The sequence below is a fragment of the Devosia sp. MC1541 genome, assembly GCF_012847305.1.
Classification (GTDB): Bacteria; Pseudomonadota; Alphaproteobacteria; order Rhizobiales; family Devosiaceae; genus Devosia.
The window spans coordinates 170,930-228,600 of record NZ_JABBDZ010000003.1 but is presented as its reverse complement, the minus strand read 5'-3'; the positions used below and the strand labels follow the sequence as shown (position 1 = coordinate 228,600).

Genomic DNA, 57,671 nt, shown 5'->3' with positions numbered 1-57,671 from the left:
AATCACCGCCTATCGCGGGCAGAACTCAAACATGCACCTGACAGAAGCGCTCATGGCAGCGTTTGAGGCGACAGGTGATGCGGAGTATCTCAATAAGGCGCAGCGCATTGCCGAGTTGATTATCCGCAAGAACGCAACCGCGCTTGATCATCGCGTTGCCGAACATTTCCACGCCGATTGGTCGCTCGACAAGGAATTCAAAGGCTCGGAGATGTTCCGCCCTTCGGGCACGACGCCGGGCCATGCGCTTGAGTGGTCGCGCTTGCTCTATCAGCTCTACACTCTCGGCGAGAAGAAACACGCGTGGATGACGGATGCGGCACGCGGACTGTTCCAGCAGGCCGTCACACTGGGCTGGGACAAGGCCCACGGCGGGTTCTTCTATACGCTGGACTGGGACAACCAGCCCATCATGCGCGAAAAGCTGTGGTGGCCGGTGGCGGAGGCCATTGGGGCAGCGGCGTTCATTGGCGCTCATGACAGCGACGACTATTTCCAGCACTGGTATCGCCAGCTCTGGGACTTTGCCGACGCCCATCTGATCGATCATGCGCGCGGCGGCTGGTTGAGCGAGCTTAAGGAAGACCTGACGCCAACCTCGCGCCTGTTCGTGGGCAAGCCCGATATTTATCACGCGCTGCAAGCCTGCCTGATCCCGCTTTATCCGGCAACTGGCAGCCTAAGCCAGGCCATTATCGAGGCCGATCACGGCCACTAAGGGCAAAACGGGCTAAGTCTGACAACCAAATAGCTTTCTCCTGCGTTGGGCGACTAATGCAGGAGATTTTTTTATGGGTCAGCTAACGGGGAAAACAGCGCTTGTGACAGGCGCTGGTTCGGGGATCGGGAAAGCCGCTGCGTTGGCGCTTGCCGCAGCGGGCGCGCGCGTTGTGGTGCTCAGTCGTACTGCAAAGGAAATCGACGCGACGGCCGCCGAAATAGAAGCACAGGGCGGCAAAGCGCTGAGCATCGCGGCCGATACCACTGATGATGGAGCTATGAAGGCTGCTGTTGCACAAACCGTGAAAGCCTTCGGTGGGATCGACATCGTTGTGGCCAATGCCGGGATCAATGGCGTGTGGGCACCCATTGATGATCTCAAGCCTGACGAGTGGGACGAGACCATTTCGGTGAACCTCAAGGGCACTTATCTCACCCTCCACTACGCTGTGCCTCACATGCGCAAAACGGGCGGCTCGATCGTCATCATATCGTCGATCAATGGCACGCGGACATTTACCTCCGCAGGCGCGTCTGCCTATTCGGTGACAAAGGCTGGGCAACTTGCTCTTGCCCAGCAATTGGCTTTGGAACTGGGCAAAGACAAAATCCGCGTCAACGCGATATGTCCGGGGGCAATTGAAAGCGAGATTGACGACAATACCGATCAGCGCGAGGCCGATATCGCTGGCGTGCGCGCCATGTTTCCAGATGGAGACATCCCTATGACCGACGGCAAGCCAGGCAAGGCTGGAGAGGTCGCTGAGCTTGTGGTTTTCCTCGCCTCGGATGCGTCAAAGCACATTACCGGGTCGCCGATCTGGATCGACGGGGGGCAGAGTTTGCTGCGTTAGCAGCGAACGAAACAAAACCATACCCTTGGCGCGAATTGTCAGCGCGCAAGGCACGGAGTAAGCGTGACAGATCGCAATATGCTGGTCTGCCATGCTTCCCCTCTCGACTGATCCCATCACCGCGCTTGCTATCCGCGCGTCCATCGACGCCGCTAAGGTGATCTGCGAAGTTTACCATCGGCCTATCGCTGTGGTCAGCAAGAGCGATGGATCGCCCGTGACAGAGGCGGATGGTGCAGCTGAAGCGGTCATTTTGGAGCACCTCAACACAACGGGCATTCCCGTTCTCGCTGAGGAAAGCGCAGCGGCAGGCTACATTCCCGAGCTGGGTGAGAAGTTCTTCGTCGTGGACCCGCTCGACGGGACGAAGGAATTCATCAAGCGCAATGGCGAGTTCACGGTCAATATTGCGCTGGTAGAGGGCGTGAGACCCGTCATGGGCGTCGTCCTCGCGCCCGTCAGCGGAGAGCTGTTCGTTGGCGACAGAAATGGCGCTTGGAGCGCTGTGGTTGTCGATGACGAAGTCACCAATATCGTGCCGTTGCAAGTGCAGTCCTCCGACATCATGCGTGTGGTGGCCAGTCGCTCGCATGGGCATGTGGCCTTGGAAAAGCTTTGCGAACACTTCGCTATCGAAGAAGATGTGTCGGTGGGCTCGTCGCTCAAGTTCTGTCTTTTGGCTCGCGGCGATGCGCAACTTTATCCGCGTTTCACGCCGACCAATGAGTGGGATACAGCGGCAGGCCAAGCGGTTCTGGAAGCCGCTGGCGGCGTCGTTCTGACCCTCGACGGACTCCCCCTCGCCTATAAAAAGGCAGAGAGCAATTACCTCAATCCGTTCTTTGTCGCGGCCAATAGCGAAGAGCTGGCACAGCGCGCGGCACTGAAAATGGTCACTACGTTGAAGGAGCACGAGCCGAGTTAGTCGGCTCAGCACAAAAGAAACGGGGCCATAAGCAAGCTTACGGCCCCGTTGGGTACATTGGCGTTAGACGATGACTACTGCCCGGCAGGTGTACCGCGGGTGACGAAACCGTCGGGATCGTCCTTGGTCTGCGCCAGCTTTTCTTCAGCTTCGGTCGCTTCGCGCTGGCGGCTCCACATCTGTGCGTAGAGGCCATCCTGAGCCAGAAGCGACGTGTGGTTGCCGCGTTCAGCCACGAGACCATCACGCAACACCAGAATCTCGTCAGCGTTGACGACCGTCGAAAGGCGGTGGGCGATGACGACAGTGGTCCGGTTGCGCGAAACTTCGTCCAGCGCCTGCTGAATGTCGCGTTCGGTTTTGGTGTCGAGGGCAGATGTGGCCTCGTCAAGGATCAGGATCGAGGGCGATTTGAGGATCGTGCGCGCGATCGCAACACGTTGCTTTTCACCACCCGACAGCTTTAGGCCACGCTCGCCAACGGGGGTTTCATACCCCTTGGGAAGACGGGTGATGAAATCGCCGACTTGCGCCATGCGCGCCGCTTCCTTGACCTCCTCAGTGGAGGCTCCCGGACGACCATATTGAATGTTGTAGCCGATGGTGTCGTTGAACAGCACGGTATCCTGCGGAACCATGCCGATGGCCGAGCGCAGGCTCTCCTGCGTGACATCACGGAGGTCTTGACCGTCAATGGTGATGCGGCCGCCGGTGACATCATAGAAGCGGAACAGAAGACGCGAGATGGTCGACTTGCCCGCGCCAGTTGGCCCAACGATAGCGACCGTTTTACCTGCCGGTACTTCGAAGCTTACGCCCTTTAGGATGGCGCGGTCAGGATCGTAGTGGAAGGTAACGTCTTCAAAGCGAATAACCGGCCCTGTGACGGTCAGCGGCTTGGCCGTCGGCTTGTCCTGAATTTCAGGGTCCTGATCCAAGAGCTTGAACATTTCTTCGATATCGGTGAGGCCCTGACGGAGCTCGCGATAAACAAAGCCAATGAAGTTCAACGGACGGTAGATCTGCATCAGGAAGGTGTTGAGCAAAACGAAATCGCCGAGGGTGAGCGTGCCGTCCATGACGCCACGGATCGACATGATCGAGATGATCAGGAAGCCGCTATAGAAGATCAGCGCCTGACCGAAGTTCAGGAAGCCCAGCGAGGTCCAGATGCGAACCGCAGAGCGCTCATAGCGCGCCATGGCTTTATCGAAGCGCGCCGCTTCCATCTTCTCATTGGCGAAGTACTTCACCGTTTCAAAATTGAGAAGGCTGTCGATCGCCTTGCCATTGGCATCGGTGTCGCTGTCGTTCATGTCGCGACGGATCGCGATACGCCAGTTCGACGCCTTGATGGTGAAATAGAGATAGGCCCAGATCATCACCACCAGCACGCCAAGGTAGCTGATGCCGAAGAGCCAGACGAAAATCACGCCAACAATGATGAACTCCACAATCGTCGGGGCGATGTTGAGCATGGCGAAACGCACAACGGCTTCGATGCCCTTGGTGCCACGCTCGATAACACGGGAAAGACCACCGGTACGGCGCTGCAGATGGAACCGCAGCGACAGCTTGTGCATGTGGTGGAAGGTCTGTAGCGCCAGCTTGCGCACAGCATTCTGGCCGACGCTGGCAAACAGAACGTCACGCAACTGCTGGAAACCAGCATCAATGACGTTGCCGAGCACATAGGCGATCACCAGGGCGATCGGCACGGCCAGACCCAAGATCAGCTGCTTGTCGGGCTGCGCGCCATCGAGACTGTCGATGACACCCTTGTAGGCGAATGGGATGAGTGTGGTGGCGACCTTGCTGAGCAAAAGTGCGCCAATAGCGAGCATAACCCGTGTTTTCAGATCAGGGCGATCTGCAGGCCACATGTAGGGCCACAGGTTCTTGACCGTAGAAAATACGGAACCTTCGTCCGCGTTAACGGACGGCTTCTTTTCGGCAGTGGGAGGCACCATTAGGCTGGTTCCGCTTCCTTGGTTGCGGTTAGAGGCAAGAGCCCCTGCAGAAGTCCGCCAAAAGCTGAGTTTAGCTCAGCCAAAGTGTCATGGCGGATGCAATAGCGATTGCGCGTGCCGTGTGGTCGACGCTCGATCAGTCCAACATCCAGCAGCACTTTAATGTGCTGGGACACCGTGGACTGGGCCAGAGTGAGGCTGTCGGTTACGTCGCCGCAGCAACACTCGCCTTGTTGTTGTGAGGCCATAATACGCAAAATCTCTAGGCGCACAGGGTGGCCTAGGGCTCGCATCATGTTGGCAATATCGTCGTCGCGCATGGGGCTTTGCTTGATCGGTGAATTGCGATGGAACATGGCCCTTTGTGTCCGTAATTGCAATAGGCGTAAAAACGGCGCCCGCAGGCGCCGTTTCGTTTTCCTATAAGATTAGTTGGCCGCTTCAGGCAGGCTGAAGACCTGACCGGGATAAATGCGGTCCGGATCGCGGATCTGGCCAGTATTAGCCTCGTAGATCGTGGTGTACTTCAAGCCTTCACCATAAACGCGACGTGCGATGGTCCAGAGATTATCACCACGGCGAATGATCGCCTTGCCCGAGGCAAAACGCTGCGCGTTCGGATCACCCAGAGAAACTGCGACCATGGTTGGTACTGCAGCTTCTGGAGCCGCTGCAGGCGCCTCAGCGACCGCAACTGGCTGTTCAACAGCTGAGGATTCAACTGGCTGTGCTGGTGTCGCTGGCGTTGCTGGTTCGGCCGTGGCCGCAGGTGCTTGAGCAGGCGCAGGTGTTGGCTCTGGAGCTGTTGCGGCAGCAGGCGCTTCCGCCACGACGGTTTCCGGTTCGACCGGCACGTCGAGGACGAAGTCCACTTCAGCGCGGCTGATGACCTCGGAGGTTCCAGCCTTGAGCATATCAATGCGGACGCGCTGGTTGCCAGGTTTTAGCACCGACTCGCCTTCAATCAGCCAGCGCCCATCTGCGATGGTGGTGTCAGCGATGAAGCCATCGTCGACATAGAGGCGGATGGTGGCATCGTTGGTGCCCGCACCAGCAAAGAAGCTGCGCGTGCCTTCGAGTTCGATTGCGTCAATTGTTGGCGGAATGACAGCAGCGACGACGGCAGGAGCAGGAACGGCCTCCGTTGGCGCGGGAGCCTCAACAGTTTCTGGCGCGACCGGTGCGGCAGGTTCTGCAACAACATTCTCGGTCGATGGCGTTGCGGGCTCTACGGGCACAGCAGCCGGTTCCGGCGTTGCAACTGGCTCTTGCGCAACGACAGGCTCTGAAGTTGTTGCAGAAGGTTCAGTTGGCGCAGGTTCGGCATCAGAAACGGCTACCGGTGCGTCTGCAACGTCAACAGACGGTTCTGCCGTTTCGGTGGCTGAAGGTGCTGCTTCGCTTGGCGCAGCAGGCGCTTCGGGTGCAGCAACGGCCGCTGTGGGGGCCATAGCCACCTCGACGGCTGTATCATCGGTTGCGTCAGCGTCGGCTGCGCCGGCAGCGGCGTTGGACGCGACCAAGCCCTGCAACACTTCGCTGATTTTTCCAGGCGCGCTGGCAACGACGAGTGGCTGCGTGGTCTTGTCTTCGTTGATGACAACGATGAAGGCCTGATCTGTCGAGCTTGGCTCGCCGTTCTGGCCCAGCGTGATTTCAAGGCCGCCTGTCGCGAGCGGCTGCTCAGGAACGAAGACCCAGTCGCCGCTCGGCTCAACTTCGGTTTCACCCAGAAGGTCGCCATTAGCAAAGAGCTGAATGTCAGCGCCCGGCTGACCGCTACCCGCGATAACAACAGAACCATCGGGCTCTGCACGCAGCAGGGAGAAGGTGGCAGCTACAACGCCGTCAACGTCGATTGCCGGTGCGGCTTCGGCAGGCGGGGTAACGTCGAGCACTGGCTCGCTCGAAACCGCTTCCGGTGTTGCTTCAGCCACAACTGGCGCAACCTGCTCAGCAGGCGCTTCAGCAGGAACTTCAGCGACAACAGGCGCAGGCTGAGCGGGCACAAGCCCGGCATCGGCCATTTTGCCGTGCAGGCACTGGCCCAAGCCTGCAGGGCTATTGAAGCAGCTAACAAACGACGGGCCAACGAGCACGCCGAGGATGACAAGAAGTGTGACCGCCGCCGCTCCGATCGTCAGAGCAAGTGGTCTTTTCGGAGCAGTGTCGGCCAGTTTGCCCTCCCGGAGAATAGTTAAGCCCGATAGTCATTATGAGGCTTTAGACTGTTTGCGACTGATGCGCTTCAGTTTTCAGCAGCTTGAATGTGATCGATTCATACAGAGCTTCAAAGCTTGCATCAATGATATTGGCGGAGACACCGATTGTAGACCAGCGCTCGCCAGTGCCGTCGCGGCTTTCGACCAGTACACGAGTGACCGCGCTCGTGCCGCCGTCGAGGATACGCACCTTAAAATCAGCGAGTTCGAGGTCTTCGATCCGCGAAGAATAAATGCCGAGGTCCTTACGCAGAGCCACGTCCAGCGCATTAACAGGGCCGTTGCCCTCGGCCACGGACATCAAGCGCTCGCCACCAACGACAATCTTCACCACCGCCTCGGTGACCACTTCATCCCCCTGAGCATTGGGACGGCGTTCGACCATGGCGCGGTAATGCTCAACTTGGAAGTATTCGGGCAGCGTGCCGAGGATGCGGCGCGCAAGAATAGCAAAGGACGCATCGGCCCCGTCGTAAGAATAACCGCGCGCTTCTCGCTCTTTAACTTCAGCCAGGAGCTTTTCGAGGCGTGGATCGTCCTTTTCGAGGACGATGTTATGGCGCGCGAGGGCGGTGAGCAGGTTCGATTTACCGGCCTGTTGCGACACCATGATGGCGCGCTCATTGCCAATGCTTTCGGGCGGCACGTGCTCATAGGTCGAAAAATCTTTGAGCAGTGCCGAGGCGTGGATACCGGCCTTCGTGGCGAATGCAGCCTTGCCTACATAAGGCGCTTGAGGCGCAGGGGCGCGATTGAGGCGATCATCAAAGGCGCGGGAAATATGGGTGAGACGCTCAAGCTGGTCGGCCGTGACGCCGGTTTCAAAACGCTCAGCATAGAATGGCTTCAGAACCAGCGTCGGAATGAGCGTGATGAGATTGGTGTTGCCACAGCGCTCACCAAGACCGTTGAGTGTGCCCTGAACCTGACGCACGCCGGTTTCAATCGCGGCAAGAGCGTTCGCCACCGCTTGGCCCGTGTCATCGTGCGGGTGAATGCCGAGACGGTCGCCGGGAGCGATTTCCAGCACCTTGCCAATGATCTGGCGGATTTCGGAAGGCATGGTGCCACCATTGGTGTCGCACAGCACGACCCAACGCGCGCCAGCGGCTAGGGCAGTCTTGACGCAGTCGAGGGCATAGGTTGGATTGGCTTTAAAGCCGTCGAAGAAGTGTTCGAGATCGACGAGCACTTCCTTGCCCGCTGCTGCAGCGGTGCGGACCGTATCGGTGATGCCTTCCAAATGCTCGTCAGTGGTCGAGCTGAGGGCGAGTTCGACCTGGTAGTCCCATGCCTTGGCGACAAAACACGTTGCGTCGGCAGCGGACTGCACAATCGCGGTGACGCCGGGATCGTTGGAGGCAGAGCGCCCTGCCCGCTTGGTCATACCGAAGGCGGTGAATTTGGCGCTCTTCGTGCGACGTTTCTCAAAGAACTCGGTGTCGATGGGGTTGGCACCGGGATAGCCGCCCTCGATGTAGTCGACGCCAAGCTGTTCGAGCAGCTTGGTAATAGCAATCTTGTCTTCCAGCGAGAATTCAATGCCAGCCGTTTGCGCGCCGTCGCGCAGCGTGGTGTCAAAGAGATAGAGGCGTTCGCGAGACATGATTGAGCCTAACTGAGTTTTATTGTTCTTGCGGCCAGACGGCCGTGTCGTGGTCAGGGTGTTGGTGGTTGCTGAGCCGGATCTCTTCGACGGTCTCCAACTCCTCGGCAGAGTATGGCCCTATATCAGGCAAATGGCCGAGCTGATTGGCCCAGGACAGTCGGGATTCCGTGCCGTGTTGATCTTTGGGTGGAAAGGCTTCCGGCGTATCGAGCGAGCCGATGGAAACACTCATCCATTCGCCGTCACTGTATTTGAAGCTGAGCGGCGTACCGCAGGCATTGCAGAAGCCGCGCTCGACCAGATCGGACGACCGGAACAGGGTAATCGTTCCGCGCGTGACTTCGAAGTTGCGAACATGTTCGCCAACAAGCGGCGCATAGAAGCCGCCGAACGCCTTCTGGCACATTCGACAATGGCAGATATGTGCGCCACGAGGGCGCACATTGAAGCGATACCGGACAGCGCCGCACTGGCAGCCGCCACTGAACGTCTCACTCTGGGGCATGAATGACCGCCTCTATGTTGTTTCCATCCGGATCGATGACGAAAGCGCCGTAGTAGTGCTGGTGGTACTGGGGGCGTGGGCCGGGCGCACCATTGTCCTGTGCACCAACCGCCATTGCCGCAGCGTAAAACGCGTCCACAGCGGCGCGATTTTCCGCCGTGATCGCATAATGACGACCGGTTCCGGGATTTGGGTGTTCGGTCAGCCAAAAATCAGGCTTAGTCTTGCCATAACCACCGACCTTGACGCCGCCGGTGTATTCCAGCGGCACCTCAGCCAGCATGGTGATGCCTAAAGGCGCAAAGGCAGCATCGTAGAAGGCCTTTGAACGGGCCCAATCCGAAACGAGTATGCCGATGTGGTCGATCATTTTTCTCTCCTAGAATGATGTACCAAGGCTTTAGGCGTTTACCGTGACAAGTTATGTCAGTAGCTCCAATGGATTAGCGTTTAAGCTCCCACTTGGTGGTGCGCTGACCATTTTCATCCTTACCATCAAGAAGCGCGATCCCCTGTGCCGCGAGTTCATTGCGGATTGCATCGGCCTCAGCGAAGTTTTTGACGTTGAGAGCAGCGAGACGGGCGGCGACCTTCTCATCAACACTGTACCCTTTCGAGTTCACATAAACTTCGTAAACGTCCTCTGTTACGCCAGTATCGATAAACTGGCGCAGGTCATGAAAACCAAGATAGGACAGTGTGGAGATCAGGCTACCTGCGGCGCCGGGTTCATTTTTTTTGGCTTTACCAGCCAAACTTTCGAGTGCAACTCGCGCTTTAGAGAAGTTCAGGTCGTCTCGCAACGCTTCCATCACCTGTTCATCTGGGTGCGAATGGTCCGTTCCCTGTTCGGCGGCTATGGCCCACTTGACGAGCAGGCCCTCTGCTTCTTCAAGGCGCTTTAGCGTAAAGTCGATTGGCTCACGATAATGGGTCATAAGCATCGCGAGGCGCAGGACTTCGCCCGGCCATGTGCGGCCGCCGAAATCCGTGGTTTCGAGAAGCTGCTGGATGGTGAAGAAGTTGCCCAAGGATTTGGACATCTTCTGGCCTTCCACTTGAAGGAAGCCATTGTGCATCCAGACGTTGGCCATGGCGTGCGAACCATGAGCGCAACGGGACTGAGCGATTTCGTTTTCGTGGTGAGGGAAGATCAAGTCGAGCCCACCGCCGTGAATGTCAAAGGTCTTGCCGAGATACCGCTCGGACATGGCCGAGCACTCAATATGCCAACCCGGACGACCACGGCCCCATGGGCTATCCCAGCCCGGTTCTTCAGCCGACGATTGCTTCCAGAGCACGAAGTCAGCCGGATTGCGCTTGTGGCTTTCGACGGCAATGCGCGCGCCGGCGAGATTATCCTCAAGGCTGCGGCCCGAAAGCTGGCCATAATCGTCCATGCTATCGACAGCAAAAAGCACTTCGCCATTGGTTTCGTAGGCATGGTCGCGTTCGATCAGCGTCGCAATCAAGCGCTGCATTTCTTCAATATTATCGGTGGCGCGCGGCTGAACGGTCGGCTCCATGCAGCCGAGAGCGGCGACGTCCTTCTGGTACTGTGCAGCCGTCGTTTCGGTGACTTTTCGGATCGCCTCGTTGAGCGGCAGATCGGGGTGATCACGCAGCGCGCGAGCGTTGATCTTGTCGTCAACGTCGGTGAGGTTACGAACGTAGGTCACGTGTTCAGCGCCATAGGTATAGCGCAGCACGCGGAACAGCAGATCGAAGACGATAGCCGCACGACCATTACCGATATGGGCAAAGTCATAAACCGTCGGCCCGCACGCATACATGCGGACGTTGTTGGCATCCATAGGCTCAAACGGCGCTTTCGAGCGCGTGAGCGTATTGTAGAAATTCAACTTCGGCTTTGCCGTGCTCATGGATGGGTCCTGTAGGCCAGACGTTTTGATGCCCTGGCGGGAGCCTCTATCCATTGCGCACTATCAGGATGAAGAAGACTGCTCCGCCAACGCTTGGTTAGCAGCTAATAATGCAGGTGATAGTCGTGCACAGAGTCTTCATGGCGGGACATTGGCCGCGCCCTTGCAGAAAAGCAAGTGAAAACAAAAAATGGGCGACCCCACGGGGCCGCCCTATCGCTTTGGAGGCGAATAATCTGGCAGCGCCGCTGCCTTTACAGACACTCTACACCGACGCCACATTGCACCAAGGCGTACACGGGAATGTGATCACGCCCCGGCGACACGAACCGTTTGATTGATATCACCAAAAACGGACTGCCCCGCTTCGTTGATGGCAGCGATGCGAACCCTATCACCGCTCTTCAGGAAGGGCGTGCGCGCGCCTCCGAATTTGGCCTTTTCGGCGGTCCGAGCTTCGGCGATGCAGGCAAAGCCAATGCCGTTTTGCTTGATCGGCAAAGTCTCGTCATGGGCATTGGAAACGGTGCCACTCCCGATGATTGTGCCAGCAGCGAGAGAGCGCGTTCTTGCAGCCTCGACAATAAGATCGGCAAAATCAAAGTGGACGCCAACCCCTGCATTGGGCTGCCCGTAGAGCGTGTCGTTGACCTCGATTTTTACCGGCAAGTGCAGGCGGTTTTCACGCCAGAGAGCCCCTAATGCATCGGGTGTCGCCACCACTGGAGCAAAGCTCGTGGACGGTTTGGCATGGAAGAAACCGAAGCCATTTTGGAGGTCATCAACGACCAGTTTGCGCAGTGAAACGTCGTTGCAAACGGTGATGAGCCGAATGGCGGCAGTGGCCGTTTCTTTGTCAGCGCCCATCGGCACTGCGCCGATGATTACCGCAACTTCCGCTTCGAAATCGGTCGCGAGGTCATCAGAGGGGACCAAAATCGGATCCGTCGGGGCAGAAAGCGAATCAGAACCGCCCTGATAGAGCAGCGGACGGACCGACTGCAGCTCTTCGTCCTTGCTTCCCTTCAGCGACCGGACGCGTTCGAGATGGCTCATATAGCCTGACCCATCAATCCACTGATAGGCGCGCGGCAGGGGCGCTAAAACCTGTGCGGAGGCCAAGGGCTGGCCCGCGATCTGGTTGGCTTCGAGCTGGGCCGAAAGGGCCGCAAGAGAAGGCTTGGCACTGTCCCAGTCATCTAGCGCAGATTGCAGCGTTGCTGCGATGCGTCCCGCCGAAACATATCGCGACAGGTCATTCGATACGACGACCAATTGTCCATCAGGGCGGCCGTTGCGCAGCGTTGCCAGTTTCATCCTAGGTATAACTCCAAAGCTTTGCGTCACAGCATAGAGGTAACAATCCCTCGCGCCGGGCGTATAATGTTGCGAGGAGCCCTAGCGATGTCTTAAGGACTCCAAGGTCGCTTAGGTTGCGACTCGTCAAGGGATATTACGTGACCAAAATCTCGACCGGTCTTCGTTCCGTCTTTCTTTTCGCTCTGGCCGCGATCATGCTCGTGCTGGACGTGAATACCGCCTACGCGCAAGCCGCCCAATGTGCGCAGCTGCAGAACGCGCTGGCGCAGTTCAACAGCAATGGCGACTTCCAGAGATTTGGCAATAATCCCAATGTTCTGCGCCAATTGCAGCGTCAGGTGCAGGATGCGGAAAGCCGCTATATCCGTCGCGGTTGCAATGACGACGCGCGTGCGGGTCGGCAGCTGAACCAGGAATGCCAAGGCATCGCCCGCGATGTGCTTAAGGCCCGCGAAGACTTGGCCAATGCCTCCCAAGGCATGCAGAATGCCACTGCAGTTGCCCAACAGCGCGAAGCGATTTTGCAGGAAATGGCCCGATTTGGCTGTGCAGCGAACACCGGCATGTCCGGCGACCGTCAAAGCATTTTTGATCGTATTTTCGGGTCCTCCTCAGAGCAGGACTTTTCCAATGGCGATTTTGTCGAAGGCGGCTGGGGCAATTCTGGCTACAACACCGTTCGTACGCTCTGCGTGCGTCTGACGGATGGCTACTTCTGGCCAATCAGCTATTCGACCTTGCCGGACTATCTGACCAATGACGCGCAGGCGTGTCAGCAGATGTGTCCCAATACGCCGGTTGATTTGTTCTATTACAACAACCCCGGCGAAGAACCCGAGCAGATGCGTAACACTGGCGGCGTCGCATACATCGCAATGCCCTATGCCTTCGCCTATCGCGAAAAGTTCGATAATGCCTCGAGCTGCAAAGCCGCTCCGTCCATTGCAGGTGCGGTTAAGGTCGCCAGCACAGACGCTGGTCAGCAGGTTGAAATGATGGAAATCAACGGGATGACTTTCCCGATGCCACGCCGGGACCCGCGTGGCGTTGCGCCCGTTCAGGCAGCAGTTCAGCCCGAAATGCTTGCAGTTCAGGCTGTCGCTATGGTCGACGTCCCCCTGCCCCGCCCACGACCATCTGGCCCGGGAGAGATTGCCCGTCGACCCGAAGCCCCTGCACCGCAGGAACTCCGGATCGTCAATTTTGATGGGAAGGCCGTTAGGGTAGTCGGGCCAGACACTCCGTACGCCCAAGCAGGACGATCAGGCTCTTAAGTTCTGGGCCGTCGTGACGGCCAGTTAGCGCCATGCGCAGGGGCAAGAACAGTGCTTTGCCCTTGCGACCGGTCGATGCTTTAAGCGCGTCGGTCCAAGTCCCCCAAGTGGTCAGATCCCAAGGCTCTGGTGGCAATGCCGCCTTGGCAAGCGCGAGGAATTCGCGGTCTTCGTCAGCAACGACGGGCGTGATCGGACCAGTGAGGAGCTTATTCCACTCGACTATATCACCGAACTTGTTGAGGTTTTCACGCAGCAGGTTCCACCCTGCCTCGCCCTCAACACCAAGCGCCGACAAGCGATCAGCAGCCTTTTCGTAGGGCATGGCGTGCAAAAGGCGCGCGTTGACCGCGGCGAATTCCGCCGGATCAAACCGAGCCGAACCGTGTGAGATCATCGAGAGTTCAAGCTTTTCGGCGATAGCGTCGAGGCTATCGAAGGCTTCGACCGAAACGCTCGTTCCGGTGAGCGTTGCCATGATCGCAACAGCCAGAGGCTCAAAACCTTCTTCGCGGTAATCGGCAATCGACTGCGAGCCAAGGCGCTTGGAGAACCCCTGCCCTTGCGCATCGGTGAGCAGATTGTGGTGACCGAATATTGGCGTCGGACCACCGAGAGCTTCAAAGATTTCGATCTGCGTACCGGTGTTGGATACGTGGTCTTCGCCGCGGATCACATGGGTAATGGCGAGGTCGATATCGTCGACAACAGATGGCAAGGTGTAAAGATAGCTGCCATCAGCACGGATGAGGACGGGATCGGACATAGAGGCGGTATTGACCGTCTGCTTGCCCTTGATCAGGTCTTCGAAAATGACGGGCTTGCCATCGAGTTTGAAGCGCCAATGCGGCTTACGGCCTTCGGCTTCGAGACGGGCCTTGTCTTCGTCCGAGAGGTCGAGCGCAGCGCGATCATAGATCGGCGGTTTGCCCAGAAGGCGAGCGCGCGCACGCTTACGATCGAGCTCTTCTTCCGTTTCGTAGCATGGGTAAAGACGCCCGGCAGCGATGAGCTTGTCACGTGCTGCATCGTAAAGCGCAGTGCGCTCTGACTGACGGACCAGCAAATCTGGCTTAACGCCGAGCCAGTCGAGGTCAACCTCGATGCCGTCGGCGAATTCACGCGTCGAGCGCGCCAAATCTGTGTCGTCCATGCGCAGCACATATTTGCCACCATGACGACGTGCAAAGAACCAGTTCAGCAGCGCAGGACGCGCATTGCCGAGGTGGATACGACCTGTGGGGGACGGCGCCCAGCGAACAGTTACGCTCATCCGACGATCAAATCCTTATAGCCATTGGTGATTGGGTACTTTCTGCCAAGGCCAAATGCCTTAGCGCTCAGCTTAGGGCCCGGAGGGGCCTGTCGCCGCTTATATTCTGCAATATTTATCAGGCGCTGCATCCGCAGCACCATTTCGCTATCGAAACCGTCAGAGACGATCTCCGCAACCGATTTCTCATCCTCCACAAGTGCAGTGAGCACGGCGTCGAGAACTGGGTAAGGCGGGAGAGAGTCTTGGTCCTTCTGGTCCGGGCGCAGCTCGGCGCTCGGGGCCTTGTCGATGATGTTCTGCGGAATGACCATGCCGGATGGTCCAAGGCAATCGCCCGGCACATTGGCATTGCGCCATGCCGCGAGGCGATAAACTTCCATCTTGAACATGTCCTTGAGCGGATTATAGCCGCCGTTCATGTCGCCATAGATGGTGGCGTAGCCAACAGCCATTTCGCTTTTATTGCCTGTGGTGAGCAGCATGCTGCCCAGCTTATTGCTGACCGCCATGAGCACCACGCCGCGCATACGCGACTGGATGTTTTCTTCGGTGAGGTCTGCAGGACGCGTCCCGAAGACGGGCTGGAGTTCGACCAGGGCCTGATCAACGGGATTGCCGATGGAAACAACGTCGTAGCGTACGCCCAAAAGCTCCGCGCATTCGCGAGCGTCTTGGATGCTGGCTTCGGACGTATATCGGTATGGCAGCATGATGCAGTGAACGTTCTCAGGGCCCAGAGCATCAACCGCCATGGCCGCAACAACAGCACTGTCTATGCCGCCGGAAAGGCCGAGAACGACATTTTTAAAGCCGTTCTTTTTGACGTAGTCGCGCAAGCCCAGGACGCAGGCGCGCCAAGGGGCTTCATCAGTCGATGTCAGCTCTTCAATCTTGCCATTGGTGCAGGTCCAACCTGCCTCACTACGAGCCCAGTCCGAAATGATAAAGTCGGTTTCAAAAGACTTGCCCTGGAAGACGAGCTTATTGCCCGGCTCCATGCCAAAGGAGGCACCGTCATAAACCAGCTCATCCTGCCCGCCGATCTGATTGAGATAGAGCAACGGGATTTGATCTTCCTCGGTGCGGGCGCGAACGAGGTTTTTGCGCACGTGCTGCTTGTTGCGCCAATAGGGCGAACCATTCGGGCAGAGCAGGATTTCCGCGCCCATTTCAGTGAGCTGCGCGCAGACGGCTTCGTGCCAGATGTCCTCACAGATCGGAATGCCAACAGTGACACCCTTGATCGTCACCGGTTCTGGAAGAGCGCCCGCTGTGAAGTAGCGCTTCTCAAAGAACACATCTGAATTGGGCAGTTCATGCTTGGTGCGGATGGCGGTGATCTCGCCATTCTCGGCAACGATGACAGCGTTATGGAGACCCAAGCTATCCTGCCAGATCGTCGGCAAGATAATGACTACGTCTGTCCTATCCGTCGCTTTGACGAGCTCTTTTGCCGTGGCTACCGCGTCAGCGATAAATTTGGGTTTGAACAGGAGGTCGTCGGGGAAATAGCCGGTCAGGAACAACTCGGGGAACATGAGAATGTCCGCCTGAGCGCTGACAGCATCGGCGAGAGCCTGACGACCGAGCGCGAGGTTGCCAACAAGGTCACCGACCTTGGGATTGAGCTGTGCGAGGGCGATGCGAAGCTGATCGGTCACGTGGTTGAGCCTGTTCGAAGGGCAGAAACCCGGAGTCCGCCGGGCTAGGTGGCGAGACTTAGCCCCTCACTGATTGAAGGGCAAGCCAGCGCGAAACGGATAACATTCCGCGCTGGTTGCGAATGTATGGCCTTATTCGGCCGCCGGAGCGACTTCACGCACTGGCTTCTGAGCGTGAATTTCTTCAGCCACCAAGAATGCCAGCTCAAGTGCCTGAGCACCGTTGAGGCGTGGGTCGCAATAGGTGTGATAACGATCCGACAGAGACTGCTCAGTGACCGCCGACATACCGCCGACGCATTCAGTGACATCGTCGCCGGTCATTTCGATGTGCACACCGCCTGCGTAAGTGCCCATCTCGCGGTGAACGGAGAAGAACTCCTTCACTTCTGTAAGGACGCTATCGAATGGACGGGTCTTGTAGCCAGTGGAGGCCTTGATGGTGTTGCCATGCATCGGATCGCAGCACCAGACAACGGTGCGACCGGCCTTCTGGACGGTCTCGATCAAGCGCGGCAGGTGATCACGAACCTTGTCTGCACCGAAGCGCGAAATGAGGGTGATACGACCCGCTTCGTCAGTTGGGTTGAGACGATCGAGAAGACGCAGGAGATCGTCGTTCGAAAGGCTCGGGCCACACTTGACGCCGATTGGGTTGTGAATACCGGCAAAGTACTCAACGTGCGCATCGTCTGGATTACGCGTGCGATCGCCGATCCAGAGCATATGGCCCGAAGTGGCGTAGAAGTTTTTGGAGATACTATCGCGACGGGTCAGCGCTTCTTCATAGCCCAAGAGCAGCGCTTCGTGGCTGGTGTAGAAAGACGTCTGCTTCAGCGCAGGGGTGTTTTCTGGGTTGAGCCCGAGTGCACCCATGAAAGTGATCGCGTCGTCGATCTTCTTGGCAACTTCTTCAAAGCGGGCGTTCGAATTCGAGCCCTTCATGAAGTCCATGGTCCACTCATGGATGCGGGTCAGTTCGGCATAACCGCCGCTCGAGAAGGCGCGCAGCAGGTTGAGCGTTGCGGCAGACTGGCGGTAGGCCATCAGCATACGAGCCGGATCTGGAACGCGCGAGCCTTCGTTGAAGGCGATGTCATTGATGATGTCGCCGCGATAGCTCGGCAGCTCGACGCCGTCGATCACCTCGGTATCGGCAGAACGAGGCTTAGCAAACTGCCCTGCCACGCGGCCAATTTTGACGACCGGCTTAGAGCCACCATGAGTGAGCACCACCGCCATCTGCAGGAAGACGCGGAAGAAGTCACGAATGTGATCCGCACCGTGTTCTGCAAAGCTTTCGGCGCAGTCGCCGCCCTGAAGCAAGAAGGCCTCACCGCGCGCAACAGCCGCAAGACGGGACTTAAGCTCGCGGGCTTCACCAGCAAAGACTAATGGAGGGAAGCTGGCGAGCTGACGCTCCGCATCTGCCAAGGCAGCCATATCAGGGTAAGCAGGCACCTGCTTAACAGGCTTCTGGCGCCAAGAGCTCGGGGTCCAGTCGGTCATTATTCGTCTCGCTTGAGGCAGGCAGGCGGAAGTGTTGCGCTCGGCTCTAGCAAGACCGAGGGCTGGTGCCAAGTTTAAACGCGTTAGACCTTGGTGCCATTTCGATAGGAATAGCTCGGTGACTTGAACGTCACGAGTTCTTCGGCTGCGCTTGGATGCAGAGCAATTGTCCGATCTAGGTCCTTTTTGGTCGCGCCCATGCCAACGGCAATGGCAACCATCTGGATCATTTCGCCCGAACTTGGGCCGAGCAGATGCACACCCAAGACCTTGCCTTCGTCTTTTTCGGTGATCAGCTTGATCACCACGCGCTCCTGCCGATCAGAGAGCGTATTCGCCATGGGGCGGAAGCGAGCGAGGTAAACGTCGACATCGCCTGATTGAGCGACGGCTTCGTCTTCAGTCAGGCCAACAGTCCCGATCTCCGGCTCCGAGAACACAGCGGTCGGGATCAGGGAATGATCGACCGTCAGCGGATTGTTGTTGAACAGTGTTTCAGCGAAGTACCACCCTTCGCGAATAGCCACTGGGGTCAATTGCGCGCGACCGGTGACATCGCCAACTGCATATACGGAAGGGACGTTCGTCTTCGAAAACGCATCGACGACAATGTTCTTCTGGCCGTCAAGAACGACGCCTGCGGTTTCAAGCCCAAGGCCATCAGTATTGGGTGTTCGACCTGTGGCGAACATAACTTGGCTATAGCTGGCGCTGTCGCCAGACTTGAAGGTGACAGTGACGCCGTCTGCACTTTTGGCCAGACCTGCAACACCGTCATTATAGCGCAGCGCGATGCCACGCGCCTTAAGGCCAAACTCGAGCCCGTCGCTCATGTCCTTGTCGAAAGTGCGCAGCAGCCTATCGCGGCGATAGACGAGTGTCGTGTCCACACCTAGGCCCGCGAATATGGTGGCGAACTCAACGGCGATGTAACCGCCGCCCTCGATGAGGATCGACTTAGGCAGTTCAGGCAGATCAAAGGCTTCGTTGGAAGAAATGCCCAGTTCCCTGCCCGGAACGTCGGGAATGAACGGGGTCGCGCCTGTAGCGACGAGAATGTACTTAGTCGTCAGCTCGCGGTCGCCCTTGAGCAGCTTTACGCTGTTTGGACCGGTAACAACGGCGCGGTCGCGAATGATTTCGGCACCCGGCTTGGCCAAATTGGTTGCGTAGGCGTTTTCAAGACGGGTGATCTCTTTTTCCTTGGCAGCGACAAGGGTCGGCCAATCAAAGCTTGCATCCACTTGCCAGCCAAAACTCTCGGCGAGCTCAAACTCGTCGCGGAAGCGCGAGGCATAAACATAGAGCTTTTTGGGAACGCAGCCACGGATCACGCATGTGCCGCCGACCCGGAATTCCTCAACGACCGCGACTTTGGCACCGTAGGTCGCCGCCATACGCGCCGCGCGAACTCCGCCAGAACCTGCACCAATAACAATCAGGTCGTAATCAAAGCTCATCGCGGCACCTAAGTTTCATCGCCAATACGCGCTGTATATGGGGCAAAAGCTTAGGCAAAAAAAGACCCCGCACTGGGCGGGGTCAATCAGATTATTTTTGATCACGCCTTAGAGCGTGATGCCCTTGTCACGCAGACCCGCGCGAACCTTGGCAAAGAATTCGACGCGCAGGTTGTTTTCGTAAACCTGAAGAATGCGCTGGAGGTCCATGTTCACTTCCGAATTCGCCGCTGCCAGCTTCTGGCCAACCGCGGAATCGTAGAAGTTCACGATTTGCTGCAACTCATCGGTGGTGAAACGCAGAGCGTAAACACGTGCGAACTGATCGAGCAGATCACCCTTACGGCCGTTGTATTCCTTGATAACGTCGCCGATGACTTCATCGAGCTGCGCTTCAATTTCAGGGTTCTGCGTCAACAGCTGAGCCATGCTGTCGATACCAACCGTAACAACGGTGGTTTCGAAAACCGCAGCACGGTCCGTCAGATCAACATACTTACGAGCCAGCGCCAGCTGCTCTGGAGCAACTTCCTGCGCAAAGGTCGGGGCGCTAAACGCAAGCGCGCCTGCTGCCACTGCCGCAAATGCGGCGACTCGTGCGCCACGCATCCAATTACGGTTCACAAAGGTCATCAGCCCCGGTCCACCCTCAATCAATTACCTGTTTCAATCACCACTACGCCATCTGGCGTCGCGACATAAGCCTTGCGGCACATATTCAGGAAAAGTCCGTGTTGGACAACACCCGGAATGTTCAGCAGGTCGTTCGAAAGCACTTCTGGCTGCGAAATACGGCCAAAAAAAGCGTCAAGGATCAAGTGTCCACCGTCAGTGACAAAGACTTGTCCTTTATCTTCGCCACGCAACTTGAGGCCGCCCTCCGCTCCGTGAGCTTTAAGAACCTCTTCGACAGAGTGGCGCGTCGCGCCCAAGCCAAAGCGGTTGACCTCAATAGGCAAAGGAAAACGGCCGAGCATTTCGACGCGCTTGGTGCCATCGGCGATAACAATCATCGCGTCTGAGGCAGCGGCCACAATCTTTTCACGCAGCAGCGCGCCGCCACCACCCTTGATGAGATTGAGGTGTTCATCGAGTTCATCGGCACCGTCAACAGTCAGATCAAGGCGATCCAAAGTATCGAGATCTGACAAAGGGATATTCAGGCTTTTGGCTTGTGCGGCAGTGACTTCAGAAGTCGGCACACAGATCACGTCCAGACCGTCTGCAACACGCTGGCCCAACAGATCAACGAAGTGCTTGGCGGTCGAGCCGGTGCCCAATCCCAGCTGCATGCCGGACTTTACGTCCGCAACAGCCATTTCCGCCGCTTTACGCTTGAGGTCTTCGCTCATGCCAAAATCCTTCTATCCGATGGCCCGCGATGTGGCAGGACCCAGTGTTCGCGTCAACCAAACCTTCGTCGCGTATGCGCGCCGACCAGGAGCAATTGTAACCGACTAGCAACACAATAACCGTATGATGCGTCGCGGAAAGCCGCCAATGGCCTGCATTATCTTTTCTAGTGCCCTTGGTCGCAGTAAGTACACAAGTTGTCGCGACATAGGTACTGAGTCGCACAGTCAATAAGGCCAAGTGGACGCATGAGCATTACAAAAATAGCACTGGCGTTCGGTCTGTCGATCCTGCTGGCGATCAGCACGGTCCTACCGAGCTCCGCCGCACGCTGGTACAACCCAGATACAAATCAGTTCGAAGAACGTGTCGCGACACCGGGTGGCCGCGGCGGCAGCCCAATTAAGAAGCAAGTGGTTGATTACGAAACCAACCAGAAGCCCGGCACGATCGTGATCGAAACCGGTGAACGCCGCCTGTATCTCGTCTTAGAAGACGGTAAGGCGATGAAGTATGGTATCGGCGTTGGCCGCGACGGTTTCACTTGGAGTGGCGCGCACCGAGTAACCCGCAAGGCAGAATGGCCCACTTGGACGCCGCCGCCAGCAATGCGCAAGCGCGTCCCAGACCTGCCAGCATTCATGCCAGGCGGCCCTGATAACCCGATGGGCGCACGCGCGCTCTACATCGGCTCGACGCTCTACCGCGTCCACGGCACGTCTGAGCCTTGGTCGATTGGACAAGCCGTTTCATCCGGTTGTATTCGTCTGACCAATGACGACGTTATCGACCTTTATGATCGTGTTCAGGTTGGCGCACGCATCGTCGTCAATCACTGATCGACGCCAAATAGATTTTGAAGGGTCGCTTCGGCGGCCCTTTTTGTTTTCTACGCTTTCCGTCGCATCATTCGGCCATTAGATTGGGCGACATGAATGCATCTATCGCACCATCACGACCGCTCATTGACCGCTATGGTCGACAGATCAGTTATCTGCGCATTTCGGTGACAGATCGCTGTGATTTCCGCTGCGTCTATTGCATGGCCGAAGAGATGACCTTCCTGCCGAAAAAGGAAGTGCTAAGCTTTGAAGAAATCGAAGCGATTGCTGGGGCGTTTATCGCACGCGGTACGACCAAAATTCGCCTGACCGGCGGGGAGCCTTTGGTCCGGCGTGATATCATGGATTTGGTGCGTAGCCTCGGAAGCCATATCGGCGAAGGGCTCGAAGAACTCACACTGACGACGAATGGTAGCCAGCTGGCGAAATATGCCGAAGACCTGAAGGCCGCCGGTGTTGAGCGGATCAATGTGTCTCTCGACACGCTGGACGAACAGCGATTCCGGGAGATCACTCGGCGCGGACGGATCGGTGACGTCTTCCAAGGCATTGATGCTGCATTAGGTTCTGGCCTCAAGCTCAAAATCAATATGGTCGCTATGCGTGGCATCAATGACGATGAGATTGACACAATGATGGCCTGGGCCCACGGCAAGGGCATGGGCCTCACACTGATCGAAGGCATGCCGCTCGGCGAGGTGGGGCTTGATCGCGTCGATAGCTACCTGCCCCTGCGCGAGCTCCACGATCAGCTAAAGCAGCGGTATAAGCTCACGCGTCTGGATAAGCGCACAGGCGGCCCTGCCCGTTATGTGCATGTGGCCGAGACCGACGGCATTCTGGGTTTCATCACGCCTATGAGCCATAATTTTTGCGAGAGCTGCAATCGGGTCCGTCTAACGGCTACAGGCCAGCTGTTCTTGTGCCTTGGTCAAGAGGACCAAGTCAATTTACGTGATGCGTTGCGTGATGGCGGCCTCGAAGGGCTTGAAGCCGCCATGGAGCACGCGATGCTCATCAAGCCCAAAGGCCATGATTTCGTGATTGATCGTGCGCGACCAGAGCCAGCGCTGGGGCGTCATATGAGCGTGACCGGGGGCTAGTCGCCCCCAATCGCTACCGGCAAGCCCTATTTGTCGTCGTCGACAACGATGGCGAAATCGAGCGGCAGAGCCGTCGTGTATTTGATCTGCCCCATCGCGAAAGCCGAGCTGACGTCGGTCAGGTTAATTTTGCTGATGAGGCGCTTATAGAATGTGTCATAGGCACCAATGTCCGGCACCACTACGCGCATCAAATAATCGACCTCACCGCTCATGCGATAGAATTCCACGACTTCTGGAAATTCATCAATCACACCAGCGAATTTGCGCATCCAAGCATCGTTGTGCTCGTTTGTTTTGACCGAGACAAATACGGTAACGCCAACATTGACCTTGCCCGGATCAAGGACAGCAACACGACGCTGAATAACGCCGTCTTCTTCCATTTTTTGAATGCGGCGCCAGCATGGAGTGGTCGACAACCCGACTTTACGCCCAATCTCGGCGACCGGCATCGTCGCGTCTTTTTGTAGAATGGTGAGTATTTTACGGTCAATTTTGTCGAGCGCCATTCTGCTCCCCCAGAAATCAGATTCCACTACAAGGCCGAACCAACCGGCCAATTGGCCCTTCTGAGTGCCACATCGGCGGATTTTGCGCAATAAAATTGCGCACGACAACGTGTTCGAACGTCTCAGGAGAATATTAACCAGTTTCTAGCCGCGCACCGCCGGTCGGATATGCCCAATGCGGTGGGATAGATACACGCCTCGTTAACCACGAGACGCCTAATGTCCCACAAAGATGGTGCGAGCGCGTAATTGCTCGCTGTTGTGTAACGAGTAAGAGTCCATGGCGTCCATGCCGGCTTATATTGCCGATGACCGTTTGCGTTCGGCGCGCGACGGCAAGCGCATCGCCCAAAAAACGGTGTTGGAAGCACGTCAACGATTGACGTCCAGTTCTGGCACGCGCGCTGATTTCGATTATGAATTGATGCGGGACTACGCCAACGCCCGCCTCGGCGCAGCGCTGCCCATGGCAGCAATCATTATCATTCTCGCCGTCGTTGCCAGCTTCTGGGTCCCGTTGACCATTACGGGCCTATGGGCCGGGGTCGTTATTGCCAGCTTGCTCGTGGTCGTGCTGATGGCGCGCCGCTTCTTGTCGGTGCCCCCAAACCGTTTCAACGCTGCCCGCTGGACCACTAACTTCGCTATCGCTGAAACCATCGGCGGCATGGCCCTCGCCTTGCTTGCTGTCTTCCCAATGCTGGAAGCACAAGCAGGCCTGACGCCGGTTCTGTTTGCCATGGTGCTGGTAACCATCGCCAGCAATGCCATAGCCACGCACACACTGCCCATTGCAACGCTCGCAAGCACCCTGCCCGTAACAATCTCAGCATCAGCTGTGATGATGCTGGCTGGTGGCACATTGAACTTCACCCTGTCGGCCGTGGCCATCTGTGGCGAAGTGTTTTTCCTCTACCTCGCTCGCCAGCTTCACGCTTCCGAACTTGAGACGATCGCGCACCAGGCCGAAAAGGATGCGCTGATCGCTGAGTTGGAAGAAGCGCGCAACATGTCGGACGAAGCGCGCCGCCACGCTGAGCAGGCCAACATTGCCAAGAGCCAGTTTCTGGCAACGATGAGCCACGAATTGCGCACGCCACTGAACGCGATCATCGGCTTCTCCGAAGTGCTCAAATCCGAGCTATTGGGCGCGCACCAAGTTGCGCAGTATCGCGAGTATGCGACCGATATTCACGCCAGTGGCCAGCATTTGCTGAACCTTATCAATGAGCTGCTTGACCTCAGCCGCATTGAGGCAGGCAAATACGAGCTCAACGAAGAAGCAGTATCGCTAATCGACATTTCGGAAGATTGCCGCCGCATGATGGAACTGCGCGCGCGCTCACGCGGTATCGAGTTGGCCTATAATTTTGGCGACAACCTGCCAAAACTCTGGGGTGACGAACGCGCCATCCGCCAAGTTGTGCTCAACCTTCTGTCCAACGCCATCAAGTTCACCCCCCAAAACGGCAAGGTGGTTTTGGTCGTGCAGCGCAGCGCTGACGGCGGGCAAATGATCTCGGTTAAGGACAATGGCCCGGGCATCCCGGAAAACGAAATCGAGACCGTACTATCGTCGTTTGGTCAGGGCTCTCTGGCACAGAAGACGGCCGAACAAGGCGCTGGGCTGGGCCTGCCGATCGTTCAGAAGATCATGGACCTGCACCAAGGTCGTTTTGATCTCTTCTCCAAGCTACGCTTTGGCACAGAAGTCATTGCGACTTTCCCGCGCCAGCGCGTGATGGATGCCGTTGCGCCAGTTGTTGAGCGCCACGACCGCCTCGAGATTTATTCCGCAGCGGGATAAGCTTTCACATCGCCTGACATAGGATCGACATTTTCGACGCGGATAGCGACTATGTCCGCGTCGGAGGATTTTATGCGAATTTTAGCGTCTCTACTGTTTTTCGGTTTCAGCCTGACTGTTGGCATTGCGCAAGAAGCCCCTGCCACTGCACCGATGGCGCCAACCGAAGAGGTTGAAGACGAGACGTTCGACACCTCATACCATTTTTCTCCCACAACCTCGGCGCGCATTGAGCGCGAGTTCCTTGAAGAAATCCGCTGGTCGGCAGGCGTGGAAGCGCGCGACAATCTGCGAGAGGCTTTTGAGAAAAACTCGGCTCTGGACACTTGGCAGGAGCTCGTGGCCAAGGATGGGCTGGAGCTGGGAAATGTCGCGGATGCGCTGACGTCGTATTGGATTCTCAACTGGATCACGGCGAACGGCGCTTACTCGACCAAGGTCGACAATTCCGCCGTTCAGACGCAGCTCCGCGCTGCGTTTTCGATCGATCCTGCCTTCGCCCAGCTGAGCGACCAGCAAAAGCAGATCATGGCCGAAACTTACATCCGGCACTTTCTGGTGGAACACGCGGCCCTCAATGCCGCCGTGAAGGCAAAGGACATCACCGCGCTCGAAATGCTTGCTGCAGCTTCAGTTATGCGCTTCCGCAATGATATGAGCGTTGACCTTTTGGCCCTTGAACCGGGGCCAAAAGGTTTTGATTTTAGGCCGCTGCCAGATGAAACCTCGGCAGAGAACTAGACCTGCTTGTTCGAGACCGAAGCCGATTCAAAGGTTGCCATATTGTTGTGAAGGTGCAGCGCGGTCTTGGCCATGACGGCTGCGAGTGCGGCACCCGTGCCTTCACCAAGACGCATACCAAGATCGAGCAAGCCAACCTGCCCCAGGTTTTCCAAGACGCGCGCGTGGGCGGTTTCGGCCGAAACATGCGCAAAGAGGCAGTGATTGATCGCGGCTGGGTTGATCGCGTGGGCGATAGCAGCGGCGGCCGTGGCCACATACCCATCAATAACAACAGGAACTTTCTGGTGGCGGGCCGCGAGCAAGGCGCCGAGCATGGCTGCGATCTCACGCCCCCCGAGGCGTGCGAGAATCTCAAGCGGGTGCTCCAGATTTCCGGCATGGAAGGCCAAAGCACGATCGACTGCATCGGCCTTGCGGGCGAGGCCCGCATCGTCAACGCCAGTGCCCCGACCAACCCAGTCTGCACCTTTACCACCATAAAGCGCTGCGTAAATGGCTGCGGCGATTGTGGTATTTCCGATGCCCATTTCACCCAAGCAGATCAGATCCGGCTTACCGGCGACGGCTTCCATGCCATAGGCGATGGTTGCGGCGCACATCTGATCGTCGAGGGCGGGCTCCTTGGTGATATCGCCTGTCGGCAGCTCAAGGGCGAGTTCAAAGACGCGCAGATTGATCTCGTGCAGGCCGCAAATCTGCGAAATCGCAGCACCACCATTGGTGAAATTCTGGACCATTTGGGCGGTCACTTCACGCGGATAAGGCGACACGCCCTGATCCGTAACCCCATGATTTCCCGCGAAGATCGTGACCATTGGGTTGTCGAGGCGCGGCTTGGAACGGTGCTGCCAACGCGCGAGAAACTCGACCAATTCTTCCAGACGCCCGAGCGAGCCGACGGGCTTTGTGAGCGCTGCGTCGCGCTGGCGCACTGCCGCGACCGCGGCATCATCGCCATCGGGTACTGCAATCAACAGTTCAATGATGTCGGCAAATGCGGGATTGAGAGCGGGCATGGTAGGTCCGGCGCAATATGTTAGAGAAGCGCGGGTCTTGTTGCCCATATCGGAGCTGAATGCAATTGACCGATTTGCCGAAAGAACCGGGCGAAACGCACGCTAAGAGCAATGCCCTCACCCGGTTTTGGGCGGATATTGTGATGACGCTGCGATTCTTTTCGCGGCTACCGACCGGGTCTTCGCCGCATGAAGTTCCCGACTTGGGGCGGATCGCACGGGCCCTGCCCTTTGCCTCTATCATCATCGGCATTTTCCCAATTGCTGTTTTAGTGCTTGGAGTTAGCGCGGGTCTTCCGACAGCTTTTGCGGCGACATTGGCGGTTGCGGCGATGATCATTGTCGGCGGCGGGATGATGGAAGACGCTATCGCCGATGCGGCTGATGGGCTGTTTGGCGGCTATACGCCCGAGCGGCGCTTGGAGATTTTCAAGGACAGTCGGCACGGCACTTATGGGGTGGCGGCGCTGTGTCTGTTTCTCGTTTTGCGTGTCACCGCCCTCACCGCAATGGCTGAACAGAGCGCGATTATGGGGGCCATTTTGTGGCTTTGTGCCAGCACTTATGGGCGCGTGGCGGGGCTTTGGATGGCACATGCCCTGCCTCCAGCGCGTTCTGACGGCGTCGCGGCCACAGCCGGTATTCTCTCGGCGCGCGACTTCTGGATTGGCATCGCGCTGACGACAGTTTTGTTCTGCATCGGCTGCGGATTTTACGTGGGCCCGATTGGCACTCTGGTCGCAATGGCAGGCATCGGGCTCCTGAGCTTTGGCTGGACCAAATGGTGCATGCGGCTCGTGAAGGGGCAAACGGGCGACCTTTTGGGCGCAGCTGGCGCGCTGGGTGAGATCGTCGGGATCACTCTTTTACTTCTCTTCATTTAACGCCTTTAAAATGTCGGCAGTGCGCGCCTAAATGGACTGCGTGCGACGGTGCGGAGCGAAACGAGAATGCTGTTTATTGGCCTAGCCCTGGTGATCGCGGTTGGCATTGCGCTGTTGATCAGCGCCGATGCGGGCACGCTGATCGGCCTGAGCCAAATGCAGACGGCCCAGCTGGTGCCGCTGGTGATTATTTTGATCATAGTGGCGGGTGGCATGTCTGCCCGCCGGTTCCGTGCGGCTGAACTGGTCGGCGGTGTGATTGGGTGGGTCGGCATTTTCGCCATCGTCATCATCACCTACACCTATCGCGATGAGATTTTTAATGTCGCCCAGCGAGTCGCGGGCGAACTCCAGCCCGGCGTGGCGCTTGTCGATGCGCAAGGCGGCACGGCAACGTTCCGCCGTGGCATGAACGGGCACTTTGAAGTGCGCACGAACGTGAACGGCCACGAAACGCCAATGGTGTTCGACACGGGCGCATCGACTGTGGTGCTGACCGTACCGGATGCGGAAGCAGCGGGGATTAGAACCGAGGATTTGCGCTATATCGTGCCGGTCTCCACCGCCAATGGGCAAGGCCTCGCCGCACGGGTGCGGCTAAGCTCGATCAGCGTTGGCGGCATTGAGCGGCGCAATATTACGGCGCTGGTGACGCGCGAAGGCGTTTTGGAAACCAGCCTTTTGGGCATGACCTTCCTTGAAACGCTCAGCCGCTATTCGGTGACGCAGAATTCGCTCGAAATCGCCGATTAGGCGATTTCTTCAACAGCGCGGTCTTCGACCACGGCCACTGCGCGCGCAAATACTTCCGGCCCCGCGCCTGCCTTGCAGGCATCGACACTCATGATTTGCCGGAACTGACGCGCGCCCGGACGGCCATTGGCGAGGCCCAGCATGTGGCGAGCGATATTGTTCAGCCGCGTGCCCTTGGCCAATTCGCCTTCGGCATAATCGGCCATAGAAGCCATGATTTGCGTGAAATCGGGCACGGCGCGGGTGTCGTCGAAGAGACGCGCATCGACCTCGGCCATCAGCATGGGATTGTGATAAGCGGCGCGGCCCACCATCACCCCATCCATATGCTGCATATGCTCGTCGATCTGCTCAAACGTTTCGATGCCGCCATTAATCAGCATCTGCACATGCGGCAGGCGCTGCTTCAGGCGATAAACGCGGGCATATTCGAGCGGCGGAATGGTGCGGTTTTCTTTGGGCGACAGGCCCTTCAACCACGCTTTACGGGCGTGGACGTAAAGCGCGTCCACTTCGGCTTCGACCATTTTGTCGGCGAAGCGATCCAAGCTCTCTTCAATGTCCTGATCATCAATGCCGATGCGACACTTGACGGTAACGGGCAGCGAGGTCGCGTCGCGCATGGCCTTCACACAGTCAGCCACGAGATCGGGCTCGGCCATGAGGCAAGCGCCAAAGCGGCCGGACTGAACGCGATCTGATGGGCAGCCGACGTTGAGATTGATCTCGTTATAGCCAAAAGTTTCGGCGATTTTGCACGCCGTGGCGAGATCGACGGGGTCGGACCCGCCCAATTGCAAGGCGACGGGCTGTTCGACCGGATCAAACCGCAGATGACGCTCCGCATCGCCATGCACAATCGCGCCTGTTGTCACCATTTCGGTGAACAGCAGGGAATGGTGCGTCAGCAGCCGATGGAGCACGCGGCAGTGCCGGTCGGTCCAATCGAGCATAGGGGCGACGGAGAACCGTCGGGAGCGTTTTAGGGTCTGAATGTCCATGCGTATTCTATCTGCACCACGTCGAGGCATCGTGGCCCGGCACTAAACTTTTGCCGTCTGTACCATGGAGAGGGAGATAGGGCCACTCAAAGGGATGTGGGGGCGATAGGGCTGTCCGCAACTTCACAGCGGACGGGTATCGCCCCCGAATGCGCCGTTTGGGATCGACGGAAACGGGATGGGAAGGGGACTGGCAGCTTTGGAACCAGATAAGCGCGAAGCGGCTACGGAAGTGTAAGCCAGCAGGGGCCGTCGTGCTTGCTCGTTGGTTCTGACCTGTTAGCGTGGCGAGTAGCAAGGGGTGGGTGATGGCAGGGTTTCGGCATGCTTTGATCACGGCTACAGCGTGTTTTATACTTCTGTTTGCCGCAGGAATGAGTGCCATGGGCGAGGGCATTTTCAATGTGTCAGTGCTCGCAGTTATGGCAGTTATTTCAGTGCTGGCGGCAGTTGCCGACATCTTCATCCGCCGAAAAATGGCATTACACTAAAATAGCGCACGTGCTTGTTGTGTCCGCTTTGAAGCGGTCACATCAACCTTTTGAACGTCAGCAGTGGGCTCGGTATCGGTCGTAATGTCCTCATCCGCTCCCCAAAGCTTCGGAAACGATCGCCGCCGTATGCGCCGTGTGGGATCGACGGAAACGGGTGTGGGCTGCGGACAGGCAGCTTATATGCACAATGATGGCTAAGTTGACGCATGCATAAGGGCGGTAGATTGAATTGGCACAATGTCGTTCGGTTAATCTTGCTTGCCCTAGTTGTGCTCGGCGTCGTCTCCTTCTGCACGCTTGATTTTGGTTATTGGGAAAGCAGCGCAGAATATGAGCCCGATGGATTGACCGTCACGGTTGGTCGAAGTGGAGGCTCCCGAACCCTTAAGCTGGTCGATCGGCAAGGAGCGCTTGTGATGGGCAAGGGCTGCGGACGCCTTTGTTGACCGCGACATTGGCCACACACTCTCGGCGTCATCCTCGGGCTTGTCCCGGGGATCCAGTGCGATCGTGGTTCAGACTGGATTGCCGGGACGGGCCCGGCAATGACGGGGTTGAGGGTGCGGTGCGTCATCAACGGAAGCCCCCGCTTTCGCGGGGGTACGAGGTGGATAGTGTTGGCTTGAAGTGTAGCGCCATCAGGTCAGGCCCGAGGGTGACAGCTGGTGGCTGGAGCCAAGCGCTCGGAAGGGTGAAGTTTGATGGGCAAGGGCTGCGGACGCCTTTGTTGACCGCGACATTGGCCACACACTTTCTGCGTCACCCTCGGCCTTGAGCCGAGGGGGCTGTGCTTGCTGATACGAGAGTTTGGTGAGTGGTGGGCTCCACTCGGCGTCATCCTCGGGCTTGTCCCGGGGATCCAGTGCGATCGTGGTTCCGACTGGATTGCCGGGACAGGGCCGGCAATGACGGGGTGGAGAGTTCGGAGCGTCAGTAACGGAGGCCACCGCGTTCGCGGGGGTGGCGGGGTGGAGAGTGCCGAATTGAAGTGTAGCGCCATCAGGTCAGGCCCGAGGGGGACGACGAGGGCTGGTTTGAAGGCGAGGTCAGGTTACCACCAGCGCCCAGTGCTCCTGACATCGCTAATCAGAACGGCGACTGAATAGGCGATGGCGATGATCATCCCAAGACTGATGAGGATATCCACATCGTTGGCGGCACCACTCCGAAACCGCTCGTAAAGAGACGGCCCTTTATTCGGATATGTTCCCGGCCGAGCGAAGGAAAAGACGGCTAACACGAACACAGTGCCGATTAGTTGATAAAGCCCGTACGATGATCGACCATGTCCAAGTCGCGACAATTCACTACCTTCCACAATAGAAATAGAGTTGCACTAATAAATCGGAACCAAGATTTCTCGACAGCTCGATAGCAAATTTCATTACCAATACTAAACACTATAACCTAAAACTAATGACGGCTCTTTTGTAGACTTTATTAAAACTGACTGCGTTAAGCAGAAATCAGAACCACAATAGACGAGACGATTTCCACTCCATAGCTTGCCAATAATGCAATGAATCGCCCAGTTTAGTTTTCCATGTCTTATATGCTTGACCCACCACCCAAGCGATTCAGAAATCTCATGATCACTTGGGCACTAACCGCCGCAGTCATTCGAGTGGCGTTCGGCTTTGTGGAATTCAAAGGGATCATAATTTTCCCGTCGCACGGCGATGCGTCGATCCTGCTTGCAACATTTGTCTTCGCGTTTATTCGGTACGTTAAAACACCAGCTGGCGATGACGAGGACTAGGCCGTATTGAGGCTGGTCGCACCAAAACTGCACGTGAGCATGGGCTGTTTCAGAAATACCTCTGCAGGGGCGGGGTAGGTTTCGCAGGCCTGCGTCCGTGTGAGAATTGGAAAGTGAAGAGCCCTCCGGTCAGGCCCGAGGGTGAGGACTGGTGGTGGTTGCCGCATGGGGCGATCCCTCGGCACGAATAGAACAGCCCAAAACCCCTACCATTCCAGCGTAGCCCCCGCCCAAAAAATCATTTAGTTTCGAGTGGTTCGTTGTGCTGGGGAGGGCCGATGACCGCTTCGTCTAATCGCAATATTGCTGTCATCGATATTGGAAAAACCAATGCGAAACTGGTTTTGCTGGGGGGCGATGGACACCATATCGACACGCGCTCAACACCCAATCGGTCCATCGAATTGGACGTAGGCGGGACCGCTATTCTGGCTCATGACACAGAGCGGCTCTGGGCGTTTATTCTCGACGGGTTGCGGGCGTTTGAGGCGGAGTATGGGGTGGGGGCGATTTCCATCACCACGCATGGCGCAACGGCGGCGCTGGTGGCGGGGGATGAATTGGCCCTGCCGGTGCTCGACTATGAAAGCCCCCTGCCCGAGACTTGCGCCGAAGCCTATGGACTGGCGCGGGGGACGTTTGAAGAAACACTGTCGCCGCGCTTGCCCAATGGGCTCAATCTAGGCGCGCAGATTTTCTGGCAGGCGCAGAGTTTCCCGGACGATTTTGCGCGGGTGACGACGATCCTGACCTATCCGCAATATTGGGCGTGGCGGCTGACCGGAAAGCGCGCCAGCGAGGCGACCTCATTGGGATGCCATACCGATCTGTGGAACCCCAATACGGGGGATTTTTCGCAGATGGTGGCGCAGCAAGGGTGGCGCGCGCTGTTTCCGCCCGTCAAACCGGCTGCGGCGGTCTTGGGGCATATTACGGCGCGGGTGGCGGTTGAGACCGGGCTGCCCGCAGACACGCCGGTTTGCTCGGGCATTCACGATTCAAACGCGTCGCTGGTGCCCTATCTCACCCGGTTTCAGAATCCGGTTACTGTCATATCCAGCGGCACCTGGACCATTTGCATGACCCTTGGGGGCAGCACTGCAGCGCTCGACAAGGAACGCGACAGTCTGGCCAATGTCGACGCGCTGGGGCGTCCTGTGCCGACGGCGCGGTTTATGGGTGGGCGCGAGTTCGATCTCTTGGTGCCGAACTATGCCGAGCCGAGCGCGGCGGACATTGCTTTCGTGATCGAGCAGCAGGTGCAGGCCTATCCGAGTTTTGTCGCCGGTGTGGGCCCCTATGGGCAGAGGCGAGGCGAATGGTCTGTGGACAAGTCGGTGCTGACAGAGGGGCAGCGCACGGCTGCTGCGACACTGTACCTCGCGCATTTGACCCGCGCGGCCTTGGGACTTTGCGGGGTCGGCGAGGCGATTATTGTGGAGGGGCCGCTGGCGCGGAACGCCTTGTATTGCCGGGCTTTGGCGGCGCTGACCGAAAGGCCGGTCCACGCCTCGCAGGACAGTACAGGAACCAGTTTCGGGGCCGCGGTATTATGTTGTGAAGATCTCCCTCAAGCCCCCCTGCCTGCGGCATTTCCGCCGCTTGTCGTACAAGGGTTCAAAAATTACAGCGAAGGTTGGGAGAAAAAGACCAAGAATCTCTAGCGTCTAAGACGCACTATACAAGGACTAGCCATGACGAGCCGTAAACACCGCGTCGTAATTGTGGGCGCCGGGTTCGGCGGAATGGCTGCGGCGAAGGCCTTGAAGTCCGCTGACGCTGAAGTGGTGGTGATCGACCGTCGCAACCACCACTTGTTTCAGCCCCTGCTCTATCAAGTCGCGACCGCCGCGCTGAGCCCTTCGGAAATCGCCTGGCCGATCCGCCACATTTTGCGCAGCCAAGAGAATGCGCATGTGTTGATGGCAACCGTGACCGGCGTCGATACCGGGGCGCGCGAAGTTGTGCTCGAGGACGGTACGCGCGAAGCCTATGACAGCCTGATTTTGGCGACGGGTGCGCAGCACGCCTATTTCGGCCATGACGAGTGGGAAAAATACGCGCCGGGCCTGAAGACGCTCGAAGACGCGACCGCTATTCGCCGCAAGCTGCTGCTGGCTTTTGAAGCCGCAGAGCGCGAGAACGACCCGGAAAAGCGCAAGGCGCTGCTGACCTTTGCCGTGATCGGCGCGGGTCCGACGGGTGTGGAACTGGCAGGCGCGATTATCGAGCTGGGCCGGATTTCGCTCAAGAACCAGTTCACACACATCAAGCCCGAAGAGCTGCGCGTGGTGTTGATCGAAGCCGCGGGCAAGGTGTTGGGCAACTTCCGTCCGGCATTGTCGGATTACACGCTGAGCGCGCTCAATAAGCTGGGCGTGGAAGTGGAACTTGGCTCTGCTGTGGTTCATATCGACGATGAAGGCGTGCGCTATGGCGTAAAGTACCTGCCGACACGCACTGTTATCTGGGCCGCGGGTGTGTCGGCGTCGCCGGCTGCCAAGTGGCTGGGCATTGAAGGCGACCGCGCAGGCCGCGTGCAGGTTGGCGATGATCTGCGCGTGCCGGGCATGGACAATGTTTTTGTCATCGGCGACGTGGCGAGCACGACGTTCAACGGCAAGCCTGTGCCGGGCGTGGCCCCTGCTGCCAAGCAGATGGGCGCCTATGTGGCAGGCGTTATCAACCGTCGCCTCGTGGGCGATAGGCGGCATGTGCCGTTCAATTATAAGCACGCGGGCGATCTGGCGACGATCGGCAAGCGCTCGGCAGTGACCGACTTCGGCAAGGTGGTCTTCACCGGCTGGGTGGCGTGGTGGCTATGGTGCATTGCGCACGTCTATTTCCTCGTCGAAATCAAGACGCGCATCTTCGTGACCATCAGCTGGCTGTGGACCCATTTCACCGGGCAGCGCTCAAACCGGCTTATTGTTCACGGCGCGGCAGAAACCAAAAAGCCGCTCGAAGAAGTCACCGAGAAATAAAATTAGGGCCAGCTTTCGCTGGCCCTTTTGTTTTAATCGACGAGGGGAACGGCAGCGGCTTGTCGCGCCACTTTGCGCTCGCGCAGCCAGATATAAATACCCGAGCCGATGATGATCGAGGCGCCCAGGATAAACCAAGCATCCGGCGGCTCGTTGAAAATCAACCAGCTGGCAATCGAGAGATAGACGAGGCTGACATAGGTGAAGGGCGCAAGGATGGATGCGCCCGCGTATCGGAGCGCTGTGGAGTTTAAGATGTGCCCGAAGAGCCCGGCGGCACCCATAACAAGGAACGCAGCCCAAGAGATCGAGCTTTGTGGCCAGACCCAGCCCGTGAGGGCCACGGGAGCCAAAAGCGTGATCGGCACAATGCTGGCGTAAAATTGTTGCGTCAGCGCGGCATCTACCCCCGCAAGTTTGCGGGTGAAAATGGTGAAGAGTGCGAGGAAGACCGCGCAGCCAAGGCTGATGAATGCCGCGGGGTGGAAGGCCTCAGAGCCGGGGCGGACGATGATCAGCGTGCCGATAAAGCCAATGCCGATGGCCATCCAGCGACGCCAGCCCACCTTTTCGCCCAGCATGGGACCGGACAGAGCGCAGACCATGAGAGGCGCCGTGAAGGCAATGGCGCTGGTGACGGTGAGGGGCAGATAGCTCATCGCCCAGAAGTTGAGCGAGGTGGTGCTAAACAGGCAAAAGCCGCGCACAAGCTCAAGCTTGATATTGCCCGAGCGGAACAGGTTTTTGCCCTGCACCGGGAGGAAGAGCAGCATGAGCAAAATGAAGTGCATGCCATAGCGCACGAAGACGATTTCGGTGGTCGGCATGCCCGAGAGCGCCAGCCATTTGGCCGAAATATCGAGCACCAGCAGCACGACTTGGGACAGCATCAGGAAGCCAATGGCGGTGTTGACGCGGTTCTCGACCGGCAAAACAGGAAAAGCCATTAGCGAAACTCAAACGACGGCCCGCCCGGTGTGGGCGTGGACGAAAATTCTATGAACAAGGGTGGTACTCCGCGGCGGGAGTCTTATGCGCCGCATCGGTAGGGTTGAAGAAAGCCGCACCCAAGTCAATAGGTGCGGCTCACAATCTTGTATGGAAGTTTGGAGCTTTCCCGGTTTAGAAGGTTTCAGCGAGGTGCTGAACCGTCAAACCCTCTGACAGCGTTGCAACGCTAACCTCCGCGCCGCGGCGTGATGTGAAGGTGAGCGACACAGGACGACCCGGCAGAAGTGTGACCGCATTGTCGGAGAAATAGCCCGGAACATTGGTCGTCGCCGTGACAAAGAATGCGGGGGCGTCCGCCTCAAGGGTAAGGACCGGCTGACCATTCGCCTCGCTCCACTTGGACGAGACATTCGCTTGCGGCAGTTCAAAAGCCTTGTAGGGTTTGAGGAAGAAGTCGTTCTCGCCCAGAATAGTTCCGTTGGCGTCTTTCCAGATGAAGTAGAGGAATTCGTCCTCAGCAAGGGTGCTCGTGGCAATTTCGGTTACAGCAATGGCCGCATCGGGACCGACAGCGGCATTGCCCGACCACAGCTGCCGTTGCCCGCCGGAAACGCGAACCGCGAGGACTTCGAGCGCGATCGTTGCGGCGTGGCCTGTGTCATTGATTGCCTTGAGGACGATTTCACTCGGCAGCTGGCCTTCAACGGGAATGCCACGCGTATTGGTGCGCAATTCGGTGTGCTGAGGCACGGCGACAACATTGATGGGCAAGAAGAAGCGGCGCGCCATATAGTGCATCAGCTTCCACTGACCGCCGTAATCGAGCGAAGACCAAGACGCGACCGGCCAGAGATCGTTGATCTGCCAATAGAGTGTGCCCATGCAGCGCGGCTTGGTGGAACGCCAATATTCAATGGCCGTCTTGATCGCGAGACCCTGCTGGATTTGCGACAGGAACACCATCTGGGTGAAATCGCGCGGGAAGCGGAAGTAGCGCGTCATGGTTTCGAGAATGCGCGCATTGCCGCCCGCATTGCGCTGGTGGTTTTCCATGACGGGCGACGATGGATTGCGATCCTTTTCCTCAGAGAAGGTCTCGATGACATTCATTGAGGTGAAGCTCTGGAAGCCGAATTCGGAGGCAAAGCGCGGATTGACCGTGCGGTAGGCTTCAAAGCTTTTGGCGGAGTGCCAGACGTCCCAATAGTGGAGGTCACCGCGCGTGTCGGAATGCCAGCCATCGGAGAAGTCCATATAGCCCAGCGAAGGCGAGGACGGCCAGAACCGACGGATTGGGTCTTCGTCTTCGACGATGCGATGGAGAAGCGAATTTACGCGGTCATAATTGGCTATGTAGCGCTCTTTGTCCTTCTTGGTTTCGGGATACCAATCGAGCGAGCCAATGACCTCGTTATCGCCGCACCAGAGGGCGATGCAAGCGTGGTGCGACAGACGGCGGACCTGCTGGGTGACTTCCGTTTCGATGGACGCCAGGAACTCACGGTTGGACGGATAGCTCATGCAGGCGAACATGAAGTCGTGCCAGATGAGAATGCCGAGCTCATCGCATTTGTCGTAGAACCAATCGGGCTCGAACTGCCCACCGCCCCAAATGCGCAGCATGTTCATATTGGCCGCTTTGGCGCTGGCGAGGAGATCGCCAACAACTTCTGGCGTGATGCGCGAAGGGATCGCATCAGCTGGGATCCAATTGGCGCCCATCATGGTGATGTCGCGACCATTGATCCGGCACTTGAAGGTGTGGTCGATCTCGTCCTTCTCGATCACCCATTGGAGGTCGCGTAGGCCAATCTTGCGGGTGGTGACTTCGCCTTCAAGGTCGGTGACGAGGTCATAAAGATGCTGTTCGCCCTGCCCTGCTGGCCACCACAGTTTTGGATCGTGGATCGTGACATTGTGGGTGAGGACGTTCTCGCCCTTTTGGACCGCAACACGATCAAGGATCTGATGTCCACCGATGGTGTGGGCGACTTCAACCTCGCCATGAGCGAAAGCGTGAACGATGGTTTTGATCGAAAGCTCAACGGTGGTTTTGCCGTGCACCTGATCGACCTGCACGCTTTCCTGACGAGCGAGGCGCGATTTGCGCAGGCTCATGGTGCCATAGACGCCAACGGGCATGGTGCAGATGCCCCAATCCCAACCCGCGTGGCATGCGGGCTTGCGAATGAAGTTCATCGGAATGCCCTTCAGCCCATTGGTCTGGTAGTTTTTGGTGAAGGGAATGGGGAATGGGTGCGCTGCGGCGCGGGCGTTGGCAATGTCTTCGGCAACGGCGAACTCAAGGCGCAGAGTGTTGTCGCCAAGGCGTACTTTGCCGGTCACGTCGATGTCGTAGCGGATGAAGGTGTTGTCCGTGCGGGCAATCTCTTCGCCGTTGAGGAAGATCGTGGCGATACAATCGACCTCTGAAAGCGTCAGGGTCAGATAGCCATCAATATCGGCCTCTTTCGCGGAGAAGACGCGATCCATGGTCCAAGCGGTTTCACCGACCCAAAGCACCTGCTTTTCGTTCTCGCCCCAATAGGGATCGGGGATCAAATCGGCATTCAAGAGCGCGGTATGCACGTCGCCCGGCAGAGCGATGGTGGTCGCAATGTCGCGCGAGATAGCGCGCAACGAAAAGTCACCGCCCAAAGACAGGGCGGCGTTATACGCCGGAACGGCCATGACAAGTCCTCCTCAACTGGCAAAAGGGCCAGTGCAATCGATTTCGATCGCCTTATTTGTAGCGGAGGGAATGGTGGCGTCTAGGGGGATGGGGAATATTTGTATGGAAGATGCCGAATGGTTGGCGCTGTGATTGGGTGACGGTGCTGCGTGTGCTCCACGCAATGCAGCAATGGCCTAATACTTGAGGTGAGAGCGCAGCGTAGACATCGCCTTTTCATGCGACTGCGTTGGGGCGTCGCTTTCAAGCGCTTGTTGGACTTTCGCCCGAAACCACTCATCGTAAGCGACGGGATCCGCAATCAAACCCGGTGGCAGTGTGCCTTCGTGCGCAACACGGGTGAGCAGTATGCGAACTGCATCGGATACGGTGAGACCAACATTGGCCAAAGCCTCAGATGCCTTAGCTTTGAGATCGTCATCGATACGAACGTGGAGCATGCTGGTTTTTGCGGCCATTCACAGAGTGTGTATCTCAAACGAGATACAGTCAAGAGTTGGCGTAGGCGGTGAGTGCAACCTCCTCGGGTCAAGCCCGAGGTTGACGGCTGGTGGGTGTTGGGAAACCAACGCAAGGGAGAATGGGAGGCAAGAATTCCCCCACCCCGGCCCTCCCCGCAAGGGGGAGGGAGAAGAAAGGTCGGTGACGACACCGGGCAAAAAGGCGCGTGGGCTTTGCGCTGGCAAGGCCCGCTCACCCGACCTGCGATCGACCTCTCCCCGTGGGGGAGAGGTGTAGAGAGATTTAGACGTCTGGGTCCAAAAATCCGCCGGATTGGCGGGACCAGAGTTGGGAGTAAATGCCGCCGGAGGAGAGGAGCTGGCTGTGAGGGCCCTGCTCGACGATCTGGCCTTTATCGAGCACGATCAACCGATCCATCATGGCGATGGTCGAGAGACGATGAGCGATGGCGATGACGGTTTTGCCGTCCATCAGCGAGACCAACTGTTCCTGAATTGCTGCTTCCACTTCGCTGTCGAGAGCGGAGGTGGCTTCATCGAGAACGAGGATCGGCGCATTCTTGAGGAGCACGCGGGCTATGGCGATGCGCTGACGTTGCCCACCAGAGAGCTTTACCCCGCGCTCGCCCACATGAGCGTCAAAACCCGTGCGCCCCTTCGCGTCGGTCAGGCCGGGAATGAAGCCGATGGCCTCCGCCTTTTCGGCTGCGGCGCGCATCATCTCTTCGGACGCATCGGGGCGACCATAGAGAATGTTATCGCGTACGGAGCGATGCAGCAGCGAAGTGTCTTGGGTCACAACGCCGATATTGGCGCGTAGGCTATCCTGCGTGATTTCAGCAATATCCTGCCCGTCGATAAGGATGCGGCCCGATTGACGGTCATAGAAGCGCAAGAGCAGGTTGACGATGGTCGATTTGCCCGCGCCGGAGCGGCCGACGAGGCCGATTTTTTCACCCGGCTGAATATGCAGATCGAGACCTTCGATAACGCCCTTATCCTTGCCGTAGTGGAAGGAAACGTTTTCAAATTTGATGTCGCCGGTGACGCGGCCAATAGGCTTTGCGCTCGGCTTGTCAGCAACCACACGTGGTAGCGAAATGGAGGAAATGCCATCGCGCACCACGCCGATGTTTTCGAACAGTGCTGACATTTCCCACATGATCCACTGGCTCATGCCCTGGAAACGCAGAACCAACGCAGCGGCAACGGCAATGGCACCGGGGGTCATATTGCCGTTGAGCCACTGGCCAATGCCGACGGCAAAGACCGAGAACAACAACACGCAGTTCATCACCGTAATGGTGGTGGTGAGCAGAGTGACGAGGCGCATCTGAGAATGGACGGTATCGAGAAAACCATCCATGCTTTCGCGGGCATAGCTCTCTTCGCGCTTGGAGTGCGAGAAGAGTTTTACGGTAGCGATGTTGGTGTAGCTATCGACGATACGACCGGTCATGACCGAGCGCGCGTCTGCCTGTAGCTCGGACACCTTACCGAGGCGCGGAATGAAGTGGCGCAACAGCAGAATGTAGAGCACCAGCCAAACGATGAAGGGCACCGCGAGCCAAGGGTCGCTCACAAACGCCAAGACGATTGCGCCGGTGAAGTAGACGGCCACATAAACAGTGACGTCGAGGACCTTCATCACCACTTCGCGCACGGCCAGCGAGGTCTGCATCAGCTTTGCGCCGATGCGACCCGCGAACTCGTCCTGGAAATAGCTCATCGACTGGCGAATGAGATAGCGGTGCGCCATCCAGCGGATACGCTGAGGGAAGTTGCCGAGCAGGGTCTGGTGGATCACCAGCGTATCGGCGAACTGCAAAACAGGAATGACGATGAGCAGAAGCACGGCCATGCCGGCCAGCTTCCAGCCCTCGTTTGCAAGGAAGGTTGCGCGGTCGGCAGTGCCGAGCCAATCAACGATGGAGCCCATGAAGCCGAAGAGGGAAATCTCAAGGATCGCCACCCCGGCTCCCATCACTGTCATGGCAGCAAGCCACTTTTTGGCACCGTGACTGTAATGCAGGCAAAAGCCCAACAGGGTTTTTGGCGGTTCGACGGGATCGTTGTGCGGATAGGCGTCGATGCGGCTTTCAAACCAACGGAACATCTTCACTCTCGTATAATGGCTGGCGCATGTCGCGCCGTAGAGTTTTCAAAACTTCTGGAGCGCATGGAGCCGAATTCTTGGCTGCGGATTACAGCAAGAACAGACGTGTGTCTTCCAGATTAGCACGTCAGGATAAGATGTGATGCTTTACCCTATTCCCGACTTATTTGACGCCGACGACTGGGCGACACGCTAGAGTGCCGCTTAAGATACACTCTAAGGCGGAGTCGGCAGCGCAGATTGCGCGCCCTACGTCACCCGAAACTTCAAGTCTTTGGACATTGCATGCGCACCGATAGTGATCACACGATTTATCTCAAGGACTATGCAGCGACCCCGTACCGGATCGTGTCAGTAGACCTCGATTTCTATATCACCGAGGAGAATACGCGCGTCCGCTCGCAGCTCACCATTGAACCGCGCGACGGCACCGAACCGGGCACTTCGCTGGTGTTGGATGGCGACGAGCTGGTGCTGAAATCCATCGCTATCGATGGCGCGCCTTTGGCGCTTTCAGCCTATCTGGCGGAACCGAATAAGCTGACGGTCGTCGAGCCGCCAAACCGCCGCTTCGTGCTGGAAGTTGAGACGAGCCTCAAGCCCGCTGAGAACACAAAGCTAATGGGTCTGTATCGCTCCAGCGGCACTTGGTGCACCCAATGCGAGCCCGAAGGCTTCCGCCGCATCACCTATTACTACGACCGCCCCGATATTCTCGCGCCGTTCAAGGTACGGATCACGGCGCCGCTCTCGGTCGCGCCGGTCTTGCTGTCGAACGGCAACCTCATCGATAAGGGGATTGCGGGCGACAATATGCATTTTGCCGTCTGGCAGGACCCGTTCCCGAAGCCGGCGTATTTGTTCGCGCTTGTCGCGGGTGATCTTGGTTCGATCCACGACAGCTTTACCACCATGAGCGGTCGCAAGGTCGAGCTCGGCATTTACTGCGCGCACGGCAAGGAAAGCGAATGCGACTACGCGATGGACAGCCTCAAGCGCTCCATGGTTTGGGATGAGAAGCGCTTTGGTCGCGAGTATGACCTCGACATTTTCAATATCGTTGCCGTTTCCGATTTCAACTTCGGCGCGATGGAGAACAAGGGTCTCAATATCTTCAACGATCGCCTCGTTTTCGCGAAGCCGGAAACCGCGACAGATGGCAATTACCACGGCATTGAACGGGTGATTGCGCATGAATACTTCCACAATTGGACCGGCAATCGCATCACCTGCCGCGACTGGTTCCAGCTGTGTCTGAAGGAAGGTTTTACCGTCTATCGCGATCAGGAATTCACCAGCGACGAGCGGAGCCGACCGGTGCAGCGCATCCATGATGTGCAGAATTTACGCGCCTCGCAATTCCCGGAAGATGCTGGTCCTTTGGCGCATCCGCCGCTTCCGGATAGCTTCCGCGAGATCAACAACTTCTACACCACCACCGTCTACGAAAAGGGCGCGGAAGTGGTGCGGATGCTAGCGACGCTGCTCGGTGAAGAGGGTTTCCGCAAGGCCTCGGACCTTTACTTCGACCGGCATGATGGGGAAGCCACGACCATCGAAGCTTTCCTCAAGGTGTTTGAGGATGCCTCGGGGCGCGACCTTAGCCAATTTGCCATCTGGTATCATGAAGCAGGGACGCCGAAGGTTTCTGTCTCCGATAGCTATGATGCCGCGAGCCAGACTTATACGCTGACGCTGAGCCAGACTATCGAGCCAACGCCCGGTCAGCCGACCAAACAGGACCGCGTTATTCCGGTGCGTTTCGGGCTTTTGGGTCCGAATGGCAGCGAGATGACTTGGACCGCGGTTTCTGGCGGGGTGGTTGAGGACGATCTCATCGTTCTCGACAAGGGTGAGATGACACTGACGTTTACGGGCGTTGCCAATAAGCCAGTGCCGTCGCTGTTCCGTGGCTTCTCGGCGCCAGTGAAGGTTGAGAGCAATCTCAGCCAGAACGATTTGTTGTTCTTGGCGCAGCACGACAGTGACCCATTTAACCGCTGGGATGCGGTGCAAACGGCCACCACGAAACTGATGGTCGACGCGGTCGCGGGCAAGGCTTGGACAGAAAGCGCCATCAGCAAGCTTGGTGCAGCGCTGGTTGATACGCTGGAAAACGGCAATCTTGACGATGCGTTTAAGGCGCAAGCGCTGGAAATTCCGGGCACGGGTGGCATTCTCCGCGCCATCGGTAAGGGGGTGAACCCCGAAGTTGTCCGTGACGTGCGCAACTCGCTGCTCCGCGAACTCATCGCGCCAATCGCTGATACGCTCGAAAAGCACTATCACGCGCTGGCGTCTGATGCCCCCTATTCGCCCGATGCAAAACCTGCTGGTCGACGGTCGCTGCGCAATCAGCTGCTGGTGTTGCTGGTGGGTGGTTCGGATCGCGGCGCAGCTTTGGCCAAGGCGCAATATGATAGCGCCGCCAATATGACCGATCGCTATGCGGCGTTGAGCTATGCTTCGGCCTATAACACTGCCGATGCACAGGCGATCCTTGGGGATTTCCGGACCCGCTTTACGGCAGACCCGCTGGTTCTCGACAAGTGGTTGATGGCCACGGCGATGTCGAGCGACGATGGTGTGGTGGAACGGATCAAGGCCATTATGACCGATCCAGAGTTCCCAAAAACCAATCCGAACCGTGTGCGGTCTCTGGTCGCCAGCTTTGCAATGAGCAATCTAGTGCAGTTTACGCGCCTCGACGGCAGCGGATTCCGCGTTGTGACGGACACCGTTGCGGAAATGGACAAGATCAACCCGCAGGTGGCCAGCCGCATTCTCACCGGGTTCCGGATTTTGCCAAACTTGGAAGCCCGCCGACAGGCCCTTGGTCGTTCTGCGTTGGAAAGCCTGCGCGCTCAGCCGAACCTCAGCCGAAACGTTAGCGAGATCCTCGACCGTATTCTCGCAGGCTAATATATTTACAAAACACCGAATTTGGCGGCGCACCCACGGGTGCGCCGCTTCATTATTCCTGAATTAGTACAACACTGGCAGCGTGCGTTCGCGAGACGTTCCGCGGGGCGATCTGTGGAGAACAATTTTTCTTCACCGCTAAGTGATTCAATCGACTCTCGTTTTTCCGCTGCCGCAAAAATTGCATTCAAACGAGGCTGGACAATCACAGGGTACATGATTCATACCTTGTTAAGGGCTGACCTTGTTGGGGCTTAACCCGTTTCAGTAGATGGAGAATTTTATGCGGTCGTCGGAGGTATCCGGCGCCGGCGCGCTTGGATTCCGCGCTGGCCAACTCAAAGCGAAGGATAAGCGTACTGCCCGCTTTGGCAATCGCTCGGTTGCATTGACCGCTTTTGCTGCTGCAGCTCTTTTCATCGTCTATGACGCAAATACGCTCCTCACCAACGGTGCTGACGGCATTGATGCCATCGGCGCATTGGTTGCCGCTGAGCTTGCTGCTCCAGCGCCCGATGTTATCGCCAGCGTCGCCAATGCAAGCATGATGACAGCATCGCCGCCGCCCGATGCGCTGACCGCAACTCCGGACACCGCGGTGCTTACCGAGATTGTCGGACACGGCGCGATTGCGCTTGGCCTTGCCGGGCTTGCGAGCTTTTTCGCAACGCGCCGACGCCGCGACGAAGATGTTTCTGAGATCGAAGCGCCCGTGGGCAGCTACGAGAGCCTATGCTCGGCAATTCCAATGGGACTTGCCTGCTGGACTGGCACTGGCGAGATGATCGTTTGCAACGCCGAATATCGCGCCCACCTCGACCACACTTCGGGCCAGCTGCGCTACAAAGAGGCCGTCAACGCGTTAATTGATGGCGGGCATATGAACACCGTCAGTGACGATGACAACGGCCGCCTGCTGGAACTCTACCGAGGCGATGGTACCTGCTTGCTGATTGACGAACGTCCGCTCGACGATGGTGGGTTTATGACGCTTGTCAGCGACATTACCGAACGCAAGCGCACCGAAGCCATGTTGGAAACCATCCGGCATGAGCAACGCCTGCTGGCGCGCAAGTATCACGAGGAAAAGCTCAAGGCGGAAGCGGCGAGCCGGGCGAAGACCAATTTCCTCGCCCATCTTAGCCACGACATTCGCACTCCGCTCAATCACATCATCGGTTTTGCCGATTTGATGCAGATGCAGATTTCCGGACCGCTCGGGGACGAGCGTTACGTCGAATATTCCCGCACCATCAAGAATTCCGGCGAGATCCTGCTGAACTCCTTCGCCGCTATTCTTGATCTGGCCGAGCTTGAGGGCGGGCAAAAGGCGCTGCGACATGATCCGGTGCTGCTCGACGAAGTTGTGCAGTCCGTTGTGGCGCGGTTCAAGCCGCAGACGCAGCGCGCGGGCATCCATTTTATCGTTGGCCCGCATACGGGCGCTGTTCTGCGCGGCGACCGTCTGGGTCTTACCCGTATGCTCGGCAATATCATGGACAATGCTGTTCGCTTCACCAAGACCGGTGGGCAGATCACATTGGCGACGTTTGCTGCCGACGATGGCGTTGTCATCGAGATCAGCGACACCGGCATTGGCATGAGCGAAGAGCGGCTTTCAACGCTCAGCCAGCCTTTTGCAATGGGCGACGCCACCTTCACCCGCACCAGCGGGCCAGGCTTGGGCATTTCAATCGCCCGCGCCATTGCCGAACTCTCTGGCGGCCATATCGCGATCGACTCGAGCCCATCGCTGGGTACGACCGTCGCGATCTCGCTGCCGCTCGACGCGGCAGCGGCACAACTCGCCGCTTAGCTAGAGCGCGTTAGCGCGCTCGTACCAAGCGGCGGCAGCGGCAGCGACTTCTCCTTGCATGTCAGCAATATCTGTCGCCAGCATGGCAAAGCTTGGGTAATGCACGAGCTGCGCCAAGAGGTCTTTAAACGCTGGCGACCACGCTTCCTCTTGAAAGGGCGACATGAGCGCAGAGCTCATCACCTGCAGGATCGTTGCATAGACCGACAAAATTTCAGCCAGACGTGCCCCCTCCGGGACAAGGCCAATCTCGCCGAGACGAGCGAGAACTCGACCTGTTTGTGCGCCCGGCAAGGCGATCTGGTTGAACGCGACAAGCTGGGCCGACTGCGCGATGAATTCGAGGTCCACCAGGCCGCCATTGGCGAGTTTCAGGTCGAAGGCGTGACGCGGCTTGCGCTCGCGGGCCATCAGCTCGCGCATGGTCACCACATCGTCGATGGTTTTTTGAACATCGCGCGGCCGCGCCATGATCTCATCCATTTCAGCGTGGAGACGCTTCTTGAGTTCGCCTGACGCGGAAACGACGCGCGCCCGGCTTAGCGCCAGATGTTCCCAAGTCCAAGCATTGCCCTTGTGATAAGCCTTAAAGCCCGCCAGCGACGAGGCAAGCGGCCCGGCATTGCCGGAAGGACGCAGGCGCATATCGGCTTCGTAAAGCACGCCTTCGCTTGTGGGCGCGGACACAGCCGAAACCAAGCGCTGGGTGAGGCGAGCAAAGTAATGGGATGCCGACAGGGGGCGCTCGCCATCACTCTCGATTTCTGGCGCGTCATAGAGCAGGAAGAAATCGAGATCTGATGCGTAGGTCATTTCGCGGCTGGCCATTTTGCCAAAGGCCAGGATGGCGACATCTGCCCCCGGAATGCGGCCATGGCGCACGGCGAACTCGTCCTGCACCTTTTCAAACAGGCGATGGAGGAGCGTTTCAGCAAGGGCCGTGAACTGCTCCCCTGCCCCTGCGGCGCTGACCGTGCCGGACAGGAGCCCAGCGGCAATGAGGAATTTCTGCTCCTGACCGATAATGCGGGCGCGGTCGATGAGCTCCTCATAGGAACGCGCGTCAGCCAGAAACGCGTCAACCTTGCCGACCAAAACGTCGCGATGGGTCACGTCATTGGCGAAAGCGGGATCGATTAACCCGTCCACGACATGGGCACGATGGATAACCGCTTCCGCCATGCGGGGCGCAGAGGCCATGAACTGAACCAGCAGTGTGCGCAATTGCTCGTGGTTACGCAGCAGGGCGAAGAGCTGCACACCGCCGGGTAGGCGCGACAGGAAGTTATCCATCCGCGCCAACGCTTCGTCGGCATTGCCCGCACGCCCGAGCGTGACAAGGAGAGAAGGAAGGAGCTCTGTGAGATGGGCGCGGGAGACGGAGGAGCGCGTTGCAGCGTAGGACCCGTAATGCCACTTCCGGACGGTCTCGATGGCCTTGTGGGCGTCAGCAAAGCCCATATTGGTGAGCGTTTCGAGGGTGCCCGGATCATCGTCAGAGCCGGTGAAGACGAGATTGCCCTCGCCCGAACCCAAGGTTTCACCCTCGGTGAACAGCTCAGCATAATACCGGGCAACACGCTCTAGGGCAGCGCGATAGCTGGCTTCAAACGTCTTGAGATCGGGCTCGCCCATCAAGCGGCCGATGACAGCGACGTCCTCTGGTGTGTCCGGCATAATATGGGTCTGCTCGTCGCGCAGCATTTGCAGACGATTTTCGATCGCACGGAGATACCAATAGGTGTCGGTCAGCTCTTTGGCGGTGCGCGGACTGATCCAGTTCGCCTCAGCCAAAGCGGCCAGAGCATAGGAGGTCGGACGCACGCGTAGCGACTTGTCGCGACCACCAGCGATGAGCTGCTGAGTTTGAGCGAAAAACTCGATCTCGCGAATGCCGCCGCGGCCGAGCTTGACGTTATGGCCTTCGACACGAATGTCGCCGACCTTTTTGGAAACGTTGATCTGGCGCTTCATCGCCTGAATGTCGGCAATGGTGGCGAAGTCGAGGTGCTTGCGCCAAATATAGGGTGCGAGGTCTTTGATAAAGGCGTCGCCGACCTGTTTGTCGCCAGCGCAAGGCCGCGCTTTGATCCACGCGGCGCGCTCCCAATTCTGACCACGCACTTCGTAATAGGCCATGGCGGAATCGACCGAAAGCGCGACCGGGGTCGAGCCGGGGTCGGGTCGTAGGCGCAGGTCTGTGCGGAAGACATAGCCGCCCAACTGCTGATCTTGCATGATGCTGACCAGTTTTTGGACCATGCGGGAATAGAGTTTCGTCGCTTCGCTCGGATCGGCCAAAACGGCTTTGTGCGGATCAAAAAACGCAACGATATCAATGTCAGAGGAGTAATTGAGCTCGCGACCGCCATGCTTGCCCAGAGCGAAGAGAGCGAGACCGGAATTGGCGGCGCAGGCCTCGTCGAGGGGGATGGTCAGCCGCCCCTTTTCCGCTGCCTGTCGCATGAGAAAATCGAGACCGGCCTCAAGCGCCGCGTCAGCAAGGTCGGACAGCGCCTCGGTGGAGCGTGCCGTCGTCCAGAGTTTGCCCACCTCGGCAACAGCGGCGAGCAGAGCGGTTTGCCCCTTGGCGCGCCGCAGCGAAACCATCAGCTCGTTCTCGTCAGAGGTTTGGCCGGCAGTTGCCACATCTGCCAGCAAGGCGGCGAAACTGGCGTCAGCGTCTCCCGACAAAGCGGTCGCCAACCACGACGCGTTTTTCCGCGCTAGATCGAGAAGATAGGGCGCTTGCTCGAGCAAGGGGCCAATAGCCACGGCATTGGCGGAAAAAACAGAGGCGTCACCATGCTCCAGCTCCGCAAGAAATGCATCGAACTGTGGGTGAGCGACGGCAGGAAGAGGAGAGAGCATATTTGACATGCTTAAGGCATAGCGCGCCGAAAAATGGCCGACAAGTCACACTGATAGCGCCAAGCGGCGAATTGTTTTGCCGCAGACGGTTAGCTGTTTGTCGGCAGCTCCAGAACGGCCCTTACGCCGGGCACATTGTCTTCAATGCTAAACCGGCCGTTATGCAATCGGGCGACCGCATTAACGAGCGCAAGGCCAAGACCAGAGCCGGGTTCAGACCGGCTAGTTTCGAGCCGCACGAAACGCTCAAGAACGCGCTCGCGGTCCTGCTCGGGAATACCAGAGCCATTGTCGCCCACGGCAATGCGGACAAAACCATTCTGGCGGGCCAGAGACACGTCAATACGCCCATTACTGCCATCTTCCGGCTTGGCATATTTGACGGCATTTTCGAGAAGATTGACCATCACCTGCCCGATCAATTCGCGGCTGGCATTGATGGTAATGCCGGGCTCAATATTGGCCACGACCTCAATGCCGCTGTCCTCGGCGACGGGGGCATAAAGTTCGGTCATATCTTCGACGATGGCAGAGATATCGGTCTCGACGAGAGTGCCGGATGGCGCGCCGGCCTCGGCGCGGGCGATCATCAATAGCGCATTGAAGGTGCGGATGAGGCGATCGCTTTCCGCGATGACCGTCTCCAGTGCCTGTTCGCGCGTCTCTTCGCTGGCGTTGTCGCGCAGCGCCGCCTCGGCCTGACTGCGAAGGCGGGTCAGCGGCGTTTTGAGATCATGGGCGACATTGTCTGTGACCTCTTTGAGGCCCTGCAGCAATTGCTCGATACGATCCATCATGGCGTTGAGGTTTGTCGCCAGACCGTCAAACTCATCATTGCGGCTCGTGACCGGCACGCGCTCCGACAAATTGCCGGACATGATTTTGGTGGAGGTTTCGCGGATCGTATCGATGCGTCGCAGCACGCGCCGCGCGGTCAGACCGCCAGCGATGATCGAGAACAAAATAATGCCGACCACGCCAACAAAGAAGCTCTGCAGGATGATGGCGGAAAAGCCGCGCTGCTGCCCAACATCTCGGCCCACCACAAGGCGCAGGCCACTCTGCAGCGTAATAGAACGCGCAATCGCTACGCCCGTGAACTTGGGCCGTTGCGGCGAACCATTCATCTCATCGAGCGGGTTTTCACGTTCATAATCAAAATTATAGACTCCGGGCTCCTGCAAAACCTCAGGCGGCATTTCGGTGACATTGCCCAGCATGTACTGGCCATTCACATCACCAAGGAAATAGAGCCCCGGTCCCGGTCGAGCGGAGATTTGGTTGACGGCCAGCGCCAAGGTCCGCAACCCGTCAGACGCTTCAATCTGGAGCAACTGCCGGATTTCACTGTCAATCTGTTTGGCTTGTTCGCGCTGGATTTGGAGCGCCGACTGCCACGAGATGAAGCCAATGAGCAGAATGGCGAAAACGCCGAAGATGGCAATGAAAGTTGCCGTCAGACGAACTGTGGATGTGCGCCAAACCTGAGCGAAATTGCGCAGCAATGCTCTAGTCCCGGATCATATAGCCAGCACCACGCACGGTATGTAGCAGCGGGGACGCATGGCCCTTGTCGATCTTTGAGCGCAGCCGGGACATATGGACGTCGATGACATTGGTCTGGGGATCAAAGTGATAGTCCCAGACGTTCTCGAGCAACATCGTGCGGGTCACAACCTTGCCCGCATGCTTCATGAGATATTCGAGGAGGCGGAACTCACGGGGCTGAAGAAGGATGGTTTCGCCATCGCGCTCGACTTTTCGCGATAGACGATCAAGCGACAACCCACCCACAGAATAGCTGGTGGCAGCTTCGGAGGGGCTGGAGCGGCGCGCCAGCACTTCGACACGCGCAAGCAACTCGGTGAAGGCATAAGGCTTGGTCAGGTAATCGTCGCCCCCTGCCCTCAGGCCGGTGACGCGGTCGTCGACTTCGCCAAGGGCGGAAAGAATAAGAACGGGGGTCTGATCGCCTTCGGCACGCAGGCTTTCAATGATGGACAGACCATCGCGGCGCGGCAGCATACGATCAACAATCAGGACGTCGTAGTCCATGCCCGAGGCCATCGCATAGCCGGTTTCGCCATCGGCAGCATGGTGGGTGACATGCCCTGCTTCATCCAAGCCTTGGATGAGATAGCTGGCCGCCTCGCGGTCATCTTCGATCAGCAGGATTTTCATGCCCAGTACCCCATCGGACAGAAGAAGCCCCGGAGCGTACTCCGGGGCTCAGGATCAATTATTCGGCGAGCGGCAGGCCGATGAAACGGGTCGCGCCATTACGGTCGACCATGATCAGAGCCGTATTCAAGCCCTTGCCTTTAACACCTTCAATGGCCTTGTCGAAGTCCGCAGCGCTGGCAACGCTTTGGTTGTCTACCTGGAGAATGATGTCGCCTGTTGCCAGACCGCGTTCGGCAGCTTGCGAGCCGTCTTCAACGCTCTGCACCAGCATACCGCCCGAACCGTCGCCGTTTGGCACCAGAGCCATGCCGAGGGTCTTGGTGACTTCTGGCTCAATCACTTCCGGCGCTGGCGCTTCTTCGTCGGTCGTCGCATTCGCGACTTCTTCAGTCAAAGTGCCCAGCTTAACTGAAAGCTTGGTCTCAGCGCCATCGCGCCACAGTGTCAGCTCCACGGTAGAGTCTGGAGCGTGGCTGGCAATGGTACGGCTCAGATCGAGGGCATCATCGATCTTTTCGTCATCGACCATGAGGACAATGTCACCAGCTTTGATACCGGCTGCCGCAGCAGGACCGTCAGCGCTTGGGTTGGAAATGATCGCACCGGTCGCGGTCGAGAGACCTACGCCCTCAGCGATGTCCTTGGTGACGTCCTGGATCGCAACGCCGAGATAGCCGCGCGTGACCGAGCCAGTATCAATCAGCTGATTGACGATCTGCTTAACGGTGCTTGCCGGGATGGCAAATGCGATACCGACGTTGCCGCCGTTTGGCGAATAGATGGCAGTGTTCACGCCAACCACTTCACCATTGACGTTGAACGCAGGACCACCCGAGTTACCGGTGTTCACGGCAGCGTCAATCTGCAGGAAATCGCCATAGCTCGAACCGCCGATGTCACGACCCTTGCCCGAGATAACACCAACAGTCACGGTGCCACCGAGGCCAAAAGGATTGCCGACGGCAACGACCCAATCACCAACACGGCTTGCCGTGTCTTCAAAGGTCACGAACGGCAGGTCTTCGCCTTCGATCTTGAGAACAGCCAGGTCAGTGCGTTCGTCAGTACCGACAACGGTTGCTACCTTTTCGGTGCCGTCTTCGGTGATAACGGTGACCTTGGTCGCGTCGCTCACAACGTGATTGTTGGTGACGACATAGCCGTCAGCGGAGATGATGAAGCCAGAGCCGGCAGCCATGAACTGGCGTGGGCGCGGCGCCCGGTCTGGTGCTTGGCCGCCACGTGGGCCACCGAATTGATCAAAGAAATCACGGAAGGGGTGATTTTCTGGCAAGTCAGGGAAATTGAACTCGAAGTTGAAGTCGCGGCCACGGCGCTCAACTTGGCGGCCAGGCGCTTCGGCTTCAACGAGAATGGAAACAACCGCAGGTTGGACGGCTTCAACCAGATCAGCAAAACCTTGCTGAACGTTAGCCTGAGGGACCACGATCTGAGCGGCATTCTGATACTGCGCGTTAGCCGCAGAGCCAGTCAAAACGTAAGCGCCAGTAACGCCACTCACACCAGCAATGATCGCTAGTGCGGATGCGCCGAGCCAGCGACGGGTGCGCGAAAGAACAGTCGAACGCATGAGAATGTATCTCCTAGGGTTAAGCTCAAACTCGCTTATGGGGATACATATGGAACGGCACGCCTTTCTTTGAAGTTGCGTGCACATTAAGCTTTAGCAATGTTGGCGGCGCGAATGTGGCGGGAAGCGTCCTACTTCCCGTTACGGAGTTCGTCGAGGGCAGCCTGCTCCTCTGCGGTCAGCTCGGTGATGCTGGTGCCAGAATGTTTACGGCGGGCAAACATTAAGCTGATCAAGCCGACGATTAAGAGCGCTGGCGCAGCGATCCACAACAGGATCGTATTGATGTTCAAACGCGGGTTGAGCAGCACAAATTCGCCGTAGCGATCGACCAAAAATTGCTCGACCTGTTCGTTGCTATCGCCTGCGACAAGGCGCTCGCGCACCAAAACCCGCAAGGATCGCGCCAGATCCGCGTCACTGTCGTCGATAGATTGGTTCTGACAGACCATGCAACGCAGACCCGCGGAAATATCGCGGGCCCTTTGTTCGAGAACAGGATCAGGCAAAATCTCGTCCGGACGCACGGCATAGGCCGTGTTGGTCAGCGACAGGAGAATAGTGACGAGTAAGATGAACCGCTTCATGCTGCGGCCTCCGCGACAGGCTTCTTCGCTGTCTGAGGCGCGCCAACGCGCAAACGACGATCAGTCAACGAGAGGAAGCCAGCGAAGGACATGACCAAACATCCGATCCAGATCAGAAGGATGTAAGGCTTGTGCCAAACGCGAATGACATGGGTATCATCCAGCGGCTCGCCGAGCTGCACATAGAGCTGGGAGAAACCATAGGAGTTGATCGCAGCCTCGGTGGTTGGCGAGCCCTGACCGACGTAATACCGGCGCTCAGCAGCAAGCTTTGAAACGTCACCGCTTGTGGAGGTCACCGTGAAGAAGCCAGTATCGGCCATGTAGTTTGGCCCCGGCACTTCGGCAAATTGATCGAAGGTAATCGTGTAGCCAGCAAGCTGAGCCTGCTCGCCCGGATTAAGCGTCGTCACCAACTCGCTTTCCCAAGCGGTAACACTGACAATCCCGAGAACGGTGATGCCCAAGCCCAAGTGGCCAATGGCGGTCGACCAAATGCTGCGCGGCAGCCCAGCCAGACGGCGTAGGCTATCCGAGAAACGGATGCGGCCAAGTTTGCTGCGCTCGATGAGTTCAGCAACGGACCCGAAAACGACCCAGAAGCCCAAGAGCAAGCCAATCGGCACCAGCGAAATCGAAACACCACCCAGCGCTGAGAGGAGAATGGTCAGGAATAGGGCCAAGCCACCGAGAGCGGCCAAACGCTGCGCCACGGCCACGATATCCGCACGCTTCCACGCCAACAAAGGACCGAAAGGCAGCAGGATAAGCAGCGGAACCATCAGAGCGCCGAAGCTGACGTTAAAGAACGGCGCACCAACGGAGATCGTCGTGCCGACCAAAGCGTCGAGCAGCATTGGGTAGAGTGTACCGACCAGGATTGCGCCGGTCGCGGTCGCGAGGAAGAGATTGTTGAGGATCAACGCTCCTTCGCGGCTGATGGGGTGGAACAGGCCACCCTGACGCAACGCTGGCGCGCGCACTGCGAACAAGACAAATGCCGCGCCAATAAGCACCGCCAGAATGGCAAGGATGACCATGCCGCGGGTCGGGTCGGACGCGAAGGTATGAACCGAGGTTAGAATACCGGAGCGGACGAGGAATGTACCGAGGAGCGACAGCGAGAAGGTGATGATGGACAGAAGAATTGTCCATATCTTGAGCGCGTTACGCTTCTCCATAACCAGCGCCGAGTGCAGCAATGCTGTACCCGAGAGCCATGGCATAAAGCTTGTGTTTTCAACCGGGTCCCAGAACCACCAGCCACCCCAACCCAACTCGTAATAGGCCCAGTATGAGCCCATGGCGATGCCGAGGGTCAGGAAGGTCCAGCTCAGCATGGTCCACGGACGCACCCAGCGCGCCCAAGCCTGGTCAATACGACCCGAAATCAGGGCCGCGATGGCGAAGCTGAAGCAGATCGAAAAGCCCACATAGCCCAGATACAGCAGCGGCGGGTGAATAGCCAAACCGATGTCTTGCAGCACAGGGTTGAGCCCTGCCCCTTCGAGAGGAGCCGGGTTCAGGCGCTCAAATGGGTTTGAGGTGAAAATCGTAAAACCGGCGAAGGCAGCGGTCATCAGGCTCTGGGAGCCGAGCACCAAGTTCTTCAAATCGCTCGGTAAATTGCGGCCAAACGCGGCGATCATCGCACCAAAGAGCACAAGGATCAGGACCCAGAGAACCATGGAGCCTTCGTGATTGCCCCAAACGCCAGAGATTTTGTAAATCAGCGGTTTGAGGGAATGCGAGTTGTTCGCCGCGAGCGCCAGACTAAAGTCCGACTCCATGAACGCCTGAACGATTGTGGCAAATGCTACAGCGACCAGCACCAGCTGGAAAATCGCCGCTTGGCTCAGAACGGCGGCGAGGCGATCGCCGCGTCGCCACAGGGTCAGGCCACCAACGGCACTAACGCAGGCCAGAGCAAAGGCAAGAATAAGCGCGAAGTGACCTAATTCGATGTTCATTCGGCCGCCTCTGGGTACCACTCGCCCTTTTCTTTGAGGGCTTCAACGACTTCACGCGGAACATAATTCTCATCATGCTTGGCGAGGACGTTGGTCGCAAGGAAGCTGCCGTCCGGCTGGATGCTGCCTTCTGCGACAACACCCTGACCATCGCGGAAGAGGTCGGGCAGAATGCCAACGAACTTAGCCGTGATCTGATCGGCACCATCTTCGATAATAAAAATATTGTCCTGACCGGAGCGAACCCAGCTCTTGTCCTGCACCATTCCGCCAAGGCGGATTGGCTGGCCAACAGCCACTTCCTTGGTTGAGATGTCAGCAGGCGTATAGAAGAACACGATCTGGTCGCGCAGCGCGGTCAAAACCAAAGTGGTCGCCAAAGCCAAGACAACAGCCAGGCCAGCAATAACAGCAATACGCTTCTGCTTACGGGTCATGCCCTTGCGACGGGCGGGAGCCTGCATGGTCATCGCGTGCCTCCATTCAATTTAAGACCGGCGCCGAGCGCCAGAGAGTCAAGTTCACCGCGATCAAAGGTCAGCGGATAGGCAACAACGGCAGCATCAAAAGCGCGCTGCGCATTATCCAAATCGTCTAGCACAATGTAGGACTGAACCAGTTGTTGCCATTCTTCGATCGTGCCGCCGGACGCATAGAGGCGTTCAGACAGGCCACCGACCATTGCGGCGATCATTTCATTTTGCTGCTCGAGCGTATTATCGACGCCGTCATTCTGCGCGACGACTAGGCCCTGACGAGCGGCGGCGAGCCACGGCTCCGTGCCTTCAGCCAAAGCAATCGCGGCGCTCCACAAGCGCTCAGCTTCGCGGTAATCTTCAACACGCATCGCTTCAGCCGCCAGATAAAGACGCGAGCGCGCATGTGTTGGATCTTCAGCGGCCTTTTGCAGAGCAGCAATTGCGTCTTCCGCGCCTGCTCCCGTCGGTTCAGACAAGCGCGCTTCGGCGAAGGCGGTCAGGAGCTCAGGCGTTTCGCCGCTCAGATCCATCAGCGTACGGAAAGCATTGGCGGCATCATCAAACCGACCCAACTGCATATACGCAGGGCCAATGACGGCCCAACCGCGCACATCGTCCGGTGTTTGCTTCAGGCGTTCTTCGATGCTCGCGATTGCAGCATCGAGATCGATCGACTGCGCAGCAACGTCCTGCCGCTCAGCAAGTGGGTTTGCTGGCAAGTCGGGACTACCGAGGAAGCCATAGATACCAAATGCGATCGCAGCAACCGCAACAGAGCCGGCGATAACTGGTGCACGACCCAGTTCGACACTCGACTTAGGGCGAGCATCTTTGCGTGCCCTGAGCATTTCCCGAGCCAGTTCGCCCTTCGCTGCGCGCGCCTGCTCTTCGTCGAGCTTGCCGCTCGCGAGGTCAGCATCAATGCCCTCTAGCAATGCGCGGAATTGATCCGTCTGCTCTGGCATTTGCGCTGTTGATGAATTGACCATTCTCCCAGCGCCCGCATAGACTAAAGCAACGCAGGCTGCGGCTGTAATGGCGATGGCAATAAACCAGAAAATCATGGGGCCTAAACGCTCGTCTGCCACGGTCGGCAATGGGTTTGCATGTATAGTCCGAATATGGCGAAATGCCACCCGTTGCCTGCTCAAAAATGGGGACGCTTTGCCACAGGATGGTCAGGCCATGGCAGCAATCCAAAATGACCAGTAAGCTTTATGACTTTGCCATCATTGGAAATAGTCCAGCGACTAAGCTCCTCGCGGCGCTCCTGACCCGTGATCACAAACGACGTTGTGTTTTACTCGGTGATAATCAGGTGCGCTTCAGGCTGCCACAGTTCAGCTGCAGCTCGTTTGCCCCACTGACGCGGCCCGAGCATTGGAGCCTGCTCGAACAGACCATTCTAGAAACACTCAAACTCTTGGGTCGAATAGGCGCAAAAGCCGCTATTCGACGCGGCAACGCCTTGTGTTTAGCTCAAAACCAATTGTCCCGAGAGACCCTCTCTCACATCCGCACAATGGTGGCCATACACGGCCACACAGCGCAGGTGACCGGCCCTCACCTATTGCCGAGCGATAGCATCGGTTTTTCTTTCGCTGACCAAGTCCACCTCGATCTCATTGGGGTTGAGCCTCATTTGAACCGCTGGCTGGATGACCTCGGCGTTCTTCGTGCGACAAGCCAGGGCCTAAAACTGCTCAAGGACGGGTCTTCGACATTAAGCATCGGAGACGAAACACTCGCGTTTCGGCAGACAATTTTCTTGGATGACCAAGCGTTAGTCGATCACCTACCTCTGCCTCAGTGGCCGCGCGTTGTCCGTCGACAAATCTATTCTAGCCTTCTCATTGCACCCAATCGGCCACTGGTAGCGCCCATGGTCTTTGACATCGACAGCGGGTCGTCCCTCGTGAGCCTGTCCGGGGGCGGTGTGAACCTGATGGCTGTCGGCGATACTACCCTCGCCTATGCTGATGCTGAGCGGCTGCTAGAGACCATTGGCGGCGGTGAAATCGTCGGGCAACGCCACTTCACGCGGCTCCTCACGACAGACGGCCTGCCGGCATTTGGGCGCGTGGGGATCGGTTCGGGCGCAGACGTTGTGTTGTCGGCGGAACCATATGCGAGCTTTTTGGTGCCCGCACTGGCGCGTTGGATCGGGGGCGTCCCAACGGAGACTGAAGCTGCATATTTTGCGGAACGCTTGGTCACACGCTCAAACAAATCGCTGTCAGAAGCTGTTCCGACACGCATAGCGAGCTCGTCATGAACCGAACTCCCGCCCGGCTCCCCGCCGACAGCGCAAGCGGCTTTTCAGGTCAGTGGATTGATCGGTCACGACCCGTAAGTTTCCGGCTCAACGGACGCATGTACTCGGGCTACGCTGGCGACACTGTTTACTCAGCGCTCGCCGCGTCGGGCATTATCAGCTTGGGTCTCCATTCTCGCTTTCCTATCGGTCTTGCAGCGCGATCGTTGCCTCACATTTATCCTGTCGAGGCGCTCAGCGATGTGGCCGCAGCATTTCCCATGGCGCGCACGCCGATCACGCCTGGAGCCAATTATGTCACGGCTCCCAAGCCCCC

47 protein-coding genes (2 of these 47 running past the window's edge) are annotated in these 57,671 nt (G+C 57.9%); 17 read left to right on the top strand and 30 right to left on the bottom strand.

What is annotated here, in order from left to right; all coding sequences use genetic code 11:
* The 3 genes from HKD40_RS05475 to cysQ all read left to right on the top strand — a co-directional run.
* Positions 1-718 carry the 3' portion of an AGE family epimerase/isomerase gene (locus HKD40_RS05475; protein ID WP_248305917.1) on the top strand. The gene continues 542 nt to the left of window position 1, outside the view, so 718 of the gene's 1,260 nt are visible here — the last part of the coding sequence; the start codon falls outside the window, past its left edge; its stop codon occupies positions 716-718.
* Positions 719-791: 73 nt separating this feature from the next.
* Complete coding sequence (locus HKD40_RS05470) at positions 792-1,574, top strand: SDR family NAD(P)-dependent oxidoreductase (protein ID WP_169194720.1); 783 nt, start codon at positions 792-794, stop codon at positions 1,572-1,574.
* A gap of 91 nt (positions 1,575-1,665) precedes the next feature.
* On the top strand, positions 1,666-2,499 hold the full coding sequence (gene cysQ / locus HKD40_RS05465) for a 3'(2'),5'-bisphosphate nucleotidase CysQ (protein WP_169194719.1): 834 nt from the start codon (positions 1,666-1,668) through the stop codon (positions 2,497-2,499).
* A 74-nt stretch (positions 2,500-2,573) separates the two neighbouring features.
* On the opposite strand, the gene HKD40_RS05460 is transcribed toward cysQ, so the two are convergent.
* The 8 genes from HKD40_RS05460 to HKD40_RS05425 all read right to left on the bottom strand — a co-directional run bounded on the left by HKD40_RS05460 (position 2,574) and on the right by HKD40_RS05425 (position 12,005).
* On the bottom strand, positions 2,574-4,469 hold the full coding sequence (locus HKD40_RS05460) for an ABC transporter ATP-binding protein/permease (protein WP_169194718.1): 1,896 nt from the start codon (positions 4,467-4,469) through the stop codon (positions 2,574-2,576).
* Positions 4,469-4,825: a metalloregulator ArsR/SmtB family transcription factor gene (locus HKD40_RS05455; protein WP_169194717.1), complete on the bottom strand. Its 357-nt coding sequence runs from the start codon at positions 4,823-4,825 to the stop codon at positions 4,469-4,471. Before HKD40_RS05455 ends, HKD40_RS05460 begins: the two co-directional genes overlap by 1 nt.
* 72 nt (positions 4,826-4,897) lie before the next feature.
* Positions 4,898-6,496 (bottom strand): LysM peptidoglycan-binding domain-containing protein, encoded by a 1,599-nt coding sequence (locus HKD40_RS17825; protein ID WP_199368520.1) that lies wholly within the window; start codon positions 6,494-6,496, stop codon positions 4,898-4,900.
* Positions 6,497-6,692: 196 nt separating this feature from the next.
* The gene (gene cimA, locus HKD40_RS05445) at positions 6,693-8,297 is read right to left on the bottom strand and encodes a citramalate synthase (RefSeq protein ID WP_169194716.1); all 1,605 of its coding nucleotides are present in this window, start codon (positions 8,295-8,297) and stop codon (positions 6,693-6,695) included.
* A 19-nt stretch (positions 8,298-8,316) separates the two neighbouring features.
* Positions 8,317-8,805, bottom strand: a complete 489-nt coding sequence (locus HKD40_RS05440; protein ID WP_169194715.1) for a GFA family protein — start codon at positions 8,803-8,805, stop codon at positions 8,317-8,319.
* Positions 8,792-9,175 (bottom strand): VOC family protein, encoded by a 384-nt coding sequence (locus tag HKD40_RS05435; protein WP_169194714.1) that lies wholly within the window; start codon positions 9,173-9,175, stop codon positions 8,792-8,794. Before HKD40_RS05435 ends, HKD40_RS05440 begins: the two co-directional genes overlap by 14 nt.
* 73 nt (positions 9,176-9,248) lie before the next feature.
* The gene (gene cysS, locus HKD40_RS05430; protein ID WP_169194713.1) at positions 9,249-10,688 is read right to left on the bottom strand and encodes a cysteine--tRNA ligase; all 1,440 of its coding nucleotides are present in this window, start codon (positions 10,686-10,688) and stop codon (positions 9,249-9,251) included.
* A 309-nt stretch (positions 10,689-10,997) separates the two neighbouring features.
* Complete coding sequence (locus HKD40_RS05425; RefSeq protein ID WP_169194712.1) at positions 10,998-12,005, bottom strand: fumarylacetoacetate hydrolase family protein; 1,008 nt, start codon at positions 12,003-12,005, stop codon at positions 10,998-11,000.
* A 140-nt stretch (positions 12,006-12,145) separates the two neighbouring features.
* Here HKD40_RS05425 and HKD40_RS18165 point away from each other — a divergent pair, with 140 nt between their 5' ends.
* Complete coding sequence (locus tag HKD40_RS18165; protein ID WP_169194711.1) at positions 12,146-13,282, top strand: DUF2865 domain-containing protein; 1,137 nt, start codon at positions 12,146-12,148, stop codon at positions 13,280-13,282.
* Here the strand turns inward: HKD40_RS18165 and gltX are convergent.
* From gltX to rpiA, 6 genes are all read right to left on the bottom strand, one after another.
* Entirely contained in the window at positions 13,227-14,555 is a 1,329-nt protein-coding gene (gene gltX, locus HKD40_RS05415; RefSeq protein WP_169194710.1) for a glutamate--tRNA ligase, read from the bottom strand. The two genes, HKD40_RS18165 and gltX, sit on opposite strands and share 56 nt — an antisense overlap.
* On the bottom strand, positions 14,552-16,219 hold the full coding sequence (locus HKD40_RS05410) for an NAD+ synthase (protein ID WP_169194709.1): 1,668 nt from the start codon (positions 16,217-16,219) through the stop codon (positions 14,552-14,554). The genes gltX and HKD40_RS05410 overlap by 4 nt, the downstream gene beginning before the upstream one ends.
* A 132-nt stretch (positions 16,220-16,351) precedes the next feature.
* The gene (locus HKD40_RS05405; protein WP_169194818.1) at positions 16,352-17,731 is read right to left on the bottom strand and encodes a 3-deoxy-7-phosphoheptulonate synthase class II; all 1,380 of its coding nucleotides are present in this window, start codon (positions 17,729-17,731) and stop codon (positions 16,352-16,354) included.
* An 80-nt stretch (positions 17,732-17,811) separates the two neighbouring features.
* Complete coding sequence (gor, locus tag HKD40_RS05400) at positions 17,812-19,188, bottom strand: glutathione-disulfide reductase (protein ID WP_169194708.1); 1,377 nt, start codon at positions 19,186-19,188, stop codon at positions 17,812-17,814.
* Positions 19,189-19,296: 108 nt separating this feature from the next.
* Positions 19,297-19,821 (bottom strand): DUF2059 domain-containing protein, encoded by a 525-nt coding sequence (locus HKD40_RS05395; RefSeq protein WP_169194707.1) that lies wholly within the window; start codon positions 19,819-19,821, stop codon positions 19,297-19,299.
* Between the two features lie 20 nt (positions 19,822-19,841).
* Positions 19,842-20,540: a ribose-5-phosphate isomerase RpiA gene (rpiA, locus tag HKD40_RS05390; protein WP_169194706.1), complete on the bottom strand. Its 699-nt coding sequence runs from the start codon at positions 20,538-20,540 to the stop codon at positions 19,842-19,844.
* Positions 20,541-20,789: 249 nt separating this feature from the next.
* Between rpiA and HKD40_RS05385 the strand changes: the two genes are divergently transcribed.
* Both HKD40_RS05385 and moaA read left to right on the top strand, forming a co-directional pair.
* Positions 20,790-21,380 (top strand): L,D-transpeptidase, encoded by a 591-nt coding sequence (locus tag HKD40_RS05385; RefSeq protein ID WP_169194705.1) that lies wholly within the window; start codon positions 20,790-20,792, stop codon positions 21,378-21,380.
* A 92-nt stretch (positions 21,381-21,472) separates the two neighbouring features.
* Positions 21,473-22,486 (top strand): GTP 3',8-cyclase MoaA, encoded by a 1,014-nt coding sequence (gene moaA, locus HKD40_RS05380; protein WP_169194704.1) that lies wholly within the window; start codon positions 21,473-21,475, stop codon positions 22,484-22,486.
* Positions 22,487-22,512: 26 nt separating this feature from the next.
* On the opposite strand, the gene HKD40_RS05375 is transcribed toward moaA, so the two are convergent.
* Positions 22,513-22,998 (bottom strand): Lrp/AsnC family transcriptional regulator, encoded by a 486-nt coding sequence (locus tag HKD40_RS05375; protein WP_169194703.1) that lies wholly within the window; start codon positions 22,996-22,998, stop codon positions 22,513-22,515.
* Between the two features lie 280 nt (positions 22,999-23,278).
* Between HKD40_RS05375 and HKD40_RS05370 the strand changes: the two genes are divergently transcribed.
* Positions 23,279-24,805, top strand: coding sequence for a HAMP domain-containing sensor histidine kinase (locus HKD40_RS05370; protein ID WP_248305916.1), 1,527 nt, complete (start codon positions 23,279-23,281; stop codon positions 24,803-24,805).
* Positions 24,806-24,856: 51 nt separating this feature from the next.
* Positions 24,857-25,546 carry a DUF6683 family protein gene (locus HKD40_RS05365; RefSeq protein ID WP_169194702.1) on the top strand — a complete coding sequence of 230 codons (690 nt, stop codon included), beginning with the start codon at positions 24,857-24,859 and terminating at the stop codon, positions 25,544-25,546.
* On the opposite strand, the gene cobT is transcribed toward HKD40_RS05365, so the two are convergent.
* Positions 25,543-26,565, bottom strand: coding sequence for a nicotinate-nucleotide--dimethylbenzimidazole phosphoribosyltransferase (gene cobT / locus HKD40_RS05360; RefSeq protein ID WP_169194701.1), 1,023 nt, complete (start codon positions 26,563-26,565; stop codon positions 25,543-25,545). The two genes, HKD40_RS05365 and cobT, sit on opposite strands and share 4 nt — an antisense overlap.
* 65 nt (positions 26,566-26,630) lie before the next feature.
* On the opposite strand from cobT, the gene HKD40_RS05355 reads away from it, so the two are divergent.
* Positions 26,631-27,449, top strand: coding sequence for an adenosylcobinamide-GDP ribazoletransferase (locus tag HKD40_RS05355; protein WP_169194700.1), 819 nt, complete (start codon positions 26,631-26,633; stop codon positions 27,447-27,449).
* Between the two features lie 66 nt (positions 27,450-27,515).
* Positions 27,516-28,202: a TIGR02281 family clan AA aspartic protease gene (locus HKD40_RS05350; RefSeq protein ID WP_169194699.1), complete on the top strand. Its 687-nt coding sequence runs from the start codon at positions 27,516-27,518 to the stop codon at positions 28,200-28,202.
* Here the strand turns inward: HKD40_RS05350 and dusA are convergent.
* Positions 28,199-29,203 carry a tRNA dihydrouridine(20/20a) synthase DusA gene (dusA, locus tag HKD40_RS05345; protein WP_169194698.1) on the bottom strand — a complete coding sequence of 335 codons (1,005 nt, stop codon included), beginning with the start codon at positions 29,201-29,203 and terminating at the stop codon, positions 28,199-28,201. The genes HKD40_RS05350 and dusA overlap by 4 nt on opposite strands.
* A gap of 308 nt (positions 29,204-29,511) precedes the next feature.
* Here dusA and HKD40_RS05340 point away from each other — a divergent pair, with 308 nt between their 5' ends.
* Positions 29,512-29,694 (top strand): hypothetical protein, encoded by a 183-nt coding sequence (locus HKD40_RS05340; RefSeq protein ID WP_169194697.1) that lies wholly within the window; start codon positions 29,512-29,514, stop codon positions 29,692-29,694.
* A gap of 266 nt (positions 29,695-29,960) precedes the next feature.
* Here HKD40_RS05340 and HKD40_RS05335 read toward each other — a convergent pair whose 3' ends face one another.
* On the bottom strand, positions 29,961-30,152 hold the full coding sequence (locus tag HKD40_RS05335) for a hypothetical protein (RefSeq protein ID WP_169194696.1): 192 nt from the start codon (positions 30,150-30,152) through the stop codon (positions 29,961-29,963).
* A gap of 1,582 nt (positions 30,153-31,734) precedes the next feature.
* Here HKD40_RS05335 and HKD40_RS05330 point away from each other — a divergent pair.
* Together HKD40_RS05330 and HKD40_RS05325 are read left to right on the top strand one after the other, a co-directional pair.
* The gene (locus tag HKD40_RS05330) at positions 31,735-33,120 is read left to right on the top strand and encodes an FGGY family carbohydrate kinase (RefSeq protein ID WP_169194695.1); all 1,386 of its coding nucleotides are present in this window, start codon (positions 31,735-31,737) and stop codon (positions 33,118-33,120) included.
* Between the two features lie 30 nt (positions 33,121-33,150).
* The gene (locus tag HKD40_RS05325; protein ID WP_169194694.1) at positions 33,151-34,440 is read left to right on the top strand and encodes an NAD(P)/FAD-dependent oxidoreductase; all 1,290 of its coding nucleotides are present in this window, start codon (positions 33,151-33,153) and stop codon (positions 34,438-34,440) included.
* Positions 34,441-34,472: 32 nt separating this feature from the next.
* Here HKD40_RS05325 and HKD40_RS05320 read toward each other — a convergent pair whose 3' ends face one another.
* The 4 genes from HKD40_RS05320 to HKD40_RS05305 all read right to left on the bottom strand — a co-directional run bounded on the left by HKD40_RS05320 (position 34,473) and on the right by HKD40_RS05305 (position 40,660).
* Positions 34,473-35,387, bottom strand: coding sequence for a DMT family transporter (locus HKD40_RS05320; RefSeq protein ID WP_169194693.1), 915 nt, complete (start codon positions 35,385-35,387; stop codon positions 34,473-34,475).
* Between the two features lie 175 nt (positions 35,388-35,562).
* Entirely contained in the window at positions 35,563-38,082 is a 2,520-nt protein-coding gene (locus HKD40_RS05315; RefSeq protein ID WP_169194692.1) for a glycoside hydrolase family 2 protein, read from the bottom strand.
* Between the two features lie 177 nt (positions 38,083-38,259).
* Entirely contained in the window at positions 38,260-38,541 is a 282-nt protein-coding gene (locus HKD40_RS05310) for a type II toxin-antitoxin system RelB/DinJ family antitoxin (protein ID WP_169194691.1), read from the bottom strand.
* Between the two features lie 286 nt (positions 38,542-38,827).
* Entirely contained in the window at positions 38,828-40,660 is a 1,833-nt protein-coding gene (locus tag HKD40_RS05305) for an ABC transporter ATP-binding protein (protein WP_169194690.1), read from the bottom strand.
* Positions 40,661-40,945: 285 nt separating this feature from the next.
* Here HKD40_RS05305 and pepN point away from each other — a divergent pair, with 285 nt between their 5' ends.
* Positions 40,946-43,582: an aminopeptidase N gene (pepN, locus tag HKD40_RS05300; RefSeq protein WP_169194689.1), complete on the top strand. Its 2,637-nt coding sequence runs from the start codon at positions 40,946-40,948 to the stop codon at positions 43,580-43,582.
* 283 nt (positions 43,583-43,865) lie between these two features.
* A complete protein-coding gene (locus HKD40_RS05295; protein ID WP_169194688.1) occupies positions 43,866-45,398 on the top strand; it encodes a PAS domain-containing sensor histidine kinase in 1,533 nt (510 codons plus the stop codon).
* Here the strand turns inward: HKD40_RS05295 and HKD40_RS05290 are convergent, their stop codons facing one another.
* The 8 genes from HKD40_RS05290 to ccmI all read right to left on the bottom strand — a co-directional run bounded on the left by HKD40_RS05290 (position 45,399) and on the right by ccmI (position 56,144).
* Positions 45,399-48,269: a bifunctional [glutamine synthetase] adenylyltransferase/[glutamine synthetase]-adenylyl-L-tyrosine phosphorylase gene (locus HKD40_RS05290; RefSeq protein WP_169194687.1), complete on the bottom strand. Its 2,871-nt coding sequence runs from the start codon at positions 48,267-48,269 to the stop codon at positions 45,399-45,401.
* Positions 48,270-48,358: 89 nt separating this feature from the next.
* Complete coding sequence (locus tag HKD40_RS05285; protein WP_169194686.1) at positions 48,359-49,774, bottom strand: ATP-binding protein; 1,416 nt, start codon at positions 49,772-49,774, stop codon at positions 48,359-48,361.
* A 4-nt stretch (positions 49,775-49,778) separates the two neighbouring features.
* On the bottom strand, positions 49,779-50,450 hold the full coding sequence (locus tag HKD40_RS05280; protein ID WP_169194685.1) for a response regulator transcription factor: 672 nt from the start codon (positions 50,448-50,450) through the stop codon (positions 49,779-49,781).
* Positions 50,451-50,508: 58 nt separating this feature from the next.
* A complete protein-coding gene (locus HKD40_RS05275; RefSeq protein WP_169194684.1) occupies positions 50,509-52,044 on the bottom strand; it encodes a Do family serine endopeptidase in 1,536 nt (511 codons plus the stop codon).
* Positions 52,045-52,175: 131 nt separating this feature from the next.
* A complete protein-coding gene (locus HKD40_RS05270) occupies positions 52,176-52,631 on the bottom strand; it encodes a cytochrome c-type biogenesis protein (RefSeq protein ID WP_169194683.1) in 456 nt (151 codons plus the stop codon).
* The gene (locus HKD40_RS05265; protein WP_169194682.1) at positions 52,628-54,601 is read right to left on the bottom strand and encodes a heme lyase CcmF/NrfE family subunit; all 1,974 of its coding nucleotides are present in this window, start codon (positions 54,599-54,601) and stop codon (positions 52,628-52,630) included. The genes HKD40_RS05270 and HKD40_RS05265 overlap by 4 nt, the downstream gene beginning before the upstream one ends.
* Positions 54,598-55,071, bottom strand: a complete 474-nt coding sequence (ccmE, locus tag HKD40_RS05260) for a cytochrome c maturation protein CcmE (RefSeq protein ID WP_248305915.1) — start codon at positions 55,069-55,071, stop codon at positions 54,598-54,600. Before ccmE ends, HKD40_RS05265 begins: the two co-directional genes overlap by 4 nt.
* Complete coding sequence (ccmI, locus tag HKD40_RS05255; protein WP_169194681.1) at positions 55,068-56,144, bottom strand: c-type cytochrome biogenesis protein CcmI; 1,077 nt, start codon at positions 56,142-56,144, stop codon at positions 55,068-55,070. Before ccmI ends, ccmE begins: the two co-directional genes overlap by 4 nt.
* A 137-nt stretch (positions 56,145-56,281) precedes the next feature.
* Between ccmI and HKD40_RS05250 the strand changes: the two genes are divergently transcribed.
* Positions 56,282-57,355, top strand: a complete 1,074-nt coding sequence (locus tag HKD40_RS05250; protein ID WP_169194680.1) for a hypothetical protein — start codon at positions 56,282-56,284, stop codon at positions 57,353-57,355.
* Positions 57,352-57,671 carry the start of an FAD-dependent oxidoreductase gene (locus HKD40_RS05245; protein ID WP_169194679.1) on the top strand. Its footprint extends 1,615 nt past the window's final position, so only the first 320 of its 1,935 coding nucleotides appear in the window; it begins with the start codon at positions 57,352-57,354; its stop codon lies beyond the right edge, outside the window. The genes HKD40_RS05250 and HKD40_RS05245 overlap by 4 nt, the downstream gene beginning before the upstream one ends.

What these genes read in the sequence shown, in the direction of transcription:
- HKD40_RS05470 (WP_169194720.1), top strand. Translation starts at nt 792, where the DNA reads ATGGGTCAGCTAACGGGGAAAACAGCGCTTGTGACAGGCGCTGGTTCG.
- cysQ (WP_169194719.1), top strand. Translation starts at nt 1,666, where the DNA reads ATGCTTCCCCTCTCGACTGATCCCATCACCGCGCTTGCTATCCGCGCG.
- HKD40_RS05460 (WP_169194718.1), bottom strand. Translation starts at nt 4,469, where the DNA reads ATGGTGCCTCCCACTGCCGAAAAGAAGCCGTCCGTTAACGCGGACGAA.
- HKD40_RS05455 (WP_169194717.1), bottom strand. Translation starts at nt 4,825, where the DNA reads ATGTTCCATCGCAATTCACCGATCAAGCAAAGCCCCATGCGCGACGAC.
- HKD40_RS17825 (WP_199368520.1), bottom strand. Translation starts at nt 6,496, where the DNA reads ATGGCCGATGCCGGGCTTGTGCCCGCTCAGCCTGCGCCTGTTGTCGCT.
- cimA (WP_169194716.1), bottom strand. Translation starts at nt 8,297, where the DNA reads ATGTCTCGCGAACGCCTCTATCTCTTTGACACCACGCTGCGCGACGGC.
- HKD40_RS05440 (WP_169194715.1), bottom strand. Translation starts at nt 8,805, where the DNA reads ATGCCCCAGAGTGAGACGTTCAGTGGCGGCTGCCAGTGCGGCGCTGTC.
- HKD40_RS05435 (WP_169194714.1), bottom strand. Translation starts at nt 9,175, where the DNA reads ATGATCGACCACATCGGCATACTCGTTTCGGATTGGGCCCGTTCAAAG.
- cysS (WP_169194713.1), bottom strand. Translation starts at nt 10,688, where the DNA reads ATGAGCACGGCAAAGCCGAAGTTGAATTTCTACAATACGCTCACGCGC.
- HKD40_RS05425 (WP_169194712.1), bottom strand. Translation starts at nt 12,005, where the DNA reads ATGAAACTGGCAACGCTGCGCAACGGCCGCCCTGATGGACAATTGGTC.
- gltX (WP_169194710.1), bottom strand. Translation starts at nt 14,555, where the DNA reads ATGAGCGTAACTGTTCGCTGGGCGCCGTCCCCCACAGGTCGTATCCAC.
- gor (WP_169194708.1), bottom strand. Translation starts at nt 19,188, where the DNA reads ATGAGCTTTGATTACGACCTGATTGTTATTGGTGCAGGTTCTGGCGGA.
- HKD40_RS05395 (WP_169194707.1), bottom strand. Translation starts at nt 19,821, where the DNA reads ATGACCTTTGTGAACCGTAATTGGATGCGTGGCGCACGAGTCGCCGCA.
- rpiA (WP_169194706.1), bottom strand. Translation starts at nt 20,540, where the DNA reads ATGAGCGAAGACCTCAAGCGTAAAGCGGCGGAAATGGCTGTTGCGGAC.
- HKD40_RS05385 (WP_169194705.1), top strand. Translation starts at nt 20,790, where the DNA reads ATGAGCATTACAAAAATAGCACTGGCGTTCGGTCTGTCGATCCTGCTG.
- moaA (WP_169194704.1), top strand. Translation starts at nt 21,473, where the DNA reads ATGAATGCATCTATCGCACCATCACGACCGCTCATTGACCGCTATGGT.
- HKD40_RS05375 (WP_169194703.1), bottom strand. Translation starts at nt 22,998, where the DNA reads ATGGCGCTCGACAAAATTGACCGTAAAATACTCACCATTCTACAAAAA.
- HKD40_RS05370 (WP_248305916.1), top strand. Translation starts at nt 23,279, where the DNA reads ATGGCGTCCATGCCGGCTTATATTGCCGATGACCGTTTGCGTTCGGCG.
- HKD40_RS05365 (WP_169194702.1), top strand. Translation starts at nt 24,857, where the DNA reads ATGTCCGCGTCGGAGGATTTTATGCGAATTTTAGCGTCTCTACTGTTT.
- cobT (WP_169194701.1), bottom strand. Translation starts at nt 26,565, where the DNA reads ATGCCCGCTCTCAATCCCGCATTTGCCGACATCATTGAACTGTTGATT.
- HKD40_RS05350 (WP_169194699.1), top strand. Translation starts at nt 27,516, where the DNA reads ATGCTGTTTATTGGCCTAGCCCTGGTGATCGCGGTTGGCATTGCGCTG.
- dusA (WP_169194698.1), bottom strand. Translation starts at nt 29,203, where the DNA reads ATGGACATTCAGACCCTAAAACGCTCCCGACGGTTCTCCGTCGCCCCT.
- HKD40_RS05340 (WP_169194697.1), top strand. Translation starts at nt 29,512, where the DNA reads ATGGCAGGGTTTCGGCATGCTTTGATCACGGCTACAGCGTGTTTTATA.
- HKD40_RS05335 (WP_169194696.1), bottom strand. Translation starts at nt 30,152, where the DNA reads ATGTCGCGGTCAACAAAGGCGTCCGCAGCCCTTGCCCATCACAAGCGC.
- HKD40_RS05330 (WP_169194695.1), top strand. Translation starts at nt 31,735, where the DNA reads ATGACCGCTTCGTCTAATCGCAATATTGCTGTCATCGATATTGGAAAA.
- HKD40_RS05325 (WP_169194694.1), top strand. Translation starts at nt 33,151, where the DNA reads ATGACGAGCCGTAAACACCGCGTCGTAATTGTGGGCGCCGGGTTCGGC.
- HKD40_RS05320 (WP_169194693.1), bottom strand. Translation starts at nt 35,387, where the DNA reads ATGGCTTTTCCTGTTTTGCCGGTCGAGAACCGCGTCAACACCGCCATT.
- HKD40_RS05315 (WP_169194692.1), bottom strand. Translation starts at nt 38,082, where the DNA reads ATGGCCGTTCCGGCGTATAACGCCGCCCTGTCTTTGGGCGGTGACTTT.
- HKD40_RS05310 (WP_169194691.1), bottom strand. Translation starts at nt 38,541, where the DNA reads ATGGCCGCAAAAACCAGCATGCTCCACGTTCGTATCGATGACGATCTC.
- HKD40_RS05305 (WP_169194690.1), bottom strand. Translation starts at nt 40,660, where the DNA reads ATGTTCCGTTGGTTTGAAAGCCGCATCGACGCCTATCCGCACAACGAT.
- pepN (WP_169194689.1), top strand. Translation starts at nt 40,946, where the DNA reads ATGCGCACCGATAGTGATCACACGATTTATCTCAAGGACTATGCAGCG.
- HKD40_RS05295 (WP_169194688.1), top strand. Translation starts at nt 43,866, where the DNA reads ATGCGGTCGTCGGAGGTATCCGGCGCCGGCGCGCTTGGATTCCGCGCT.
- HKD40_RS05290 (WP_169194687.1), bottom strand. Translation starts at nt 48,269, where the DNA reads ATGCTCTCTCCTCTTCCTGCCGTCGCTCACCCACAGTTCGATGCATTT.
- HKD40_RS05280 (WP_169194685.1), bottom strand. Translation starts at nt 50,450, where the DNA reads ATGAAAATCCTGCTGATCGAAGATGACCGCGAGGCGGCCAGCTATCTC.
- HKD40_RS05275 (WP_169194684.1), bottom strand. Translation starts at nt 52,044, where the DNA reads ATGCGTTCGACTGTTCTTTCGCGCACCCGTCGCTGGCTCGGCGCATCC.
- HKD40_RS05270 (WP_169194683.1), bottom strand. Translation starts at nt 52,631, where the DNA reads ATGAAGCGGTTCATCTTACTCGTCACTATTCTCCTGTCGCTGACCAAC.
- HKD40_RS05265 (WP_169194682.1), bottom strand. Translation starts at nt 54,601, where the DNA reads ATGAACATCGAATTAGGTCACTTCGCGCTTATTCTTGCCTTTGCTCTG.
- ccmE (WP_248305915.1), bottom strand. Translation starts at nt 55,071, where the DNA reads ATGACCATGCAGGCTCCCGCCCGTCGCAAGGGCATGACCCGTAAGCAG.
- ccmI (WP_169194681.1), bottom strand. Translation starts at nt 56,144, where the DNA reads ATGATTTTCTGGTTTATTGCCATCGCCATTACAGCCGCAGCCTGCGTT.
- HKD40_RS05250 (WP_169194680.1), top strand. Translation starts at nt 56,282, where the DNA reads ATGACCAGTAAGCTTTATGACTTTGCCATCATTGGAAATAGTCCAGCG.